Source organism: Treponema zioleckii (assembly GCF_014737315.1).
Lineage (GTDB): Bacteria > Spirochaetota > Spirochaetia > Treponematales > Treponemataceae > Treponema_D > Treponema_D zioleckii.
Window position 1 is genome coordinate 1 of the sequence record NZ_JPUF01000023.1, and the last position, 51,629, is coordinate 51,629.

Annotated in this window: 43 protein-coding genes, 3 tRNA genes, 1 other RNA gene and 1 pseudogene; 37 read left to right on the plus strand and 11 right to left on the minus strand. The window is 39.3% G+C overall.

Annotation, left to right across the window (positions count from 1 at the left end; all coding sequences use genetic code 11):
• Nucleotides 1-506: 506 nt before the first annotated feature.
• From murC to JI65_RS07645, 6 genes are all read left to right on the plus strand, one after another.
• The gene (murC, locus tag JI65_RS07620; RefSeq protein ID WP_191014789.1) at nucleotides 507-2,006 is read left to right on the plus strand and encodes a UDP-N-acetylmuramate--L-alanine ligase; all 1,500 of its coding nucleotides are present in this window, start codon (nucleotides 507-509) and stop codon (nucleotides 2,004-2,006) included.
• 1 nt (nucleotide 2,007) lies between these two features.
• Complete coding sequence (locus JI65_RS07625; RefSeq protein ID WP_191014790.1) at nucleotides 2,008-3,342, plus strand: glycoside hydrolase family 3 protein; 1,335 nt, start codon at nucleotides 2,008-2,010, stop codon at nucleotides 3,340-3,342.
• Nucleotides 3,343-3,409: 67 nt separating this feature from the next.
• On the plus strand, nucleotides 3,410-3,904 hold the full coding sequence (locus JI65_RS07630) for a prolyl-tRNA synthetase associated domain-containing protein (RefSeq protein WP_191014792.1): 495 nt from the start codon (nucleotides 3,410-3,412) through the stop codon (nucleotides 3,902-3,904).
• 54 nt (nucleotides 3,905-3,958) lie between these two features.
• The gene (locus JI65_RS07635; protein ID WP_191014794.1) at nucleotides 3,959-4,417 is read left to right on the plus strand and encodes a YunG family protein; all 459 of its coding nucleotides are present in this window, start codon (nucleotides 3,959-3,961) and stop codon (nucleotides 4,415-4,417) included.
• A 188-nt stretch (nucleotides 4,418-4,605) separates the two neighbouring features.
• The gene (locus JI65_RS17770) at nucleotides 4,606-4,740 is read left to right on the plus strand and encodes a DUF1653 domain-containing protein (protein WP_191014797.1); all 135 of its coding nucleotides are present in this window, start codon (nucleotides 4,606-4,608) and stop codon (nucleotides 4,738-4,740) included.
• Between the two features lie 56 nt (nucleotides 4,741-4,796).
• The gene (locus tag JI65_RS07645; RefSeq protein ID WP_191014800.1) at nucleotides 4,797-7,523 is read left to right on the plus strand and encodes a UvrD-helicase domain-containing protein; all 2,727 of its coding nucleotides are present in this window, start codon (nucleotides 4,797-4,799) and stop codon (nucleotides 7,521-7,523) included.
• Between the two features lie 168 nt (nucleotides 7,524-7,691).
• On the opposite strand, the gene thrC is transcribed toward JI65_RS07645, so the two are convergent.
• Together thrC and JI65_RS07655 are read right to left on the minus strand one after the other, a co-directional pair.
• The gene (gene thrC / locus JI65_RS07650) at nucleotides 7,692-9,107 is read right to left on the minus strand and encodes a threonine synthase (RefSeq protein ID WP_191014802.1); all 1,416 of its coding nucleotides are present in this window, start codon (nucleotides 9,105-9,107) and stop codon (nucleotides 7,692-7,694) included.
• A 44-nt stretch (nucleotides 9,108-9,151) separates the two neighbouring features.
• Entirely contained in the window at nucleotides 9,152-10,171 is a 1,020-nt protein-coding gene (locus JI65_RS07655; RefSeq protein WP_191014804.1) for a hypothetical protein, read from the minus strand.
• A 261-nt stretch (nucleotides 10,172-10,432) separates the two neighbouring features.
• Between JI65_RS07655 and alr the strand changes: the two genes are divergently transcribed.
• Nucleotides 10,433-11,593, plus strand: coding sequence for an alanine racemase (gene alr, locus JI65_RS07660; RefSeq protein WP_191014806.1), 1,161 nt, complete (start codon nucleotides 10,433-10,435; stop codon nucleotides 11,591-11,593).
• A gap of 171 nt (nucleotides 11,594-11,764) precedes the next feature.
• Here alr and JI65_RS07665 read toward each other — a convergent pair whose 3' ends face one another.
• The gene (locus JI65_RS07665) at nucleotides 11,765-13,183 is read right to left on the minus strand and encodes a bifunctional folylpolyglutamate synthase/dihydrofolate synthase (protein WP_242457194.1); all 1,419 of its coding nucleotides are present in this window, start codon (nucleotides 13,181-13,183) and stop codon (nucleotides 11,765-11,767) included.
• 115 nt (nucleotides 13,184-13,298) lie between these two features.
• On the opposite strand from JI65_RS07665, the gene trpS reads away from it, so the two are divergent.
• Nucleotides 13,299-14,384: a tryptophan--tRNA ligase gene (gene trpS / locus JI65_RS07670; RefSeq protein ID WP_191014809.1), complete on the plus strand. Its 1,086-nt coding sequence runs from the start codon at nucleotides 13,299-13,301 to the stop codon at nucleotides 14,382-14,384.
• A gap of 198 nt (nucleotides 14,385-14,582) precedes the next feature.
• Here trpS and JI65_RS07675 read toward each other — a convergent pair whose 3' ends face one another.
• The gene (locus tag JI65_RS07675; protein ID WP_191014811.1) at nucleotides 14,583-15,992 is read right to left on the minus strand and encodes a CCA tRNA nucleotidyltransferase; all 1,410 of its coding nucleotides are present in this window, start codon (nucleotides 15,990-15,992) and stop codon (nucleotides 14,583-14,585) included.
• Nucleotides 15,993-16,030: 38 nt separating this feature from the next.
• Between JI65_RS07675 and JI65_RS07680 the strand changes: the two genes are divergently transcribed.
• The gene (locus tag JI65_RS07680) at nucleotides 16,031-16,780 is read left to right on the plus strand and encodes a motility associated factor glycosyltransferase family protein (RefSeq protein WP_191014814.1); all 750 of its coding nucleotides are present in this window, start codon (nucleotides 16,031-16,033) and stop codon (nucleotides 16,778-16,780) included.
• Here JI65_RS07680 and JI65_RS07685 read toward each other — a convergent pair.
• A complete protein-coding gene (locus JI65_RS07685) occupies nucleotides 16,777-17,325 on the minus strand; it encodes a hypothetical protein (protein ID WP_191014816.1) in 549 nt (182 codons plus the stop codon). The two genes, JI65_RS07680 and JI65_RS07685, sit on opposite strands and share 4 nt — an antisense overlap.
• 156 nt (nucleotides 17,326-17,481) lie before the next feature.
• Here JI65_RS07685 and aroH point away from each other — a divergent pair, with 156 nt between their 5' ends.
• The 21 genes from aroH (at nucleotide 17,482) to JI65_RS07790 (ending at nucleotide 37,365) form a co-directional block, all read left to right on the plus strand.
• Nucleotides 17,482-17,886, plus strand: coding sequence for a chorismate mutase (aroH, locus tag JI65_RS07690; protein ID WP_191014819.1), 405 nt, complete (start codon nucleotides 17,482-17,484; stop codon nucleotides 17,884-17,886).
• A gap of 60 nt (nucleotides 17,887-17,946) precedes the next feature.
• Nucleotides 17,947-18,019: transfer RNA gene (locus JI65_RS07695), tRNA-Thr, on the plus strand.
• A gap of 21 nt (nucleotides 18,020-18,040) precedes the next feature.
• Nucleotides 18,041-18,122, plus strand: a tRNA-Tyr gene (locus JI65_RS07700).
• Between the two features lie 177 nt (nucleotides 18,123-18,299).
• Nucleotides 18,300-18,767, plus strand: a complete 468-nt coding sequence (locus JI65_RS07705; RefSeq protein ID WP_191014821.1) for a YkgJ family cysteine cluster protein — start codon at nucleotides 18,300-18,302, stop codon at nucleotides 18,765-18,767.
• A gap of 1 nt (nucleotide 18,768) precedes the next feature.
• Nucleotides 18,769-19,707, plus strand: a complete 939-nt coding sequence (locus tag JI65_RS07710; RefSeq protein ID WP_191014824.1) for an MBL fold metallo-hydrolase — start codon at nucleotides 18,769-18,771, stop codon at nucleotides 19,705-19,707.
• Complete coding sequence (locus tag JI65_RS07715) at nucleotides 19,704-19,916, plus strand: hypothetical protein (RefSeq protein WP_191014826.1); 213 nt, start codon at nucleotides 19,704-19,706, stop codon at nucleotides 19,914-19,916. Before JI65_RS07710 ends, JI65_RS07715 begins: the two co-directional genes overlap by 4 nt.
• Entirely contained in the window at nucleotides 19,913-20,992 is a 1,080-nt protein-coding gene (gene mltG / locus JI65_RS07720) for an endolytic transglycosylase MltG (protein WP_191014829.1), read from the plus strand. The genes JI65_RS07715 and mltG overlap by 4 nt, the downstream gene beginning before the upstream one ends.
• Entirely contained in the window at nucleotides 20,992-22,779 is a 1,788-nt protein-coding gene (dnaG, locus tag JI65_RS07725; protein ID WP_191014831.1) for a DNA primase, read from the plus strand. Before mltG ends, dnaG begins: the two co-directional genes overlap by 1 nt.
• A gap of 77 nt (nucleotides 22,780-22,856) precedes the next feature.
• Entirely contained in the window at nucleotides 22,857-24,635 is a 1,779-nt protein-coding gene (gene rpoD / locus JI65_RS07730; protein WP_191014834.1) for an RNA polymerase sigma factor RpoD, read from the plus strand.
• Between the two features lie 228 nt (nucleotides 24,636-24,863).
• Nucleotides 24,864-25,742: a zinc ribbon domain-containing protein gene (locus JI65_RS07735; RefSeq protein WP_191014837.1), complete on the plus strand. Its 879-nt coding sequence runs from the start codon at nucleotides 24,864-24,866 to the stop codon at nucleotides 25,740-25,742.
• Between the two features lie 23 nt (nucleotides 25,743-25,765).
• Nucleotides 25,766-26,128, plus strand: an RNA gene (rnpB, locus tag JI65_RS07740) — RNase P RNA component class A.
• A gap of 216 nt (nucleotides 26,129-26,344) precedes the next feature.
• The gene (locus JI65_RS07745; protein ID WP_191014839.1) at nucleotides 26,345-27,109 is read left to right on the plus strand and encodes a tetratricopeptide repeat protein; all 765 of its coding nucleotides are present in this window, start codon (nucleotides 26,345-26,347) and stop codon (nucleotides 27,107-27,109) included.
• A gap of 11 nt (nucleotides 27,110-27,120) precedes the next feature.
• Complete coding sequence (locus JI65_RS07750) at nucleotides 27,121-28,167, plus strand: rod shape-determining protein (protein ID WP_191014841.1); 1,047 nt, start codon at nucleotides 27,121-27,123, stop codon at nucleotides 28,165-28,167.
• A gap of 27 nt (nucleotides 28,168-28,194) precedes the next feature.
• On the plus strand, nucleotides 28,195-29,064 hold the full coding sequence (mreC, locus tag JI65_RS07755; protein ID WP_191014843.1) for a rod shape-determining protein MreC: 870 nt from the start codon (nucleotides 28,195-28,197) through the stop codon (nucleotides 29,062-29,064).
• Nucleotides 29,065-29,071: 7 nt separating this feature from the next.
• Complete coding sequence (mreD, locus tag JI65_RS07760) at nucleotides 29,072-29,581, plus strand: rod shape-determining protein MreD (RefSeq protein ID WP_191014846.1); 510 nt, start codon at nucleotides 29,072-29,074, stop codon at nucleotides 29,579-29,581.
• Nucleotides 29,581-31,488, plus strand: coding sequence for a penicillin-binding protein 2 (mrdA, locus tag JI65_RS07765; protein ID WP_191014848.1), 1,908 nt, complete (start codon nucleotides 29,581-29,583; stop codon nucleotides 31,486-31,488). Before mreD ends, mrdA begins: the two co-directional genes overlap by 1 nt.
• An 11-nt stretch (nucleotides 31,489-31,499) precedes the next feature.
• A complete protein-coding gene (gene rodA / locus JI65_RS07770) occupies nucleotides 31,500-32,807 on the plus strand; it encodes a rod shape-determining protein RodA (RefSeq protein WP_191014850.1) in 1,308 nt (435 codons plus the stop codon).
• Nucleotides 32,808-32,824: 17 nt separating this feature from the next.
• A complete protein-coding gene (locus tag JI65_RS07775) occupies nucleotides 32,825-35,524 on the plus strand; it encodes a TIGR03960 family B12-binding radical SAM protein (RefSeq protein ID WP_242457195.1) in 2,700 nt (899 codons plus the stop codon).
• A 156-nt stretch (nucleotides 35,525-35,680) separates the two neighbouring features.
• Nucleotides 35,681-36,550 carry a YicC/YloC family endoribonuclease gene (locus JI65_RS07780; RefSeq protein ID WP_191014855.1) on the plus strand — a complete coding sequence of 290 codons (870 nt, stop codon included), beginning with the start codon at nucleotides 35,681-35,683 and terminating at the stop codon, nucleotides 36,548-36,550.
• 110 nt (nucleotides 36,551-36,660) lie between these two features.
• A complete protein-coding gene (cmk, locus tag JI65_RS07785; RefSeq protein ID WP_191014858.1) occupies nucleotides 36,661-37,224 on the plus strand; it encodes a (d)CMP kinase in 564 nt (187 codons plus the stop codon).
• Nucleotides 37,225-37,293: 69 nt separating this feature from the next.
• A tRNA-Glu gene (locus JI65_RS07790) sits at nucleotides 37,294-37,365 on the plus strand.
• Between the two features lie 91 nt (nucleotides 37,366-37,456).
• On the opposite strand, the gene JI65_RS07795 is transcribed toward JI65_RS07790, so the two are convergent.
• From JI65_RS07795 to JI65_RS07805, 3 genes are read right to left on the minus strand one after another with little or no spacing between them, the layout of a single operon-like run.
• On the minus strand, nucleotides 37,457-37,765 hold the full coding sequence (locus JI65_RS07795) for a zinc ribbon domain-containing protein (RefSeq protein ID WP_191014861.1): 309 nt from the start codon (nucleotides 37,763-37,765) through the stop codon (nucleotides 37,457-37,459).
• A 14-nt stretch (nucleotides 37,766-37,779) separates the two neighbouring features.
• Nucleotides 37,780-38,661, minus strand: a complete 882-nt coding sequence (locus tag JI65_RS07800; RefSeq protein WP_191014863.1) for a response regulator transcription factor — start codon at nucleotides 38,659-38,661, stop codon at nucleotides 37,780-37,782.
• Nucleotides 38,662-38,664: 3 nt separating this feature from the next.
• Nucleotides 38,665-39,639: an ABC transporter substrate-binding protein gene (locus JI65_RS07805; protein ID WP_191014865.1), complete on the minus strand. Its 975-nt coding sequence runs from the start codon at nucleotides 39,637-39,639 to the stop codon at nucleotides 38,665-38,667.
• A 59-nt stretch (nucleotides 39,640-39,698) separates the two neighbouring features.
• Here JI65_RS07805 and JI65_RS07810 point away from each other — a divergent pair, with 59 nt between their 5' ends.
• The 7 genes and pseudogenes from JI65_RS07810 to JI65_RS07840 all read left to right on the plus strand — a co-directional run bounded on the left by JI65_RS07810 (nucleotide 39,699) and on the right by JI65_RS07840 (nucleotide 48,834).
• On the plus strand, nucleotides 39,699-39,887 hold the full coding sequence (locus tag JI65_RS07810; RefSeq protein ID WP_191014868.1) for a hypothetical protein: 189 nt from the start codon (nucleotides 39,699-39,701) through the stop codon (nucleotides 39,885-39,887).
• A 79-nt stretch (nucleotides 39,888-39,966) separates the two neighbouring features.
• Nucleotides 39,967-43,393 (plus strand): annotated as a pseudogene (mfd, locus tag JI65_RS07815) (transcription-repair coupling factor).
• Between the two features lie 245 nt (nucleotides 43,394-43,638).
• A complete protein-coding gene (locus tag JI65_RS07820) occupies nucleotides 43,639-44,604 on the plus strand; it encodes a hypothetical protein (RefSeq protein ID WP_191014871.1) in 966 nt (321 codons plus the stop codon).
• Between the two features lie 221 nt (nucleotides 44,605-44,825).
• Nucleotides 44,826-45,851 (plus strand): TRAP transporter substrate-binding protein, encoded by a 1,026-nt coding sequence (locus tag JI65_RS07825; RefSeq protein ID WP_191014873.1) that lies wholly within the window; start codon nucleotides 44,826-44,828, stop codon nucleotides 45,849-45,851.
• Complete coding sequence (locus tag JI65_RS07830; protein WP_191014876.1) at nucleotides 45,832-47,310, plus strand: GGDEF domain-containing protein; 1,479 nt, start codon at nucleotides 45,832-45,834, stop codon at nucleotides 47,308-47,310. The genes JI65_RS07825 and JI65_RS07830 overlap by 20 nt, the downstream gene beginning before the upstream one ends.
• A 37-nt stretch (nucleotides 47,311-47,347) precedes the next feature.
• Entirely contained in the window at nucleotides 47,348-47,995 is a 648-nt protein-coding gene (locus JI65_RS07835; RefSeq protein WP_191014878.1) for a TetR/AcrR family transcriptional regulator, read from the plus strand.
• Between the two features lie 17 nt (nucleotides 47,996-48,012).
• A complete protein-coding gene (locus JI65_RS07840) occupies nucleotides 48,013-48,834 on the plus strand; it encodes a cytidylate kinase-like family protein (RefSeq protein WP_191014881.1) in 822 nt (273 codons plus the stop codon).
• On the opposite strand, the gene cbiE is transcribed toward JI65_RS07840, so the two are convergent.
• From cbiE to cobJ, 3 genes are all read right to left on the minus strand, one after another.
• Nucleotides 48,831-50,096 carry a precorrin-6y C5,15-methyltransferase (decarboxylating) subunit CbiE gene (cbiE, locus tag JI65_RS07845; RefSeq protein WP_191014884.1) on the minus strand — a complete coding sequence of 422 codons (1,266 nt, stop codon included), beginning with the start codon at nucleotides 50,094-50,096 and terminating at the stop codon, nucleotides 48,831-48,833. The two genes, JI65_RS07840 and cbiE, sit on opposite strands and share 4 nt — an antisense overlap.
• Nucleotides 50,097-50,116: 20 nt before the next feature.
• Nucleotides 50,117-50,917: a precorrin-6A reductase gene (cobK, locus tag JI65_RS07850; protein ID WP_191014886.1), complete on the minus strand. Its 801-nt coding sequence runs from the start codon at nucleotides 50,915-50,917 to the stop codon at nucleotides 50,117-50,119.
• The coding region (cobJ, locus tag JI65_RS07855) for a precorrin-3B C(17)-methyltransferase (protein WP_191014889.1) at nucleotides 50,914-51,629 on the minus strand (716 nt) is incomplete at its 5' end. The genes cobK and cobJ, both read right to left, overlap by 4 nt.

Sequence of the window (51,629 nt, forward strand, 5' to 3'; positions counted from 1 at the left end):
GCGTGCGAGCACAAAACTGCCTTTCCGAGTTACCGCCGTGCTTGTCGCGGCAACTCGGAAAGCCCCTGCAAGCCCGCCCACCCAAGCGCGAGTTTTTCGGTAGAAAACTTGCGGAAAAACAATTTCTCTCATGACTCCCCAAAGTTGCGAGTGGCGTGCGAGCAACAAAACTGCCTTTCCGAGTTACCGCCGTGCTTGTCGTGGCGACTCTGCTCACCCCTGCAAGCCCGCCCGTTCAAGCACAGATTTTCGGTAGAAAACTTGCGGGAAAACAATTTCGCTCATGTCTCCCCAAAGTTGCGAGCGACGCGCGAGCAACAGAACTGCCTCTCCGAGTTGCCGCCGTGCTTGTCGCGGCGACTCGGAAACCCCTGCAATCCCGCCCACCAAAGCACCAGTTTTTCGTTAGAAAAACTGGTGGGAAACGCAAAAGTTGACTTAAATTTTCAAAATAAACTTGTAGCGTTTCCGTTGATAACGAGATTGAAAAAGGGTAAAGTATCCTTATGTCAAATATAAAATTACCAGAAGATTTTAAAGGTGTTCACTTTCATTTTGTGGGCATTAAGGGAACCGGAATGGTTGCCCTCGTTGAAATATTGAATGCTCGTGGTGCCATAATAACAGGTAGCGATGTTAGCGAAAGATTTTATACGGACGAAATCCTGGATAAAATCGGTTTGAAGGCTCTTCCGTTTGCTAGTTCGAATATAACGGATTCGGTTCAGTTCGTAATTTATTCAAGTGCATATTCGCCAGAAAAAAATCCAGACCTTATTGAAGCAAAAAAACGTGGCCTTCCTATGCTTTTGTACACTGAGGCACTTGGTGCAGTGAGCGAAACTGCCTATTCAAGCGGTGTTTGTGGCGTTCACGGAAAAACCACTACGACAGGACTTGTAGGAACGCTTTTAAAAGAAGTTGATTTGCCGTCGCAGGTTCTTGCAGGGTCTATAATCGCAAGTTTTGGAAATTCCTGCACAATGAACAGTTCTTCCTTCAAAAAAGCTAGCGAAAACGGCGAAAAAACGTATTTTGTTGCAGAAACATGCGAATATCAGAGACATTTTATGGCATTCGCCCCTAAAAAAATCATTCTCACCTCGGTTGAGAGCGACCATCAGGATTATTATCCGACTTACGAGGATATTCGAAATGCTTTTGTTGACTACATTTGTAAACTCCCTAAAAACGGTCAGTTGATTTATTGTGCCGATGATGCTGGTGCCGTTGAAACAGCCAGAATCGCCGCAAAAAAACGCGCGGACATAGAACTCATTGCGTATGGCGAAAAGGCTTCTGGCGATTATCAGCTCACTTTTGGCGAAGTAAAAAATGGCAAACAGTATTTTTCTCTAAAAGGTTCTGGCGAGTATAAAATTTGCGTTCCGGGCGAGCACAACGTTCGTAACGCATCAGCGGCAATCGCGCTTGTAAATGAGATTTTAAAAGAAGCCGGAAAATCTCCGCTTGATTATTCAGAAAAACTCCGTGCGGGACTAGAAAACTTTGCGGGCGGAAAGCGTCGTAGCGAAATCGTGGGCCGGGCAAAAAACAAGCTTGGGCAGGACGTAATTTTTATTGATGATTACGGCCATCACCCGACGGCAATAAAAACTACGCTCGACGGATTCAGAAAATTCTATAAAAATCATAAAATCATCGTTGACTTTATGAGTCACACTTACACGCGCACTCAGGCATTGCTTGAAGAATTTGCGTCAAGTTTTTCTAGCGCGGACAAGGTTATTATCAATAAGATTTATGGAAGCGCGCGCGAAAATGCCGATGCAGCGTCCGTTACAGGCGAAATTCTTGCCGAGCACGCAAAAAAATATCATTCTGACGTTACATACGCAAAAGAATTTGATGAGGCTGCAAAAATCGGTCTTTCGATGCTTCAGGAGCCAAGCGGCGAAAATTACCCGGAAGGTTATATTTTTGTAACGATGGGCGCCGGTGACAACTGGAAAGTCGGAAAACAGATTCTTGAGTCATTGCACTAAAATGAGTGGAAAGTTTGTTATGGCGGTCGGAAAAAAAACTTCAAAGCGATTCCTAAAAATTACGTTGATATTTTTTCTCTCTGCCGTCATTTCATGCGCCACCAGCAGCAACCAACTTTCTCCGGCAGAGCCTTCGGAAGAATCTTTGTCGAATGAAAATCAGTCGGAAGATTCTTCTGCGGCCCAAATTGAATCAAATTTTTCTCCCTTCTCCGAAAAAGAAAACCCTTCGAATAATCAAAAAAAATCTAGCAAGAATAAGGCTTTAAAAAATCAGAATGACGAAAGATTAAGAAAAAAAATCGGTCAGCTTTTTGTGATTCGCCCGGAATCAATTGATTCAAGAATCACCGCAAAAGATTTGGCTCAAAATCCTTCCCGCGGAACTGCTGATGTTTCAAGCAAAATGGCAGCGTTTTACAAAAAATATCCTGCCGGCGGATTTTGCATTTTTGCCCGGAATATTCGTACGCCGGTGCAATTAAAAATCTTTACAAAGCAGTTGCACGGCTTAAATCCTTCAAAATCACCTTTGCTCTACATTGATGAAGAGGGCGGCGTTGTTGCCCGGCTTGCTAATTCAAAAGGATTCAATTTGCCTCAATACAAAAATATGAAGTCGATTGGCGACACGAATAATACGGACAAGGCTTTTTCAGCCGGAAAAAATATTGGAAGCTACTTAAAGCAATATGGTTTTGACATTGATTTTGCCCCTGTTGCCGACGTGAACACGAATCCCGACAACCCGATTATTGGTAGTCGTGCGTTCAGTTCAAATCCTGTGCTCGCAGGAAAAATGGACGTTGCATTTTTGAAGGGGCTTCATTCAGCAGGTGTTTTGGGCTGCCTAAAGCATTGGCCTGGGCACGGCGACACAAAGACCGACACGCACGTGGGCTACGCGGAAACAAACAAGACTTGGGCACAGCTAAAAAATTGTGAAGTGATTCCGTTTAAGGCGGGAATCGAAAATAACCTTCAGATAATCATGGCGGCACACATTTCGGCTCCAAAAATCACGGGAAATTATCTTCCTGCAACTCTTTCAAAAACGCTTTTGACCGAAAAACTCCGCAAAGAACTTGGTTTTAAGGGCGTGATTATTACAGACGCAATGGAAATGGGAGCGATTGCAAAAAATTACAGCTCTGGCGAGGCGGCGGTTCGGGCAATAAAAGCCGGAGCGGATATAATTTTGATGCCCTTAAATTACGTTAACGCATTTGAAGGAGTGCTTGCCGCCGTTAAAAGCGGCGAAATCAGCGAGCAAAGAATCGACGAGAGCATAATGCGAATCGAAAAGATGCGTAAGTCATTAACCGTCCTCTTCTGATGAAAATTACGAACTTTATGAAGGCAAAAAAAACTGTAGGATAAAAAGAGTTTGGAGATACCGGAAAGTGAGCGAGACTGTTGATATTTTTAAGATACTGGCAGAACTGAAGATTCCTTATGAAAAGCAGGAACATAAGGCGATTTTTTCTGAGGAAGATTCAAAAGATGTTGTAATCACTCTTGAAGGAATGGACGTAAAAAATCTTTTTGTAAAAGATAAGAATAAAAATTACGGCCTTGTGAGCATGAATTTGCACAAAAGGGCAGACCTAAAAAAAATAGCGGAGCAGTTTGGATTCGGAAGACTCAGTTTTTGCAATCCTGATGAACTCTTGTTGTATCTGAATATCACTCCAGGCTCTGTAACGCCACTTTGCATCATGTTTGATACAGAAAAGAAAGTAAAAGTTCTGTTTGACCAGAATTTTGAAGGAAAAAAAGTGATAATCCATCCCTTACGAAATACAGCATCTGTTAGCATAAGTTTTGAAGATTTAAAGCGGTTCACAGAGCATTTTGGTCATAAGTGGCAGCTTTGCGATGTGTATAAAGACGAATAAATAATAACAGAGACTTTTCGGACAATGAATGAACTAAAACTTTGGAGATAAAAAATGAGAGTATACAAATTTTATGGCTGGCAGACAGCTGATTGTAAGCCAGTTGATTCAGTTTTTAAAACGATAGAAAATCCCCGTCATTTTTATGACATTCTAAGCGAAATCTGGTGTGCGGATACCTGTGCCCCTCGAATGCGGGAAAAGTGGACAAGAGAAAATCAGACTCTTGGCCAGTGCTCTATTACGGCTTTTTTGGCACAGGATATTTTTGGCGGAAAAGTTTATGGAATCCCTCGCGAAGGCGGAAAGAATTTTCACTGCTACAACGCAGTTCCTCTTCCGAATGGCGGAGAATGTATTTTTGACCTTACGAGCGAGCAGTTCGCTGACGAAAAACTCAGTTACGAAAACAATCCCGAACAATTCCGCGAAGTTCACTGGCAGAAAGGAGAAAAACATCAGCGATATAAATACCTAAAAGCCGAATTATTGAAGAAACTAGAGCAAATGTAAAATGTCAGAAGAAAAATGGGAAGTCAAAATCCACGGAATCGATAAACACTTTGGGAACAAGTATTACATCGTTGAGGTAGGGAGCCGGTCGCGTAGCGAACGAACAACTGAGAGTTGTTCGTATGCGAGTCTCGGTCGTAGCCATGCGAAGACCGTAGGCTTTTCATTCGGAAACCAAGGAAGAATATGTGGTTTATCGCAGGCTCTACGGAGACAATTCGCTCTGGATTCGGGAGAAGTGGATGTTTTTGAGCGAGGTGGATCACAAGAAGTACCCTGATGTAAAGCAGAAGTGGCGCTTTGAGCTGGTGGAAGAAGTGTAAAATAAGTTTGAATGTGTATTATTTTTTTAAGAATTTATATAATGTAAGATATGCCATTGCCTTTTATCGGAGTAGGAATTGCTTCTTTAGCGGTAGTTATTTGCATTGTTCTCTTATCTCGTAAAGCTGCTAAGAAGCATTTCCTTGAACTTGTTGAGCAGTCAAAAACAGACTTTCCAAAAATTGAAGAATTCTTTTCTTCGTTAAACACACTTTCCGAACATTACATAAGTAAGTCCGATGAGCAGGTTTTCAAACAGCAGTGGGAATCTTTTTATACAGAGATTCAAAAAAGACATTATCCATCAAAGCTTCCGGATTATGAGAAAATTGCTTACTTCTTAGAGACTTTTTTAAATATTAACTTGGAGATTTCAAATCGAAATGACGTATTTCTGCAAAAAGAGATGCGAGAAAGCGATAGTTTACTATCTAATATAGATGGAAAATCACTTGATGAGCAGCAGCGAAAGGTTGTTATTTCTGATGAAGACAAGACTCTTGTTTTGGCTGGTGCTGGTTCTGGAAAGACATTAACGATTGCCGCAAAGGTAAAATATCTTTGTGAAGTTAAGAATATTGCCCCGAAAGATATTCTATTAATCTCATTTACTAATAAATCTGCTGCAGAAATGACAGAACGTATCCAGAATAAACTTGGCATACCTGTTGAAGCAACAACTTTTCATAAGTTAGGTCTTGATATAATCAAAAATGATTTAGGGTATAGGCCTGAAGTTACGGATGATTTGACGACTTTTGTTCATAACTTCTTTGAAAAAGAACTGCTTAATCATCCTGATTTAGTTCAGTCCCTTACGGAATACTTCACTTATTATCTTGACATTCCAGAAAACATGGAAGACTGTGATAGCCTTGGGGAACTGTATGAACGAGAAAAGTCAGCAGACCTGGAAACATTAAAATCAAAGTACGATAGGGAACATTTCATCAAAGATATCAGCTCTGAAAAGGCAAAAAATCTTACGACTCTTAATGGAGAGCGAGTAAAAAGTATTGAGGAAACAAAGATTGCAAACTTTCTTTTTATGCATGGTGTAAACTATGAATACGAGAAACTTTATCCTTTTGAAAGCGATGAGACAAACAGAAAGGCATACAGACCGGACTTTTATTTAACTGATTACGATATTTACCTAGAACATTTTGGTATCAGCAGAGATAATAAGTGTCCTTGGCTCTCCGAAGTAGAAGAAAAGAAATATCTGGACGGGATTAACTGGAAACGTGAATTCCATAAGAAAAACGGTACCAAGCTGATTGAAACCTATTCCTATTACACTAAAGAAGGTCGACTTTTACCTGAATTAGAGAAGCTTCTTCAGTCAAATGGAGTTACATTCGAGCCCCATGATTTTACTGACATTTTTGAAACAATATATGCAAAGAAGAGCAATAAGTACTTCTCTGAATTCATAAAGCTTTGCTGTACATTTATCACTCTCTTTAAGTCTAATAACTTTAAGATGGAACAATTTGAGCTGATGAAAAAACAGTCTGCGGAGCTTGAAAATGACTTTTTGTATCAAAGAAATTGTATTTTCCTGGATATAGCACGTATTATTTTGAGTGAATATCAAAAGTATTTGGCTGAAAATAAATCTGTAGATTTCTCAGATATGATTAATGATGCAGCCGCTAAAGTTGAAGCCGGTGCTTCTATTCCCAAATACAGCTATGTGATTGTTGATGAATATCAGGATATTTCTCAGTCCCGCTTTAATCTCTTAAAATCAATAGTAACGGCAACCAATGCAAAACTTCTTTGTGTAGGCGATGACTGGCAGTCTATCTATAGATTTGCTGGAAGTGATATTTCTCTTTTTACAGATTTTGAACGATATCTTGGTTATACAAACTTATTGAAAATAGAAAAAACATATCGTAATTCGCAAGAACTTATAAATGAAGCGTCTAGATTTGTTACAAGGAATCCATTACAGCTTAGAAAGAATCTGATTTCAGGAAAAGAACTGAAATATCCTCTAGTATTCTGGGGATATGATAAGGAACCATATCCAGCATTGAGTCAGGTGATGCAAAGAATAATTTCTGAGTTCGGTCCTGAAAAATCTATTCTCTTGCTTGGAAGAACAAATTATGATATTGAGATTCTGAAAGCATCAGGCTTATTTTCGGTAAGCTGGCAGAATAGGGTAGAAAAATTGACATATCTGCCTTCTCCAAAAACTCCTGTTGCATTTCTTTCTGTTCATAAGTCAAAAGGGCTGGAAGCTGATAATGTCGTTCTTGTTAATTTCAAAAATGATAAACTTGGATTTCCAAACCAGATTGAAGATGATAAAGTTTTGAATTTTGTACTTACGCATGGAGAGAACTATATATTTGCAGAAGAACGCAGACTTTTTTATGTAGCAATAACCCGAACAAAGAACAGAACTTTTGTTTTGACTGATAATCAGCGACCATCTATATTCTTTAGGGAATTCAATGAATCAGAATCCTGCTGTTTTGTTCATATAAGACAAAATGATGATGCATCAAAAACTCATTGTCCAAGATGTAAAATCGGAGAATTGCTGAAAGTAGAACATGATGGAAAGAGTTTCATTGGCTGCTCAAATTATCCAAAATGCCGATATACACTGAACAATATCTCCATACTTTCAAGTCCTAAACAATGCCCTAGCTGTGGAGGCTTTCTTGTAAAACGAAAAGGTAATAGAGGTCATTGGTTCATTGGCTGCACGAATTATCCATACTGTGAACATACCGAACAGATACAAAAATTAAAAATATGAGAGAAGATATCTTTGGCGTCCAATGATATATTGTCCCATAAAATTCAAAAACTGTTGCATATATAGTTAATCATGGATTATTCAAATTAAATTGTGGCTGAAAAAAACTCCACATTCCCGCATGATAAACTCACTCGGAATTGTGGAGTTTTTCCGTTTAGGTTTTGCTTACTTCAAATTGGCAAGCAGCCATTCCTTAAACTTGTTGTAATCGTTTTCCATTGGAATAGCCTTGTCTGGAAGCGAGAGAACTTTCTCAAGTCTGTCTGGAATTGTTGGAGAAATTCCGATTGCGCTCTGAACTGTCGAAGAGAATTTTGCAGGGTGCGCTGTTTCAAGAATAATGCCCAAAGCTTCTTTTGAAATAACTTTATTTGCCCATTTTGGAATGTTTGGCGTAAGTCCTGGTTTTGTAAAATCATTTTTCTCACCGGCTACCAATTTTTCCATCATGCCGTTTTTAATGTCGCTCCATGCTTTCCAGCCGACAGCTCCGTGCGGGTCTACGGTGTATCCTGTTCGCTCGTAGCAATTCTTAATTGAATTGATGATTCCGTCATTGTCGAGCCAGTAAGATGCAAAAAGGCTCTTTACTTCGTCTAGGCTGTACATTGCGGCAATTCTCTCGTAATTGCTCGGTGCGCCAACGTCCATTGCGTTTGCGTAAGTCTCTACTGATGGGCGAGGCTCATATTTGCCCGTTGCAATCCAGTCTGGAATCGTGCGGTTTGAGTTTGTTGCCGCAACGAATCCTGTGATTGGCGCGCCCATTTCCCGTGCAATCAAGCCGGAAGTAAGGTTTCCAAAGTTTCCGCTCGGAACAACTGCTATGATTGCAGGATTCTCAATTTTACTGTCTCCCCAAGCGCGGCTTCGTACAACCAAACTTGAATACATGTAATAGAAACTTTGTGGTAAAAGGCGAGAAATGTTTATTGAGTTTGCAGATGAAAGTCTGAGTTTTGAGCGAAGAGCTTCGTCTGTAAACGCTGTTTTTACGAGCTTTTGACAGTCGTCAAACGTGCCTTTGATTTTTAATGCCCGAACGTTTCCGTCAAAAGTAGAAAGCTGCTTTTCCTGCAATTTGGAAACTTTTCCCTCTGGGTAAAGAATCGTAACGTCGAGTCCTGGAACGTTGTGGAACGCGCTTCCTACGGCAGAACCCGTGTCACCGCTTGTCGCAACAAGGATGTGAAGCGTGCTCGACTCGTTTCGGTTAAAGTAAGACATTACGCGAGCCATAAAACGTGCGCCAAAATCCTTAAAAGCACATGTTGGACCGTGGAAAAGTTCCAGCATGTAAGAAGTTTTGTCTACAGGAACGACAGGAGCTGAAAAAGGGTAAGCATCCTGAATGATTGCCATCAAATCTGAATCGGAGATTTCGCCCTCAACATAAGGTTTTGCCATTTCAAAGGCAATTTCTCTGAATCCTGGCTCCGGAGTTTTATTGATAAAACTTGAAGCCAATTTTGGAAATTCAACAGGAATGTAAAGTCCACCTGTATCCTTATTCATTCCGTTTATAACGGCGGTTCTAAAATCTGTTTTAACAGATTTATCACGTGTGTCTGTGTAAACCATTTTAGTCGTTCCTTCTTTTAGCGTTTTATTTGACTTGTTTTTAATTACATTGCGTACTGCATGTCCGAAACAATTTCTGTTGCAAGTGTTTCTCGGCATGTTTCAAGTGCATTCCAAGAATCTTTTGTTATTGTAGTTGTTTCGTGAACTGTGTGGTAAAGAATCGAGCCGTCTTTTAGGTCGATGCAAGTTATGTCGCCAATCAGCGTGCAAGAATATCCGCCGTCAACCTTTGAGATTTTTCCCTCGCCGCCAAATTTGGCAGTTCCGTAAATCACGAAATTTACGCGCGGAGCGTTGAGAGCCTTTGCGGATTCATAAATCTTTTTCTGGTCATTTGTAACGATTGCAGATTCAAGAGGTGCGTTTCCGATTCCTTTAAATCCTGCGCGCATGAGAGCCATAAGGAATTTTGACGAGGTTCTTGAAACATCCATCGATGCTTTGCCTTTTTCGTTGTATTCAACTACAGAAATCAATCCGCCTGAAGTTTTGAGGTTCGTTACAACCTGATATTTTGCAGTTGCGGTGTGTTCTGCTGCTAATTTTGCGATGTCTTCATTCTTTATGTCGCCAGCAGGGAAGAATTTTATCTCGCTGTTGAATGAAGTCGTTGGGGCCTTCGGCAAGAATGTCGCTTTGCCCTCGGTGTTGGTTGTTAAGGTTTCTTCTGCGAATGTAATGTCGTTTCCGTTTCGAGAAACCGGGTAAGAAACTGTAAGCTCAAGGTTTGCACACGGCGTTCCGTCAGATTTTGTTGCTTTAACTTCAAAAGGAGTTTTAAAAGCTGCGTTTTTTACCGGTGCGGCTGGCGAAGATGTAACTTCAATTTTTACGTCAGCAATTTTTTTTGAATATTCTGCAGTTTCCGTTTCGGTTTCTGAGACTGAAATATTTGCTCCTGGTTTTTTATCGTTGTTAGATTCTTTTTTTGCAGATTCCGTTGCTGCTACTGGAGTGTTTGGTGTTGAAGGGTCTTTTGGTGCTGATGCACAGGAAATTGTAAATAAAGTTGAAGCGACCAATACTAGGCAAGTCTTCTTGTTAACACGTGTGATTTTCATCTTAGCCTCTAGTGAATAAATAATATTTTCTACTATTGTAACAATATATAGAAAAATTTTTCGTTTAACAAGTTTTTTTCATTGTTTTTTCATTGATTGATGACAGTTTTTTTAGATTTTATGCGTGTTTATAAAGTGAAGTTTGAAAAATTTCAGTTTTCGAACTTCACTTACATATTTTTGTTTTTTTTAGTTTTGCAGAAAATATTCGTATCGCGCATTATTGAACATTTAAATTCATTGACCTAAAATAATCTTGTTATGAGAGCTACATTTGCAAAAATTTACATAAAAAATCTTCGTCACAATCTTAAAGTTATTCGTGAAAAAATAAATCCTTCGGCAAAAATGTGCGTGGCTGTAAAAGCTGACGCTTACGGACATGGGGCTGTTCGGTGCGCAAAAGAGGCTGTTTCTTTTGGTGCCGATTTTCTTGCCGTGGCAACAGTGGACGAGGGGGCTGAACTTCGGGCTGCAGGAATAAAAGTTCCGATTTTGATTTTGAGTCTTTGTCAAAAAGAAGAAATGGAAAATCTTGTAAAAAATGATATTACTCCGCTTGTTTTTGATGATGAATATATTGAACTGATTGAGGAAGCTGCTAAAAAAGCTGGCAAGACAAATTATTCAGTTCATCTTGCGGTTGATACTGGAATGGGAAGAATAGGCTGCCTTCCAAAAGATGCAGTGCATTTTGCAAAAAAAATTTCATCTTCCAAAAATCTGTCTCTTGGCGGAATGTGCACGCACTTTGCTGTTGCAGACTCTAATGTGGAAGATGATATTGAATACACAAAAAAGCAGTTTGAAAATTTTAAGTTTGCTTTTGAATCCGTGGAGCAGGCAGGAATCAATCCTGGAATCAGACACTGTGCGAATTCTGCGCTAACGCTCGATCATCCAGAAATGCATCTTGATATGTGCCGTCCTGGAATCATCGTTTATGGCTATTATCCAGACATGCTGGACAGAGCCTATTTTGAAAAAAAAGGAAATCCTGTTGATTTAAAACCTGTTATGGCACTTGTAACAAAAATTGTCGCAAAAAGACATTTTTCTAAAGGACAGTCAATTTCTTACGGGCGCACTTGGACTTGCGAAGATGATACTGAAATTGGTGTTTTGCCTGTTGGGTACGGAGACGGTTTTTTCAGATGTTTTTCAACGGCGAATTCTGGTTTAAAAGTTTCGATTGACGGAAAAGCTTTTCCGATTCGTGGAAGAATTTGCATGGATCAGTGCATGGTTGATTTGGGAAAAGATAGCAAAATTGACCGCTGGAGCGATGTGGTGATTTTTGGACCTGCGGAAAGCGGTGCTGTTCTTTCGGCACAGGAATTTGCTGACGCAACGAATACAATTTCTTACGAAGTGACTTGCGGCATTACAAAACGGGTTCCGCGCGTCTTTATCGAAGAATAGTGCAATATACGGCGGTTGAGGCTCTCGAAAGCGAAAGCAAATTTTAGTCAGTTTTAATGAATGCTATCTGACGCAGAGGACCACGAGGAGCGTGAGCCGACTCAAGCGCGAGTTTTCTAACGAAAACTCGCGGGAAACGCACGTGTGAACTTATATCCACAAAGTTCACTTTTAGCGTTTCAATATTTTTTTTACTTCCGAAACAAGGTAGAACGAGCCTGTAACGAGCAAAACTCTTTTGTTCTCCGCCGATTCTTCCAGTGCTTTTTTTATCTGCATTTTAAAATCAGAATTTGAATCATATTTAATTCCAGCCTCAGAAAAACAACTTTCAATTTCGCTTAGGTTAGACTGCTTAACTTCGCCGGGGCGGGTTAGGTACACCTTTGAAAAAGCATTCTTAAAAAGTGGTGCAATGTCCTTTGAATCTTTGTCGGCTGCGCAACCAAAAAGCAAGGCTGCATCTTTGTCCTCAAAGAGCGTATTGAATGTTTCCATCGTAAAACCGACGCTTTTTACGGTGTGTGCCCCGTCAAGAATCAGCGCCGGAATTCCTTCGAATCCTTTTGGATTTTCGCAAATCTCGAACCGTGCCGGAAGTTTTGCGTTTGAAAGACCTTTTTCAATTGTTTCTTCGCTTATTTGTGGCAGAGCCGTTTTTATTGCAATTGCTGCAAGGGCTGCGTTTTCGGCTTGGAAGTTTCCTAAAAGATTCAATTTTGCTTTTAGTGTTCTAGAAAAAAGGCCGCATGAAAGCTCAAAATCCATGCAATATGTATCTTTTTCCAGAAGATTAACATCTTTAATCGTATACTTTTTTAGACATGTTTTTATATCTTTTATAATTTCATCAACAAAAATCACTTTTGAATTCTTTTCTTTTGCGATTTTTCTTAAAACTTCTTTTACATTTTCAGTTTGTTTTGCGACTACGACTGGAACGCCCGATTTTATGATTCCGCCTTTTTCGGCTGCGATTTTTTCGATTGTATCGCCTAAAAATTCTGTATGCTCAAGTTCCAGTGCTGCGATGCAAGAGCAAATCGGTGTGACGACATTTGTTGAGTCAAGCCTGCCTCCGAGACCGACTTCAAAAACCGAATAATCAACTTTTGCCTGCCTGAAGACCAAAAATCCGAACAGGGTTACGAGTTCAAACCAGGTAATCGGTCTTTCGCTGGGAAGTTCCTTTGTGTCGATTGACTTTACGCCAGTCATAATTTCTTCAACGGCTCGTGCGTAGACGCTTTCGTCAAACGGTCCCGTTGCGGAAGATACGCGCTCAATAAAGTCCAGAATGTGAGGCGATGTGTAAAGCCCGGTTTTGTATCCTGCCGCGTCCAAAATTGAAGCGATAAAAAGAGATACCGAGCCTTTTCCTTTAGAGCCGGCCACATGAAAGCAGGGGGCGAAATTTTCTGGATGACCGAACTTTTCGCAAAAAAAACGCATTGTTTCAAGCCAAAAAATATTCTTTTTTGGAGTTTTTTCAAAATTGAGATAGGAATCGATCCATTTTTCAAGTGAAGTAATAGAAGAAAATTTTTTCATAAGAAAATTATAATGAATTGCAAAATGAAATTTAATCATACGCATTGAATCTGCATGAAACAGCATCTCGTGTCAGTGGATAAAGATTCTTTACTTTGCTATAATCGTTTCATTCAAAAACTCTAACTTTTAAGCTTGGAATGAGGATGCAAATATGGCAGAAGAATTAGAAACAAATGCAGATAAAATTTTGGCCGAGGCGATGCGCGTAAGCGAAAAAATTGAGGCTGACATTCTTGTAAACCCAAAAAAGTACCGTGTTCTTACCGGTGACAGACCTACAGGACGTCTGCACATCGGACATTATTTTGGCTCTCTCAAAAACCGCGTGCGACTTTCAAAGCTCGGAGTTCCGACTGCAATTTTGATTGCGGATTATCAGGTTCTTACGGATCATGACGCATTCGACAAAATCAGTCAGAACACAAAAGAGCTTGTTATCGACTATCTTGCAGCTGGAATTGAACCTGGCGAAGATGTTTTTATTTATCCGCATAGCCATGTTCCAGAAGCCAATCAGCTTATGGTTCCGTTTTTGGCTCTCGTTTCAAATTCTGAATTGAGCCGAAATCCTACTGTAAAAGACGAAATCCAAAAATCTGCAATGAGCGTAATTAATGCCGGAATGTACACTTATCCTGTTCACCAGGCTGTTGACATTCTTTTTTGTAAGGGAAATGTCGTTCCTGTTGGAAAAGACCAGCTTCCTCATCTTGAAATTGCTCGTTTGATTGCAAAAAGATTCAATAAAAAATTCTCTCCAGAAAAGCCTGTTTTCCCTGAGCCGCAGGCATTGCTTTCAAAAACTCCGATGATTATGGGACTTGATGGCAGCGCAAAAATGTCAAAGTCGCTCGGAAACACGATTATGCTTAGCGCGACTGCTGATGAGACTGCAAAGCTCATAAAGAAGGCAAAAACCGACCAGGAAAGAAATATCACTTACGATCCTGTAAATCGTCCTGAAGTTTCAAACCTCCTTAGAATCATTTCCCTTTGTACTGGCGAGGAGCCTGAGAACGTTGCCGCAAGAATCGGTGAGGGCGGTGGCGGAATGCTCAAAAGCACTCTTACGGAGGCCCTCAACGAGGAACTTAGACCGCTTCGCGAAAAGCGCGCTCAGCTCGAAAAAGAGCCTGAATATATTCGAAAGGTATTGCTTGACGGCGTAGAAAAGGCGCGTGCAATCGCACAAGAGACTTTAAAAGAAGTTCGCCACGTAATGAATATGGAAATCTAGAAAGTCTGGACAGAAAAATACTGTTTTTAGATTTTTAACGCTGATGAACACAGATATTCGCGGATTTGTCGCGGATATCTGTGTTTTTTTTTATATCCGAGTCCAATTTGCGTGTCTCGGCGCTCGGCTGCGCAAGAGCTTATTTCTGTGCTCAGTTGCTGGGCGTAGCCGAAGCATGGCACGGGAATGCAATTGAACCTAATATTTTTCTGCGAGTTTTTTTGCAACGTTAAGAAGTTGTTCTCGCTCGTTCATGTTCGGGTCGTCCAGAATGCACTGAAAAAGTTCGTTCAAAATTATTCCGATTTTTTTTCCTGCGGGAATTCCAATCGAAATCAGGTCGCTTCCGTTCACAGCCATGTCTTTTAGACTCACGGCAGATTTTTGTGCCTGGACGAACGCAATCCTGTCGCGAAGATGATTCAAACTTGTTGCTGCCGGACTTGTCGCTGCGACCGGAATTCTGTGCATTCCGTAAATATCTGCATATCTTAAATCAAATAAATCTTCAATAAATTCTGGTTTTACTCGGACTATAAATCGTCTTACCGCCGCATCCGACCAAAAATCTTCAAAAAAGAACATGTGCTGCTCAATAAGATGCACAACTTTGTCGATGAGCGCGTTCGGGAATTTTAGTCTGAACAGAATAGGGCGGGTCAACGCTGCAGAAATCTTTTCGTGCCCGTGAAAATGTATGATTTCAGAAAGCTCGTCTGGTTTTGAAGTGTCAAAAGCTTTTTTTTCAACCGTTCGGGCGTCCTTTTTTCCAATGTCGTGGAATAAAGCCGCAAGACGCACAGTAAGATTTTCGCGGGGTGCACCGTCGCAGGCGTAAATGTTGTGGTCAAGAACGTCAAATTCATGAAATCCGCGTGCATCGGCCTGCGTAATGCCTCTGCAATCTGCAAGTTCTGGAATGAACATTTTTAGGATTCCGGTTTTTTCCATTGCTTTTAAGCCCACAGAAGGCTCTGGCGAACTTAAGATTTTCGTAAATTCGTCTCTGAATCGTTCCATCGAAATTGATTTTATATTTTCTTGCACGTCAGAATTTGTGATTGCCTCAAAAGTTTCGCTTTCAATTTCAAATCCGAGCTGCGAACTGAATCGCAACGCGCGGATTGGGCGAAGCCCGTCTTCCATAAAACGGTCGTAGGCTTTTCCCACCGTGCGTATGATTTTTTTTCGGATGTCCTGCTGCCCGTCAAAAGGGTCAACGATTTTGCCGTCTTTTAACGAAGCTGCAATCGCGTTCATCGTAAAATCCCTGCGCGAAAGATCTTCTTCCAGATTTGTCGTGAACGTTACGTTGTCGGGGTGCCGACCGTCTGAATATCCGCTGTCGCATCTATATGTCGTGACTTCTATTTCTTTTTTCATAAAATGAACGGTAACGGTTCCGTGTGCGATTCCTGTAGGAATAACTTTCTTAAAAATCGAACTTACTTGCTCTGGCGTCGCGTTCGTGGTAACGTCCCAGTCGGACGCTTCTTTTCCCAAAATAACATCTCTCACGGCGCCGCCAACTAAAAATGCCTCAAATCCATTTTCCTCAAAGATTGAATACATTTTTTTTAATTCGTTAGGAATTTTTATTGATTTCATGTAGATTATTATAACAAAAAAAAGCGAGGCTTTGCACTATGAACATTGTCATATTTACTGGCGGTTATGCCCCAAAAGCGGAGTTGACTGTAGATTTTTTTAAGACTCACAAACCTGATTTTGTGATTTCTGCTGATTCTGGACTGGAAACGTTTGAAACGTACAGTGAGTTTTTTAATTCTTTGCCGGAAAAACTTTTTTTATCTGAGCCAAATCTGATTTTAGGGGACTGGGACAGTCTTTCTCAAAAGTCTATTCTAAAAAAATATCCGTCACAGATAATAGAAAATTTTAATGTAGATAAGGATTATACTGATACGGAATTGGCACTGGAAAGAGCGCATGAAAAACTTGGGACGATTTCTAAAAACAACAAGGCTGATTCTGATATGATCATATTGGTCGGAGCCGGAGGCGGAAGCCGAATAGATCACCTTCTTGCCGTTTTTGATTTGTTTTCTACAGATTTAAAACCTGATGTCTGGCTTTCTGGCGAGCAATTTTTGTATTTTCTTCCAAAAGAAAGTTCCGTAAAAATTTTCGATTTAAAAAATGATGACATTGTTTCTGTTCTTCGTCTTTCAAATTCGCGCGCTGGCGGAAAAGTTTGCTCTAACGGCCTTGAATGGGAAGGCGGACTTTTTAGGTCTGAAGGTGTTCCTAGTCTGAGCAACAGAATTTCTAAGGAATACTTTTTAAAAAACTTGCCGGTTTCAATAAAAACGCTGGAAAGTGATTTTGTGCTCGTTCTTCCGTATTCAGCCCGCTTGGAGTGGGAAAGTTTTTAAAAGCCTTCCGAGGCTGATTTTAACGAAATTGCGATGATTCCTATTGCACTTGAAAATACAATTAAAAACACAAAAAAAATGATGTAAATGGCGAAAAATATTCTTTTTTCGGTAAAGAAGAATATTATCGACTGAATTATCGCAATAAAACTGTCCAGCACGAGGACGATTGAAGTTAAGGTAATCATAAAAAGGATTGCCCGCAAGTTTGAATCCAAAAAGTGCTGAAAGTTTCCGATTACAAAGTACGTGCTGAACGCAAGCAATAGAAAAAACAGAAGAAAAACTGAGCGGCGGGTGAGACGGAACAAAAGTGGCCTAAAATTCTTTTTTGAGAGGAATAGAAACGGAATGGGAATTCCTTTTGCCGATTCAAGTTCTTCGTAAAAGTCAGTTTCGTCATTTTCGTCGTCTTCGTTTTGGATTGAACTTTCGTCCAGAATAAAAGAATCTGAAACCGTTTCGGACGGAGCTTTCGAGCCTTCTTGCGGGTGAATCGGAGTGAGTTCTTCAATTTTGTCTGTTTTTTCAGATTCTGTATCCATATCAACAATTGTCTAATTTTATCAATTTTTTTATGATTTAGGAATAAGGAAATCTCTTAAAAAACAAATTCGAACTGTTTTTAGAGCAATCATAAGAGAACTTCGAAAAATTAATAGATTTTTTCGGAGTTCCCATAAATCTTTAGGAGTTTTTTTATGGCAAAAGTTTTGTGTGCTCTCCGCGGTGCCACGGGAGCTGAGAATACAATTGAATCAATCACGAAGACAGTTGGCGAAATGTGTGAGAAGTTGTTTGAAAATAATGCAGTCTCAATGGAAGACGTTGTTTCGCTTCATTTTACGATAACAGACGATTTGACTGCGATGAATCCTGCTGCTGCCTTGAGAAAGAGCGGTATAAAATTTGATGTTTCAAAACTCGCTCTGTTTTGCAGCCAGGAACCTAAAATCGATAATTCCCCAGAGCGCATGATAAGAGTTTTGCTCACATGCTACAAAGAGGATTCTTCCGAAAAAAAACACGTTTATATTAACGGTGCCGAAAAATTGCGTCCGGATTTTGACAAAAAAATAAAAAAATTAAATAAAAATCAAAAATGATTATTGACATTTTTTTTAGAAAAATATAGTATGTCATACGTTCGCTATTGAACGAACGATGCTGCCTTAGCTCAGCTGGTAGAGCACGTGATTTGTAATCTCGGGGTCGTGGGTCCAAGTCCTACAGGCAGCTTTCTTCTGAAAAAGAAGTTTCGGGGAGTTCGCATAGCGGCAATTGCGGCGGACTGTAAATCCGCTCCCTATCGGGTTCGGGGGTCCGAGTCCCTCACTCCCCATAAGCCTTGGATAATTTTTGTGATTATTCAAGGCTTTTTTTATTGTTTTGAAAACTTTTCAAACTGGCTTACGAAAAAAAATATATCTTTTTAGACATTGCTTTAATAATGTGTTAAGATTAAAGAATGGTTATTTTTTACTAATCGCAAAAGTTTATTTAATAAGAGATTTAATTTATGTTTTATGAAAAAGGTTTAAAATTTTCTTGCAATAGATGTTCTGGTTGCTGTCGGCTCAGTCCTGGTTATGTTTACCTTTCCTGGTCAGATTTGACAAATCTGTGTCGTTGGTTTAAAGTTTCATTTGAGGAATTCGTAAAAGTATATTGCCGTTGGGTTCAGTATTACGATGATTCGGAAGTTCTCTGTTTAAAAGAAAAAACGAATTATGACTGTATTCTTTGGAAAACAGGCGTGGGGTGCGAAGCATACGAGAATAGACCGGTGCAATGTTCTACATTTCCGTTCTGGACTTGGATGCTAGAGAGCGAAAAAGTTTGGAACGAATGTGCTTCGGATTGTCCTGGAATAAATGCTGCCGATGGAAAACTTTGGTCAAAAGAAGAAATTGAACAACAGCGAAATGCTTATGAGAATAATAAGCCTATACATAAAAATGAATTTTACAGCAGGATGGTGAAGTAAGATGAATATTCATTTTTGGGGGGTTCGAGGCTCTATACCAGCCCCTTTGACACCTCAGCAGATTCAGGCGAAAATTGCTGCTGCGGTTCAGAAAATCACACCAGATGATATAAAATCAAATGAGTCGCGGGAAAAATTCCTGGCTTCGCTTCCTGAATGGCTTAACGGCACTGTTGGCGGAAATACGCCTTGTGTTGAGGTTACTTCTGAGAAGGGCGACAAGTTGATTTTTGATGCAGGCACGGGAATCCGTGTGCTGGGAAAATTGGGGCAGCCTGCATCAGATTTGCACCACAATATTTTGTTTTCCCATTTTCATTGGGATCATATTCAGGGGCTTCCGTTTTATGATGTGATTTACAACCCAAAATCATCTTTTGATATTTATTCACCGTTCGAAAAAATGGAAGATTATCTTAGACAACAGATGGTCGCACCTTATTATCCTGTTACTTTCGATGCTTTTACAAAAAATATAACTTTTCACGTGATAGAGCCGCTTGAAAAAATTCGAATTGGAGAATTTTCGATTCAGTGTGTCAGAATGAATCATCCGGGAAGTTCTTACAGCTACGCTATAACAGAAAATGGTTTTAAATTCGTTTACGCCACAGATGTTGAGTTGACGCAGGCTGATTTTGACAAATCTTCTTCTAAGGCTGTGGTCTTCCAGGATGCTGATATCCTTGTTCTGGATTCTCAGTATACGGTAGAGGAAGCGCTCCGGAAAGAAAACTGGGGGCATTCCGCGTTCTGTTATGCGATTGATTTTGCAGTGAACTGGCGAATTAAAAAACTTTATCTTTTCCATCATGAACCTACGTATGATGACAGAAAACTGAATTCAATCTTGGAATCAGCGCGTTGGTATGGTGAATATATTACGACGGACAAAGTAGAAGTTCACCTGGCAACTGAGGGGCTGGATATAAAATTATGATAGATACTGGAAAATTGGACAATGCGAGCGGTGAGGGGAAAAAATCGTTTCATTATGATTTTTCTCCTGCTGAGGTAAAAAGCTTGGCAAAATTTTTTCGATACTATCAGTCTGAATTACCGGAAATATTAACGAAATTTTCATATTCTGTTGAACAGGTTGTTTATAGCTATCTTTCAATAGAAGAGGCAGAAGAGTTTTTTTCATGAAAAAAAGTATAAAAATCCTATTGGTCGTTTTTTTTGCGTTGGTCGTTAGTTTTGTTTGTGCCGGGCTGGCACTTTGCTGTCATGTTAAAAGTCAGTTGCGTCCTTTGGCCGCGAAGAATTCCGCCGAAATCGTTGTGATTGACAAATTTGCTGTAAATAAAGGTGATACTTTTAGGACTGTTGCATCGGACTTGAAAAAAGCTGGTCTCATTCGATCGGAAGATGTCTTTTATTATGCGACGCGATTGCCGTTCGTTATTGGAATAGAAGAACCTGTCATTTTGAAGACTGGAATTTATACGCTTGACAGTTCTATGAGCACGCCTGAAATTATTCTCTTGCTTGCGTCTGGTAAGCAGCAGGCGTTTGTTAAAGTTGCTGTTCCAGAAGGTCTTACGACAAGAAAAATTTCTGTGATTATGGAGAAACACGAGGCTTGCAAGGCTGAAGATTTTATGAATGCAGTATCTTCAAAAACTTTGCTCGAAAAGTACGGAATTCACGCTTCGTCTCTCGATGGCTTTTTGTATCCTGATACATATAATTTTTCTCTTGGAATGTCTGCTGAGAATATTGTTAGTATGATGGTTGATAATTTTTTTGACCACATCAAAAAAATTCCGAATTTTGCGGAAAAAAAACCAGATGAATTTTACAATGATTTGATTTTGGCTTCGATTGTTGAACGAGAGTATCGTTCTGCGCCAGAGGCTCCTATTATGGCGAGTGTTTTTAAGAATCGGCTTTCAATAAACATGGGGCTTGAGTCGTGTGCGACGATTGAGTACATAATCACTGAGGTTTTGGGTAAACCTCATCCAGAGCGAATTTTTTACAACGATTTGAAAATTGACAGTCCTTACAACACGTATAAATATGCAGGCCTGCCACCAACTCCAATTTCAAATCCTGGCTTTACTGCTTTGAGTGCCGTGGCTGAACCTGCCGATACTGACTACTTCTATTTTACGTTGACGGATTCCACTGCGGGTACGCATACGTTCAGTAAAAATCAGCGTGAGCACGAAAAGGCCACTTGGGCATTTAGAACTAAAAAGGCGGCTGGGCAAAACTAGTGGCAGAACTTATTTCTAAGGAAACGATAGATGCGGTTTCGCGAGCGACGGATATAGTGTCGGTTGTGAGCGAATACGTGCATCTTGAGCAAAAGGGTAATCAGTGGTGGGGCTGTTGCCCTTTTCACAGCGAAAAAACACCATCTTTCTCAGTTACTCCTGATAAAAATCTTTATTACTGTTTTGGCTGTCATGCAGGCGGAAATGTAACGAAGTTTATCATGGAGATGGAAAAAATTTCTTTTCCAGAAGCCATAAAAATTCTCGCTAAAAAATCTGGTGTTCGAATTGAATATGAAAATGGTGGTGCAGAATCTTTTCAGCCTGTTGACAATACCAAAGAGTTGCTTATTGACCTTTATACGAAAGTGAGCGGTTCTTTTCATTATTTGCTTACTCAGACGCAGGAGGGAAAGTCTGCGCTGGGATATATTCTTTCACGCGGACTTTCAATGGAGACTATCGAGAAATTTAAGCTCGGATATTCGCCTGCGAACCGCAGATGGCTGAAAGTTTTTCTTCGTCAAAAAAAATATAGCGATGAGTTCTTGGAAAAATCGGGGCTTTTCAGTAAAAAATATCCCGATGTTGCTTTTTTTTCAGACAGACTCATGTTTCCTATATTCGACAGGCATGGCCAGGTCGTGGCTTTTGGTGGACGCCGCCTCAGGGAAGACGAGGAGGGGATGAAGTCCCCGAAGTATCTTAATTCTGGTGATTTGATTCAATATAAAAAAGGCGAAACTTTGTACGCTTTTAATTTTGCAAAAAATTCTATCCAAAAAGAAAAGAAAGTTATTTTTTGTGAAGGCTATATGGATTGCATTGCCTATCATCAATGTGGGATTACTTATGCCGTTGCACCATTGGGGACAGCTCTTACTGACGAGCAGATAAAGCTTGTAAAAGGGTTCGTGAACGAAATCCTTCTTTCGTTTGACAGTGACGGAGCCGGTCAAAATGCTACGAAAAGAGCGATTCTGATGTGCCGTCAACATAATATCACCGCAAAAGTAATAAAATTGCAGGGCGGTAAGGATCCTGCGGAAATTATGCTGAAATTTGGTAAAGAAAGCTTGACGAATGATATAAACTGTGCTATACTAGATAGTGATTATCTTCTAAAATCATTGGCGCAAGAGTTTCCGGTAGACACACCAGAGGGAAAAGTAAAAGCCTGTTTGGGCTTTTTTTCGTATATTGATGCGCTGCAAACTGATATTCAGAAGGAATCATGTCTGGAATTGGTCAGCCAGACTTTTAAAATTTCTATGGAAGCTGTTAGGAGGGATTACCTTAATCGTGATTCTGCGCGAAACCGCAGCTTCTCGGAAACTGTCGATGATAAGATTGAAACTTCAATAAAAGTCAATGCTGAATTGCGCACGTTGTTGGCTGTGCTTTCTGATACCTCAAAGTTTGAGATGATGATAGAAGAAATCTCTGATTCTGATTTTGAGGATCCTGTAGCTCGAAATATGTTCAGTATTCTGAAACAGTGCTATCAGCAGGACAATCTTTCTTTTGAGGCGGTTGTGAATCATTGTCAGGACAATAGTTTGCAACAGTTTATAATTGGCACTATAGCATCTGGCGAGTTTAAAACAAATACGGAACAGATGATAAAAGACGGAATTGCCATGATAAAAAATAAGAGCCTTGAGAAAAAGCGGGATGACCTTCTCGAAAAAATCGAAGAACAACAACGAATGTCTCCGCAAAATATTGAGGAATTAAAACGGCTCATTGCAGAAAAAATGGATATCGACCGAAAATTAAAACAATAACTAGTTAAAATTTTGCAAGGCTATTATGTATGGCTTTGTTGAATTTAGTTTTTTAAACTTATAAGGATTAAAAAAGAATGGATCAGGAATTAGATCCAGTTGTACAAAAACTGCTGGATTACGCTAAAGACAAACAGATTATTTCATGGGAAGAGATTAATGAAATTCTGGGGCAGGATTTTGTAAATTCGCCAAAAATGGAAGAAGTCCTTCAGGTTTTAACTCAAAATAACATACAGGTTATGGATGAGGATACTGATCTTGATGAGGACGAGGATGACGAGGATCTTCTCGATGATGATGACGATGCGCTTGACGGCGATCAGAAAGATGGAGATTTGACGCGTCATCAATTGGTCAACAGCGATAAAGATTCAAGTGTTGATGATCCAATTCGCCTTTACCTGCGCGAGATTGGTAAGGAAAAGCTCCTTACCGCAGAGCAGGAAGTAAAATATTCAAAGGAAATGGAAGACGGTGAAAACATTATAAAAGATGTTATAAAAAAAGCTGGTATGATGTTGCCTGAATTCTATGACATTTCCGTAAAAGCATTCAAGAAAATCGATCCGCATGAACCTGGAAAGCCGCGTAAGGAAATTAATGAGGCTCAGGCCGAAAAACGAAGGCTTAAGAATTGTTACGGAGAGTATTTAAAGCCTATCCGTGATGATATGAAAAAATATATGCTCAAGAAAAAAGAACTTTTTGAGACGAATCAGTCTCAGGAAATTTTTGAGAGCCGTGAACTAAAGTCTTTAAGAGAGAAGATTTTACCAGAACTTCAAAAAATCGATATTCAGTCAGAAGAAATTGATAAGTTCAGTGCGAAATTTGTTGAGGCTACGCAGAAAATCGAAGGCTATTATCATAATCAAGAAAAAAAGATGAAAGAGCTCAGAATCACATCTTCTGCTGAGCTCCGAAGTCTTGGACGTAGACTTGCGATTCATTCTGAGGCAGTGAAACTTGAGCAAGAACTCGGACTTTCCAGTGATGAAATCCGTGATGTTTATACGCAGATTCAAAAAATCGACAGAAAGCTCCGCCGCATGGAGTATGATTTTGAGAATAGCGTGGATGAGATTCTTGAAATGGCTCGTGAGATCGAAGACGGTAGGGTTAAACTTGAAGTCGCAAAAAATCATTTGATAAATGCTAACCTTCGACTTGTTGTTTCTATCGCAAAAAAATATACGAACCGTGGTTTGCAGTTTTTTGACCTTGTTCAGGAAGGAAATATTGGTCTTATAAAGGCTGTAGAAAAATTTGAATACCGAAAGGGGTATAAATTCAGTACTTATGCCACTTGGTGGATTCGTCAGGCTATTACGCGCTCAATCAGTGATCAGGCACGCACGATTCGCGTTCCTGTGCATATGATTGAACAGATTAATAAAGTTGTGCGCGAGAGCCGTCAGCTCATGCAAAAACTTGGTCGAGAACCAACAGATGAGGAAATTGCACAGCAACTTGGTTGGCCAGTTTCTCGCGTTAAGCAGGTTAAGAATGTTGCGCGCGAGCCGATTTCCCTTGAAACACCGATTGGAGAGGAAGAGGATAGCCAGCTGGGAGACTTTATTGAGGACAAAGAAGTTGAAAATCCTGCAAATCAAACTGCGTACACGTTGTTGCAGGAGCAGCTTAAAAAAGTTTTGAACACTTTGCCACCTCGTGAGCAGGAAGTCCTAAAAATGCGATTCGGTCTTGATGATGGTTATAGTTTGACTCTTGAAGAGGTCGGATTGTATTTTAACGTTACTCGCGAGCGAATCAGACAGATTGAGGCAAAGGCCTTGAGACGGCTTCGACACCCAAGACGGGCGAGCGGTCTTAGGGATTATATCGAGACGTAATTTTACAGGCTGGATGTCTTGAAAGACAGTATTTTGTTTTTGGGTTGACTTAAAAATAAAATACTGTCTTTGATTAAAAATATTTCATATTCCTTTCTTTAGGCAATTTTCTAAGTGTTTTTATCTATTGATTTTGAATTCTTTTTAAATAACTCGTCTTTTATTTTATAGACATAAACATATAAATTTTATACAATTACATGCTAGATTTCAATTGAGGTTTTTTGTATGGACATGAACGAAGTTTTCGAAAATTTGAAAAATCTTCAGGATATTTTGGTTGAAAAATATAATCTCGAAGAGAAAATAACCGAATCTCCAAAGCAGCTTGATTCGCAGGAAGAATTTCTTGCTACTTTGAAGAAAGAATATATTGAGAAAAATTCCGTATATGAAGATGTAAAAAATAAAGTTGCGGAACTTAAAAAAGAGCTTGCGGAGGCTGAGGAGTCACGAGAGTCTGGTGAGAAAGGAATGGACAATATTACGACTCACCGCGAATATGAAGCTCTCGACAAGCAGATTGCAGAAGCTTCTGAAAAAGCGAATTCGGTTAGAAAAGAGCTTTTGAGCGTAGAGAAAAAACTTTCAGAGTTGAATGAAGATTTGAAGACTCGTGAGGCTATGATTAATTCTCAGGAGGCAGATCTTGATTCTGGAAAGAGCGCCTTGGCTGAGAAAATTGATGAATATAAAAAACAAGTTGAGTCTTTGTCTTCGAAAGAAGCTGAAATTACAAATACTCTTGGCGATGATTATCAGGAAACGATTTATAAGTTCCAGCGAATTATCCGCCGAAACAGTGAAGGTATTGTTGCTGTTCGAAATGGCGTTTGTACGGGTTGCCACATGATTCTTCCGGCACAGTTTGCAAACGAAGTTCATGACGGATTGAAAATCCTTTTCTGTCCTTACTGCAGCCGTATTCTTTATCATGAAGATGTTCTTGAGAGCGAGGCAGAGAATTATTCAATGCTTGATGAAACAGGAAGCCTTGCTGACTTCGAAAGCGAATTTGGCGATGAATTTGAGGATTCAGAGCTTGAAAATTCTGAGGACGAGAATGATATGGGAGATGATTCTTCTGTATCATCCTATGATGAATAGGTTGCTAAAAATTAGTTGATTTTTGGGAAAATAACCGTGCGCCAAATGACTGATGATAATCATTTGGCGTGAGGAAAGTCCGGGCTCCATCGGAAAAAATGCCGGGTAATGACCGGGCAATATTTTTTTTATTGACAGAAAGTGCCACAGAAAATAAACCGCCTGAAAAGGTAAGGGTGAAAAGGCAGGGTAAGAGCCTACCGCAAAAACAGTAATGTTTTTGGCATGGTAAACCTCATTTGGAGCAAAATTAAGTAGCAGAAATAAGATTCCGACTGTTTTTCTGCGGGTAAATTGCTAAAGTCATTCAGCGATGAATGATTCGGATAGATGGTTATTCGTTTGCGAAAGCAATGTACAGAACCCGGCTTATATTTTCCCTTTTTTTTATAAAAGAGCCTGTGGGAGAAGCTCTATAGATGAGTAATGGTACTTATGTAAAAAATCGATTACGCTATGTAAAACGTTTTTTCTTCATTCTTATAGTTTTAGTTGTTATTTCTGTTGTTTCGTATCTTTCATATCATTTTGTGATAACGAGAATTTACAACGGTGCTTCATACTTTAATTTGAGAAACAAGTGGAACAATTTTGACTATCAGATGTCTTATGAGATAAGTGCGCAAATTCTCTATAAAACTCCTTTTGATCCGACAGCCTTGATGTATCATGGTTACGCGTCGTATTTTTTGGCGATTTCAGAAAATGATACAGAGCAGGCACAATTTCTTTTTAATGAGGCTATAAACAGCCTTCGTTTGGCTATTCTTCAATCATCAGAGAAAGTTGTTCCCCAATTGGAATTTATGCTTGGGAAGGCTTATTTTTATAAAGATGTGCTTTCTTCTTCAAATTATTATTCAGATTTAGCGGTAAAATATCTTTTATTGGCAAAAAGCAAGGGATATACCGCCGTTGAACTTCCAGAAATTCTTGGTTTGAGTTATTCTGCTTTGGGCATGACAAATGAGAGTATTTCTGCTTTTACAGAGGCTTTGAACATTAGAGAAACCGATATCTTGCTTCTTTCTATTGCTGAGCAATATATGGCTTCAAATCAGTATTCTGCCGCAGAGCAATATCTGTACAGAATCTCAAAAAACTGTAAAGATGAAAAAATCATATTGAAAACTCATTACCTGCTTGGTAAAATTTACATAAATAAAGAAAATTATACAGAAGCTGAAAATGAATTGCTTAAAGTCATTGAAAAAAATGAAAATTTTGCCGACGCTTATTATGAGCTTGGTGTTATATACGAAAAACAAGGCGATATAGCAAAAGCTCGTGCAGAATGGCGAAAGTCATTAAGAATTGAATATAATCATATAGAAGCTCAAAAAAAATTGGCTGATTACAAACAATAGGGAGATATTTTATGGCACTTTTTGATAGTTTTTCCACTGATATTGGAATTGACCTCGGTACATGTAATACTTTAATTTATGACAGAAAAAAGGGAAAAATCGTTGTTGATGAGCCTTCTGTTGTTGCTGTTGAAAAAGGCACTAAGCATGTAGTTGCTGTTGGTGCTGAAGCTAAGCGAATGTTGTTTAAGACACCTGGAAATATCGTTGCGATTAGACCTCTTGCTGATGGTGTTATTGCGGATATCGACAGTACCGAGAAAATGATAAAATATTTCATCTCTAAGGTAATTTCTAAACATCAGCTTTTTAAATCTACTCGTATGAAGATTGGTATTCCGACTTGTATTACGCAGGTTGAGCGTCGTGCGGTAATTGAAGCTGCTTTGAAGGCGGGCGCAAAAGAGGTTGATGTTATTGAAGAGTCGCTTGCTGCTGCCATTGGTGCGCAAATTCCAATCAATGAGCCTGCTGGTCACATGATTTGTGATATTGGTGGTGGTACTTCAGAAGTAAGTGTAATTTCCCTCGGTGGTATGGTTGTTACGAATGCAATCCGAATTGGTGGCGATAAATTTGATGAGGCGATTGTAAAATATGTTCAGTCGGTTCATAACTTGAAGATCGGTTCTCAAACTGCTGAGAAACTTAAGATTCAGATTGGAAATGCCCTTCAGGACAAAGATAAGTCAATCGAAAAAATGGAAGTTCGCGGAACTGATGCGATTACAGGTTTGCCACGCCGTCTCGAAATTGACAGTGTTGAGGTTCGTGAGGCTTTGAAGGACACTGTAAACAAAATTGTTGAGCTTATAAAGCAGGTTTTGGGGGATACACCTCCTGAATTGGCTGCAGATATTGTTGAGCGCGGTATTGTAATGTCTGGTGGTGGAAGTATGCTTAAGGGACTTCCTAAATTGATTTCTAAGGAAACTGGTGTACCTGTAATCCTTGTTGAACGACCGTTGGAATGCGTTGCGCTTGGTGCTGGTCAGGCATTTGAATTGTTCAAAGATATGTCTGCAGACAGATCTGTTTATGATAATTTGAATGACTAAGGCTGCGGTGAGTTTATTTGATTACAAATGAAACGTTTAAAAAATCCACCGAAAATACATCTTCCTGAACTTGTTTTTATTATCCTCATTTTTGTTTCTGGAGTCATGCTTGCGTTTAACTCCGGGGGCTTCGTTCTTAACTTTGAGAAAGTCGGATTTTCGATTCTTTCGACGATGCAGCGCGGAGTTTATTCTGTAAAGCACAAAGTAGAGACTACTTTTAATGCGGTTCATGAACTCGCTCGTTTAAAAGAGGAAAATAAAGAGTTAGCAGAAAAAATGAGAAACTATGAGTTCTTGCAGAGAAGCAATGCCGAAATCCGTAAGGAAAATGAGCGTCTGAAAGAACAATTAGATTTTTCATATGCAATCGAGCAGAAAAATTATCCGGCTCAGATAATTGGTCGAAACGTTGATAATCTTTATTCATATTTTACGATAAACAAGGGACTCAAAAACGGAATAAAGAAAAATATGCCAGTTGTTGCTATTCAACATGGTTCTGTTGGACTTGTCGGCAAGATTGTTTCTGTATCGCCGTTTACAAGCCGAATCATGCCTATTTATGATATAAAGAGTTCAATTTCTTCAAGAATTCAAAATACTCGTGATCTGGGACTTGTAAATGGGCTTGGTAACGAGGAAAGCGGACTTTCGCTGACGTATATCAAAAAGAAAGCCGTTGCGGATTTTGCAATCGGTGATGTTGTCGTTACTTCTGGCGAAAATGAGAATTATATGAAGGATATTCCTATTGGAACGATTTCTAAAATGGAAGATTTGCCATACGATTCTGATTTGGTTATTGAGCTTGTGCCTATTATTGATTTTTCTAGGCTTGAAACCGTAATCGTTACGGATATGAAAGAAGTTAATGATAAGAGATTTGGAGAATAAATCTTAAATGATAAAAAATATACTTGTTTCAGTCTTGATTCTCGTTTGTTTTGCATTGTTTCAATCAGCAGTGTTGTCGAATATAATTTTTTTGCCGGCGGTACCTGATTTTCTTCTTTTGTGTGTGGTTTATTTTTCTGTAAATAATGGGAGACTTTTTGGAATTTCAACAGGTTTTGCATCAGGCTTGATTATGGATTTCCTGAGCGCATCTCCAGTTGGCTTGCACTGTCTTATGAGAACTGTTCTTGGATATGTAAGCGGACTTTTTAATAAGACAATTAACATAAACGGATTCTTCTTGCCCGCATTTCTTGCGTTTTGTTCGACAGTGTTAAAAATCGTTACGCTGTTTATAATTTCTTTTTTCTTTCCTATCTCCCTGTCGTTGAATAGGGCATATCTTTCGACGTTTGGGGCGGAATTGATAATGAATACTCTTCTTTGTCCTTTTCTATTTAAATTCCTTGGTATTTTTAAAAATTTAATTTTCCTTGACCCAGAGAAGGTTTCTTAATGTATTACAGCAAAGATTATTCAGATAATTCGATTTCACAAAATAGTCGCTCATTGGTTTTAGGGCTGCTTGTAATAGTCGTTTTTATTCTTTTTCTTGTCCGTCTTTATAATTTGCAGATTCGGGACAACAATAAATGGCGTAACGAGGTTCATATCATTTCTAGCCAGACAAAAACAATTCCTGCGCAGCGTGGTGAAATTTATGATCGTAGCGGAACTTTGCGAATGGTTGAAAATGCTGACTCTTTTGCGGTTGACGTTGTTCCTGGTCAAATTCCTTCAGTGCAATTTGACACCGTTGTGGCAAAACTTGCCGCTTTTCTTGGTGTAAAAAAGAAAGATATTGTAAAAAAATTGCCTTCAGATTCGAAAGTTCGTGCAAATGATTTTAGTTCATACGAAGTAAAAATCAATGTTCCGTTCGAAGTTGTTTCGAATATTGCTGAAAATTTGAACGACCTGCCAGGTGTTTCTTGGAGGTCAAAGCCTCGCAGAAATTATCTTGTTACAGGTTCAATGTCGCATGTCATTGGTTATGTAGGCGATATTAACAATGAAGAATTCAAAATGCTCTTTAACAAGGGTGGTTATACAAAACGTTCTATTGTAGGAAAAATGGGGATTGAAAAGCAGTATGACTCTGAACTTCAAGGAATTGAAGGCTCTGAAAGTCGCACTGTAGATGCCAGGGGACGAATTATTTCGGATACGCCGCATATTGAGTTTCCAAAGATGGGAAACAATATCATTCTTACGATTGACAAGAGGATACAAGACCTCGCAGAAAAGGCGCTTGGAGAGCGAGTTGGTGCAGCCGTTGTTCTTAGACCGTCGAACGGCGAAATCCTTGCGATGGTTTCTTATCCGTTTTACGACCAGAATATTTTTAACAGTGATGATGCGTACACTGAGTATAAAAAGCTTGAAAGTGCAAAAAACGAGCCTATGCTTAATCGTGTTGTAAATGCGATTTATCCGCCGGCATCAACTTTTAAGACGATTATGTCTACAGCACTTCTTTCGGAGCGGTCTTATTCGCCTTACGAGAAAATCAGTTGTACGGGTCTTATGAATTACGGAAATCATGATTTTCACTGTCACCAGAGTTGGGGACATGGCTATCTTGATATGAGGGAGGCACTTGCCCAGTCTTGTGACGTTTATTATTGGACCGTTGGTCGAGACGCTCTTGGTGTTGAAAAAATTGCTTCTTACGCAAAGGAATTTGGTTTTGGTGAGAGTCTTGAAGTTGATTTGCCTTCTCAGTCTGCTGGAACTGTTCCGACTCCGCAGTGGAAGGAACGTCGCTTGCATGAAAAATGGCTTGGAGGCGACACTCTCAACATGTCTATCGGTCAGGGATATACGCTTGTAACGCCGCTCCATGTTGCCAATATGATGGCAATGGTTGCGAATGGCGGAAAAATTTATCGTCCGCATCTTTTAAAAGAAATTCGCGATTCTTCTGATAATAAGTTGATTTCAAGCTATAAGCCACAGATTCTGCATGAATCGAACATTGCTCAATCCGTTTGGAAAGAGATTCAGAATGATTTGCGGTATGTTATTACGGACGGAACTCCTGAGTATCCTTTGCGGAACAAAGTTGTAAAAATCGCGGGTAAAACAGGTACTGCCGAAGTAAACGGACCGAAGAATCAGAATCACTGGCATTCATGGATGGCATGTTATGCTCCATTTGATGCTCCTGTTGAAGAGCAAGTCGTTGTCGTTGTTTTGGTCGAGGCCGTAAACGAATGGCAGTGGTGGGCACCTTTTGCTTCGAATATTATTTTTCAGGGAATTTTTGCTAACCAAACTTACGAAGAAGCTGTGGCTTCATTGCCTACGGTCCGCGAAAAAATGGCGACCTTTGGAAATGGCGTTCAGTATAGGCAGGAATAGGAGAGGTACGGATGAAAATAAAAGTATTTCAGTTTATCGATATATTGCTTTTGCTGTGCGTAGTTTCTCTTTCTGTCTTTGGTATTGTTTTTATTTATTCTGCTGGGCTTAGTAATCCTCGGAAAATCGGTGATATTTATACAAAGCAGATTGTTTGGGCTTCTATTGGATTTGTGTTAATGTTGCTGTTTGCTTTTTTTGATTACCGAAAGCTTTTTAAATGGGCAAAGCATCTTTTTGTTCTTACTTGTCTCGTTTTGATTTTTACCCGTTTGTTCGGTGTTTCAATTAAAGGTGCAAAAAGCTGGATTGGCTTTCATGGTCTTGGAGTTCAGCCTTCCGAATTTTCGAAAATCATTTTTACGATTTTTCTGGCTTGGTATCTTACGAACTCGCGAAACGAAAATCCTCTCATACGTTTTTTGATTGCTTGTGGAATTGCGCTAATTCCTGTTGGGCTGATTATGTTGCAACCTGACTTGGGAACTTCGCTTGTTTTCTTTCCGATTCTGATTTTTATGATGTATATGGGCGGAATCCACAAAAGATATATTTTTATGCTTTTGTTGTTCGTCGCTTTTACAGGTTTGTTTACCGTTCTTCCGATTTGGGAAGTAAAAATTAGTAACACGAGCGTTCAGCTTGTTCATCTTCTTACGAACCTAAAACTGAGACTTCTTTTGATAGGTCTTACAGGCTTTTTGTGCGTATTTTCAATTGTAAGTTATTGGCTTTTTAGTGACAGCAGATATTTTTATTGGATTGCGTATTTTTCTGGAATTATTTGTGCGTCGCTCGTAAGTTCGTATGGTGCCGGAAAATTCCTAAAAGAATATCAGATTATGCGTCTGATTATCTTTATTAACCCGTATTCAGATCCGACTCGTCATGGTTGGAATATTCTTAATTCCCTTCGGGCTATTGGAAACGGCGGTTCGAGTGGCTGGGGCGTTGGTCTTGGCCCTCAGAGTCAGCACGGTTATCTTCCAGAGCAGCACACTGACTTTATATTCAGCATTCTTAGCGAAGAATTAGGCTTTTTTGGAAGCCTGCTGATTTTTATGATTTATTTGGTATTCTTTTTGAGAATCGTTTATATTATTCGAAATTCTACGAATGAATTTGGAACTTTGATTGCTTCTGGCCTTCTTGCAATGTTTTTCTTTCATTTTGTAGAGAATATCGGAATGGTTATGGGAGTTATGCCGATAACAGGTATTCCGCTGATGTTCCTTTCTTACGGTGGTTCGTCTTTGTGGACGGCGATGATTTCTGTTGGACTTGTAATGAGTGTCAGAAGCCGTAAATACGATTTTTAGTTTTTTTGGTGAGAAAAGTGAATTTGATAAATCCTATAAAACTTTTTGGTTCTGAACTTTGTTCTGTTCAAAATCCGTCTGCGTATATTGGTGGAGAATTTGGGGCAATCGTAAAACATCATGAAGAAAATGATGCTTTGTTTAATTTCTGTATTGCTTTTCCAGATTTGTATGAAATTGGCATGTCGAATCAGGCGATAAAAATTATTTACAACGGGCTAAATAAAATTGATTCAGTTCGTTGTGAGCGTGTTTTTGCCGTTGAAAAGGACTTTGAAAATCTTCTTGAAAAATTTTCGGCTCCGCTATATACGCTTGAGACAGGAATGCCTTTAAATCAGCTTGATATGATTGGCTTTTCGATTGGTTATGAACTCGGAATCACTGGCGCACTTTCAATTTTGGAATTGGGAAAAATTCCGCTCCTAAAACGCGACCGTTCTGATTCAGACCCGATTGTTATTGCTGGCGGCTGCGGTGCCACGAATCCAGCTCCATTTGCAGATTTTTTTGACGCTGTTTTTATTGGTGAAGCAGAAGGCGGCATGTTTGAACTTATCGAAAAACTTTCCAAAATGAAAAAAAATGGAGCCAGCCGTGCAGAAATAATTCATGAACTTGCTTCTGACAGTCATGTTTGGACTGAAAATATGTCTCGCGAAACTTGTGGTCATGACAAAGCTTTTAGGGCTGTTTGGTCCGAATTCGGTACGGTTCCCTCGGTTGAATCTTATTTCCCGCTGCCAAATATCAAGCCTGTGCAAGATCACGGGGTTGTGGAGATTATGCGCGGTTGCCCGAACGGTTGCCGTTTTTGTCATGCTGGCGTGTATTACCGGCCTCAGCGTGCAAAAACCAAACAACTCATTTTTGACGAAGTTGACAAACTCGTTAATGTTGCTGGGTACCGTGAAATTTCGCTAACGTCGCTTTCTTCGGCTGATTATCCAGACATCGAAAATCTTCTTGATGATTTAAACAGAAAATATAAAACCCAAAATGTTTCTTTTCAGCTTCCTTCTTTAAAAGTTAACAGTTTTTCGCTTCCTTTGCTTGAAAAGCTTTCAGAGGTTCGAAAGAGCGGGCTTACTTTTGCGGTTGAAACTCCAGATGAGGCTTGGCAGCTTCGTCTGAACAAAGAAGTTTACGCTCAGCATCTCGTTGATATAATTCTTGATGCAAAAAAATCGGGGTGGAACAAAGCAAAATTCTATTTTATGGTCGGACTTCCTTTTCCTGAAACCGATGAAAAAACGGAGGAACAGGCAATCGTTGATTTTATGCTTGATCTTCAACAAAAAACGAACATTCAGTGCAATGTGAATGTTGGAACGTTCATTCCGAAACCTCATACGGCTTACCAGTGGGTTCGTCAAATTTCGCCAGAAGAATCGAACAAAAAGCTTTCATATATTCGCGAGCATCTTCCGCGCGGAAAATTCCGTGTAAGCACTCATGATGTTTCTACAAGTTATCTTGAAGGCTTGATTTCACGTGGCGACAAAAGGGCTGGAAAAATAATTCTCGCTGCTTACAAGAAGGGCTGTCGTCTTGACGCTTGGGACAATCATCTTCGCGAAAATTTGCGTTATTGGGACGAAGCTTTTAGCGAGGCCGATTTTGACGTAAAAAATGATATTCTTCACGAGCGTGACAAAAATGAGAGCTTGCCGTGGGATTGCATTTCTCTTGGACCTGCAAAGGCATTCTATAAAAAAGAATGGGATTTGAACGAGCAAGAGCGTCTTACAAAAAAATGTATGCCGGATTGTGACCACAAATGCGGTGTTTGCAATAACAAGACTTGCGTGAACATCGACAACAAGAAAGATGTTCTTGTTGAAAAAGAAAATAAATTTTCTCAAATCCGTCCGGAATTCAATATTCCTGTTATGTATCGCGTGATTTTTATGTTCTCAAAGAAAGACGGCGGAGAATTCTTTTCACATCTTAGTCAAATTGAGATATTCAACAGGGCTTTCTTAAAATCGGGACTTCCTGTGATTTATACGGCCGGTTTCAATCCTGTTCCTCGTCTTGAATTTGGAACGACACTTTCTTTGGGCATTCAATCCGATGCGGAAGTGGCTTCTACAGTTCTTTTTGACCCGATTTCTGAAAATGAATTTATCGCAAAGATGAACGAAAATCTCATAAATTCAATCAGAATAACAAAATGCTTTATTTTCCCGGTTACGAATCAAAGGCGGCGTGAGTCGTTGAGTACGGCTTTGTGGGGCAGCATTTATGAATATACATTCAAAAACGGTTGTGTTGCGGCTGATTTTTTTGATTCGCCTGTTGCAGAGCCGTTTTTGCAGAAAGAAAGTCTGTGTGGTTTTAAAGTTGATTCCGAAAAAAATATTGTGACTGCAAAGTTGCTTTTTCAAAAAGACCGACCTTTCCGAAACGCTCTCGAAGAATTTTTTGGAAAGAAAATTTATGAAATCGTTTCGATAAGAAAATTACAGACTCTTGCAAAACCTGACGTTATTGGTTGGACGCCGGAAATTAATGCGGAATACCAAAAAAATCTTGATGATATGACAGACCATGCAGAAATGAAAAAAATCAACGCACGTTTTAAAAAGCGAATTGTTAGGGCAGAAGATATCGTTGCCGGCGAAGAGGCGATTGATTTTTTTGATTTGTATAAAAAAATCGCGCTCGTGAATGCTGCACTTATAAAACAGCGCGAGGAAAGACAAAAAATGTAGAAATATTTCGATTGGTGTTCAAGATTCATATCAGAATAGCAAATTCTGTGCTATAATAAAAATATCTCTAAAAACTTGAATTTGTGGTTCTTTTAGAGTTTTTATAAATAGTCTTAAATATTTCTGAATAATTAGTTTTTGTAGTTGGAGAAAATTATGAATTCAATGACAGGTTACGGCTTTAAGGAAACAGTCGTACAAAATACACAGATAAGTGTTGAGATAAAGTCTGTAAACAATAGGTTTCTTGATTTAAATATAAACTTACCGTCTTTTTTAAATCCGCTTGAGTTAAAACTTAGAAAAATTGTTGCTGAAAAAATTGTGCGCGGCAAAGTTGATTTGACTATTCGCGTAAAAGATATGAATTCTACAGCGCATGTTACGCCAGATCCGCTTGCTGCAAAAATGTATTATGATGCGATTTTGTCAATTTCAAAGGAACTTGGCAAAAAAACTGAAGAAATTCCGCTTTCGCTCATCGTAAATCAAGAAGGCGTATTGAATATCACGCATGATTATAACGCTGAGTTGTATTGGGAAAAAATAGCGCCAGTTTTTGACGAAGTGTTTGAACAATTTATTGCGGATAGAAAGCGAGAGGGTGAGAATCTCAAAAAGGATTTGCTTTTAAAACTTGATACTCTTGATAGTTGTGCTGCTTTCTTTAAAGAATGGCAACCGAAAATGGAGCAGAAGTTTAAGGAACAAATTACGGCAAAATTTACGGAGCTTTTGGGCGACCATGTTGATGAAAACAGAATTATGGCGGAAGTGGCCGCGATGCTCGTAAAATATACGATAAATGAGGAAATTGTTCGCTTGCACAGCCACCTTTCAAATTTACGAAAAGAATTTTTGGAAAATCCGACTCCTGGCAAACGAATTGATTTTATTTGTCAGGAGACGAACCGAGAGATTAATACAATCGGTTCAAAAAATCAGTTTACCGAAGTCGGTGCGATGGTCATTAATGCGAAGGATGCACTGGAGAATATTCGGGAGCAAGCTAAAAATGTGGAATAAGAATCCGTTGGTCGGGCGTTCTAAAACAGACAAACTTCCTGACTATATGGATTAAGAATGATATTTGTTTTATTCTTATATTATTTATTGAACATAATTTTGGAGATTATATGCCGGACTATAAAATTAAAAATGGCAGAGAACTTAGAATAGCTATCAGTGGAAAATCTGGTTGTGGAAATACGACCGTTAGCACAATGCTTGCAGAAAAACTTGGAATCAAGCTTATAAATTATACATTCAGACAACTTGCTGCAGAGAAGGGACTTACTCTTGCAGAGGTTATTGAAAATGCAAAAAATGATGATTCGTATGATGTTTATGTTGATACTCATCAGGTAGAACTCGCAAAAAAAGAATCTTGCGTTCTTGGTAGCCGTCTTGCAATTTGGATGCTTAAAGATGCGGATTTAAAAGTTTATCTTATTGCCAGTGATGATACTCGTGCGAAAAGAATCTTAAATCGCGAGGGTGGCGACTTGCAGCAGATAAAGGATTTTACCGCTATGAGAGACCGGGAGGATTCTGCCCGATATATGAAGCTTTACCAAATTGACAACAGCGAATATGAATTTGCTGACCTCAAAATTGATACTGCGACAAAAACTCCAGAAATGATTGTTGAAATGATTATTTCTTATTTGGAAAAAGCAAGTTTTATAGAAAAAATATAATTTTTCTATTGACTAATCTTTGTACTTATGTTATATTACTGAACGTTGATTGACATAAGTCAAACAGATGTCTCCTTCGTCTAGTGGTTAGGACATCGGGTTTTCATCCCGACAACAGCAGTTCAATTCTGCTAGGAGATGGTAAAGCTCTGAATTTTTTTTCAGAGCTTTTTTTATTTTGTAATGCTTTTATAAGCTAAAAAACATAGTCCTAGAAGTGCAAACACGATTATTAGTATAAATCGTTTTGGCAATTCTCCGTCGTCAATGTTCGCATTTCCTGATTTTGAATCAATTGCCGAAATAAATTTTTTTTGGTTGCTCTCGAAATGTGATTCTTTTCTTTATAAGTTTTTCCGTTTTTCCCAGGAATAGCGTAACCGCAGTTTGGACAACCGTTCTTGAACTTTTCGTTAGAACCCGTAAGACCACAAACTGGACAACGCACTGAAGAGAAAAATCTGCCGCAATGACGGCAAAATTTAGAATTTGCAGGAACTTCTGCCCCGCAACTTTCACAAAAGAACTTGGCTGTACTCATTTTTGCTTATTTGCCTATTTTTTTATTGAAAGAATGATTTTTTCATTATCTTTTGCGATAACTTCCGCAGTTACGGACGACAAATCTTCGTCCGTTTTTAACGAAGCAACGTCGATTTTTGTTCCTGGAGAGAGTGTCGCAACGAGTGAAGGAATATCTGGTGTAAATTCCAGCGTTTCCCCGTTGTAATTTCTGGCGGTTCCCGAAATCATTGCAAGTGTAATCGGGTTCGTGAATACGAATGAGCAATGAATTGCAGGTTTTTCCTCAGTTTTGTTTTCTGTTGCTTCCATAATTGCACCTTCTTTCGATGTATTTATATTGTTTGCATTGTGAATTCCAAAAAAATCATTTTCGTCTAATTCTTTTTTAATTGCGGCTTCTTCTTTTTTTAATTCATCTGGTAAATCGCTTTCTTCATCTTCGTTTTTAGGAATCGAAAGCAATTTATTTACAGTCGTAATGCCGTCTTCCTCGTCAATTTGGGAATTTTTTTCCTGCGGATTTTGCTCGGAAGATTGGTTTACCGAATCACGTTTTGCTTCAAGTATTTTCTTAAAGCCTTCAAGCCCTTCCTCAGAAGTGGAGTAAAACACGCCTCTAATGTGAAGAGCTTTTGCTTTATTTTTTTCGTCATCCGAAAAATCTAAATTTGCATACAAGATGATTTCGGGTAACTGTTTTTTGAAGATAGTTGATGTGTATTGAACTAAAGTTTTCCAATGCCGAGGATAGTCTTTTGCACTAATTACGATAAGGTGCGGAGAAATTTCTTCAATGTTATCCAATGCTTTTAAGAGCCATCGATAGACAATAACATCGTATCCCTCGCTTGTAAGAATATTTGTGATTCCATCGATGACTTCTTCATTTTCAGCTATCAGAAGAGCTTTCATTATTTATTTTTCTGTTCCTAAATTCTCAACAGTATAGTCATAAATCTGCCAAATTCCGTCGCGCTGACGAACCTTGTATGTAAATCGCTTTTTTTCTTTGAATGTTGGATATGTGAACCATTCAATAACTTTTACTTCGCCGTTTGTTGCAGAATAAGAAGTTTTTTCAATTTCGAATGTCTCTGGAACAGCTACGATGTCCTGATCAATTCTGTTCTGCATCAAATCTGTTTTGTAAGCTTCAACCATTCGTCTTCGTTCGTCTGCGGAAGCATTTCTGAATCTGCGGGCTGTGTCTGCATTTCTTATCAACATTTCCTGCAAGTCCATATAGAGAAAATATTGATCCCAGAGTGAACGCTGTCGTGCAACGATTGTCTGCTCAATAACTTTGTCTGGCGAGATAGACTCTGGCTTTAAGATTGAGCCGGTTTTTGCTTCTACAGGAATTGATGTAGAAGATGCTGCTGATGGAGCCGGACGAATATCGATGCTAAGTCTGTTTGACGTAAGTTCGAGTTTGCGTGATTTATACAATTCTGGGTAGAAAACTGCCTCAAAATAGTAAACAGATGGCTCATCGAAAGAAATGTAATTTTTTACGTTTTCGATGAATGAGTATGATTCACCAGGTTCAATTGCAATTTCTCTAAAATAAACAGTCTGGTTTGTAGAGCGTTTTTTAATCAAATCTTTTGTTTGAGCGAGTGCAGTGTTTTTTAATGTGTAAGCTTCAAAATCAACGCTGAACATTCGGTCATCGGCAAGTTTGAATCTTAGAGTCTCCGTTCCATTATTTACAATGGAAACGTTTACGTTTACAGGATTATCTGCTGCACTTGCAGTGTTATACATTGTTCTGTCAGAAAATTTGATAACGACTGAAGCCTTTGAAAAATCCTGAGTTGATGTCTGTGCAGTTGCAAACTGTGCAAACAATGCAAAAGTTGATATAATTGCTAGTAAAGTACGTTTCAATGCTTTCTCCTGCGCACATGTAAGTGCACTTTTTTATATTTTAGTATCGGACGATTCTCATGAAATCATTATCTTCAAATTATTTAAATCCAATAACGGATTCTTGGACAGAATTTAAATCTATAGCGAAAGAACTTTTGGCTTCTAATTCTGAGGGTAAAAAAACTTTTCCAGTTGAAATTGAAGGACTGCACGGAGCTTCTACAAGTTTTTTTTACGGCAAATTATATAGAAGAAATCAGAAATAAAATTCTTTCAGACCTTCAATATAACGCGACTGGCCGGTATTCTCAATCTCAGCAAAAAGATGGCTTGCCGTCGAGTGCGATGTCGATGGACACAGCGATTGTTGTTTCTTCCGAAAAGGAAGCGAATGAGATAAAAGACGATTTTACGACGGCTTTTGATGATAATGTTGAAATTTCGATTTTTCCGTGGTGGGGAATTGTGCCGTACAGAGCTGCGTCGCCTTCATCGGCGGTGTTTGGTCAACGTGCGGGCGTGCTTGCAAAAATGGCGGTGCGCGAAAGAGTTTTGACGGCGCAGACTAAGCCTAGAATTTTCATCATAAATCAACGTTCACTTCAAACTCCAGTTCCATCTCCAGAGTATATGCGCTCTGTGATTTTTACGCTCAAAAAAGGGCAGCAGATTGATCCTTCGGAACTTTCTGAAACGCTTTCGTATTTGGGGTACATCCGCGTTCCAAAAGTCGGCGTGCCTGGCGAATTTACGCTCCGCGGCGAAGTTCTCGATATTTTTACGCCAGAAGATTCTTTGCCGACTCGCGTGAATTTTGATTTTGATGAAATCGGGCAGATAAAATCATTTGATCCAGAAACTCAATCCACGACCAACGTAAAAGAAAATCTGCTCATTTATCCAATGAAGGAAGTTATTTGGGATGAAGAACTCATAAACACGCTTGAAGAAAAATTCAACGAGCTTGAAAATGAAGATACGCTTCTTTCAAAAAATTCGAATCAAGTTGAATTGCAACTGACTGAGCAGGCGATAAAGGCTAAAGCAAAATTGCTCGATGATTTGCGCACAAAAGGCGAGAGCGAGGGCGAGGAATTTTTTTATCCTGTTATTTGGGACAAAAAATATTCCGTTTTGGATTATTTACCGGAAGAGACGACGGTTTTTTATTTTGGTTTTGACCGACTCAAAAACGCGCAGGAAAATTTTAACCGTGAGTATGCAGGAATGTATCGAAAGGCTCGTTTGGAATTCCCTGTTTTTTCTCCGTCAAAAATGCTTATTCCATTTGATGAAGTGTTAAAAATCCATGCTCGCTCGATTCTTTTTAGAACACTGCATACGGACGGAAGCTCGGAGCAATTTGAAAATGATGGCGAGAACACTCAGGTTGAAAAAATCAAAATTGACTGTGAGCCGTCGAGAAGTTTTTTTGGAAACATCAATTACTTAAAAGAGCAAATTGAAAATTTTCAGGGCGACGGCTGGAAAATTTATATTTATGCCGACAACACGAATCAGGCTCTTCGAATCAACGAGATTCTAAAGGAATTTACCGAAAAATCAGAAAGTTTTAATGAAAAAATCAAAGAAAATTCAAAAAAAGGACTTCCGTGCTTTCCGCTTACGATTTACCCGATGGCGATTTCGGGCGGATTCGGAATTCCTGAGAGCAAAGTTCTCGTAATTCAGGAAAACGAGATTTTTGGCAGACGAAAACACGTTCCAAAAAGCATTCACCACGCAAAAAGTGAGGCAATCGACACATTTGTCGAACTTAATCCGGGCGATTACGTTGTTCACGCAAATTATGGAATTGGAATTTTCCGTGGAATTCAGCGCGTAAAAACGATGGGGCTTGAGCGAGATTACATCAAACTTGAATATGCCGACGAGGAATTCGCTTTCGTTCCGCTTGAGCAGGTTAACCTCGTTCAGCGTTACATTGGAAATGAAGGAAATAACCCGCGAATCGACACTATTGGAAGCAAAAACTGGGAGAATCGCAAAAATAAAGTTAAAAAAGCGGTTGAGGATTTGGCTGAAAAACTTATCGCTCTTTACAGCCGGCGAAAAGCGAGCCGAGGATTCCCGTTTCCGAAGGACAGCGAATGGCAGACTGCGTTCGAGGCGGCTTTTCCTTACGAGGATACGCCTGACCAATACAATGTTACGCTTGAAATCAAAAAGGACATGGAAAAGCCTGTTCCGATGGACAGACTCGTTTGCGGCGATGTTGGTTACGGAAAAACCGAGGTTGCCATGCGGGCCGCATTTAAGGCTGTTATGGGCGGAAAACAGGTCGCATTTCTTGCTCCGACCACGATTCTTGCGGAGCAGCATTATGAAACCTGCGTTGAGCGATTTGCGAACTTTCCTGTGACGATTGCGCAGCTTAGCCGGTTCATAACGCCAACCGAACAGAAAAAAATCCTCGCAAAGCTTGAAAAGGGCGAGATTGACATTCTCGTGGGCACCCACCGAATAATTCAAAAAGACGTAAAGTTCCGTGATTTGGGTTTGATGATTATTGACGAGGAACAGCGATTCGGCGTAAAAGACAAAGAAAAACTAAAAACCCTCAAAGCCAACATTGATTCCCTTGCGATGAGCGCGACTCCGATTCCGCGAACGCTGCACATGAGTCTTTTGAAAATCCGCGACATGAGTCTTTTGACCACGCCGCCGCAGACAAGGAAGCCGATTGAGACGATTGTTGACGAATACACTGACGAACGCGTGGCACAGGCAATCAGGCGTGAAGTGGAGCGGGGCGGCCAGGTTTTTTATTTGCATAACCGCGTGGAAACTTTGCAAGAAACTTGCCGAAAGCTCGAAAAAATTGTTCCTGAGATGATGATTGACTTTGCCCACGGTCAGATGAGCGTAGACGAACTTGACGACATTTTTAGACGATTTAAAATGGGCGGATTCCACGTTTTGGTTGCCACGACGATTATCGAAAACGGAATCGATATTCCGAACGTGAATACGATTATTATTGACCGAGCCGACATGTACGGTGTAAGCCAGCTTTACCAGCTCCGCGGACGAGTTGGCCGAAGCGACAAAAAAGCGTATGCCTATCTTTTGTACCCGGAAAACAAAGTACTTTCCGAAGTTGCCATGAAGCGTCTTCAAGTCATAAGCGATTTTACGGAGCTTGGAAGTGGATTTAAAATCGCCATGAAGGACATGGAAATTCGTGGTGCCGGAAATCTTCTTGGACGAGACCAGAGCGGCGACGTTTATTCTGTGGGATTTGATTTGTACGTAAAACTCCTTAACGAAGCTGTTGAGCGACTTACAAAAGAGAATTATCAGGAGCAGAACGAAGTTCTTATGGAGCTTGAATATTCTGGCTTTATCCCGGATTCTTATGTTCCGACTCTCCAGACAAAAATGGAAATTTACAAAAAAGTTAGCTTCCGTTCAAACAAAAGACGAGCTTGAGCGGGTTTACACGGAGCTTGAAGACCGTTTTGGTCCTATTCCAGACGAGGTTTATAGTCTTTTGAGTCTTGCAGAGATAAGAATCATTGCAAAAAAACTTGCAATCAGCACGCTCAAAGAGAGAAGTGGTGTTGTTACCGTGGAATTTGCGCGGGTTTCGGATATTTCTATCGAAAAACTTTTGAGGCTAATCAAAGAAAGCTCTGGAAGAGTGAATTTGGATGCTGCAAAGCCGAATGTGATAAAACTTTCGACCGGAAAAATCGGCTTAAAAGAAAAGAGCGAGTTTATCCGCGAACAGCTTGAAAAGTTGGTCTAGGAACTAAAAAGTTTTGATTCCGAGTTCCTGCAAAACCTGTCATTTTGGCAGGTAAGCGCGAGAATTTTTCCTAGATTGTATGATTTTTTATACAAGTGATTGGAGAAAATAAAGATATAAAAAGATTTTTGTTTTTCCTTTAAGAAAGTGTATTTTGCATACGAAAAAAATACTAGAAAAATCAAAATTTTTCTTTATAATTGATAATGCTACAGTATTGTAGACATAATTTTGAGGGGATAAAAATGAAAAGCTTAAAAACTGTGTTTTTATTGGCTTGCTGCACCTTTGTTTTAGCTTCATGTGCTTCTTCTAAGCAACTTGCTGAACTTCAAGAGCAGAATGATGGCTTGAACCAAGAACTTGAAAACTTAAAACAGGAAAAAGCAATCCTTGAGCAAGAAAAGGAAGCTCTTACAAATGAACTTGCAGCCTTAAAAGAGGTGGGCGAGTCTCAGAAGAAAGAAATAACTCTTCTTACAGACAACAACGAAAAACTTAAGTTCCAGATCGTTCAGCTTACAGATGATAAGAATAAGGCTGAGCAGGAAAATGCTGCATTAAAATCAGCAAATTCAAATCTTCAGAACCAGAATGCTGCGTCACAGAAAGAATTGGCTGCTGCTAAAAAAGAAAAAGATGCGCTTCTCAAAAAGAATACAGATCAAAGCAAAGAAATTGCAAGTTTGAAGCAGCAGGCAGACACTGCAAAAAAGCAAAATGCCGCTTCTCAGAAAGAGCTTGCTGATTTAAAGAAACAGACAAATGAGGTTAGCAATCTTAAAAAGCAGAACGCAACTTTGCAGAAGCAGAGCGATGCTCAGAAAAAAGAAATTGCAGATTTGAAAAAAGCTAATGAGGCTCAGAAAAAGGAATTGGCTTCTTTAAAGGCTTCTTATTCAAATTTGAAAATGCCTGACATTGACTTCCCAGGCTTGCTTATCAATTCAAAAGATCCTGCAATCGTAATTACAAAGACTGAAAGCGAGTATGTAAGCGTTGAATACGATAGCCAGAATTCAGCTGAAAGAAAAATTATTCTTCTTCCAAAATGGTTCTGGGATGACATTCTCCAGTATGAAGCTGATGTAGCTAATGCAGAGACTGCATATAAAAAGCTCCAGACTGACGTTGCTAATTCAGCAAAGAATTACGGAACTACAGTTTCAACTCAGCCTTCAAAAAAGACTTCAACAACTAACCGAAAATAGTTTTTGTGTAAAAAAAACGGTTCAATAGCAGTTATTCATGCTTTCTGAGCCGTTTTTAATTTGATATATAACTTCTGATAATGTACGTTCTGTCTACCACTACGCAAAACGCAGAGTTTTATTCGTTACGAACTTACCTTTTGACCTTTGAACAACTATGATTTACATGATATTATGTATGAAAAAGATTGGAATTCATACTTTTGTGTAATGAGGATGTTATGCTCAAGAAATTATTTGCTTTCTTTTCAACTTTTTTAGTGCTCTTTTCTTTTTCTTCTTGCACTTCTAAAAACGCTTCTAATGAAAAGTCCATTGTGCTTGTAATGGCAGAAGGTAATCCAGCCGACAGTGTTGTTGGTCTGATGGACCTTGCCTTTAAAAGAAAGGTCGAGGAACTTTCTTCCGGAAGAATAAAAATTGATCTCCACTGTGCAGGAATTCTTGGCGATGAAAAGCAAGTTATGAGTCTTATCGTAAAACCTGAGTCTTCGATTCAGCTTGCGCGAGTTTCTGCAAGTTTGGCTTCGTATGGTGGCGAAAAATCACGGCTTTTGACGATTCCGTACACCTTTTTGACCGAAGAGCACTTTTGGGAGTTTGCGGACTCCCCGCTCGCCGATGAAATCTTGGAGGAGCCGTATCAAAAAGGTCTTGGCGTAAAAGGCTTGTTTTATGGTGAAGAAGGATTTAGGCACTTTTTTTCGACGGTTCCCATTAATTCACTTTCCGACATTGAAAATAAGAATGTTCGTGTTTCAAATGCAAAGATTATGCAGGACTTGGTTTATTCGTTAAAAGCAAATCCTGTTGAAGTTACTTTTTCGGATTTGTATTCTGCAATGTTGCGTGGCGAAACTGAAGTTGCTGATCAGCCGATAACAAATTATCTTTCAAATCATTTTTATGAAGTTGCGAAATACATGATTATGGACGGACATACGCTCGGTGCTGTTCAAGTCGTAATCAATTCGTCGGTCTGGGATTCTCTTTCTGAGGAGCAGCAGCAAATCTTAAAGATTGCTGGTAAGTATGCTTCTGATTATTGCAGAAAAATTATAGATGAAACTGAAAGGTCGGCATTCAATGAGTTAAAAAAAATCGGAACGGTTTTTACGGAAGTTTCTGATAAAACTGTTTGGCAAGCGGCTTGTGACGAGATGATAAAAGACTCTTCATCTCAGTTTCCGGATTTGTATAAAAAAATCCTTGGTTTAGGAAAAAATAATGGCGAAAAACACGACTGAATCTAACAATTTTGATTTTATTGATGAGAAAGCTGTTCAGACTGGGAAAAATGAATCTATAAAGGGGATGAACATAAATTTTCTTAATGTTTCACTGACACTTATAACGGCTTTAATGTTCTGTTTTGTGCTGATGATTTCTAACAGTGTTACAGGCAGGTTCAAGGACGTTCAAAAGTCAATAAGCAAATTTATAGTTTGTGAGCAGTGTTCTAAAACTATAAAAGAAAGTTCGAACAATCTTACGGAGCTCGCTCGTTTGTTCGTGATTTCCCATGATTTTTCGTATGCAAGAAAATATTTGGAAGAAATCAATCTCGGAAAGTCTCAGGAACGCGCCATGAAAAAGATGCAGGCTGTTTGTTCTGAGAAAGATTTTGCCTATCAGCGTCTCCAGATTGCAATGTCACAGGCGTCGAGTCTTGAACGCATGGAATTGTATGCAATGAAGCTTTGCGCAGTGTATCTTGGTGAAGAATCTGTTCCTGATGACATAAAAGCATACTTTTCGAAAATAAAATTACGACCGCATGATGCAAGTTTGGACCGCGAGAAAATACACGATGCCGCAATCGAAAATCTTTTTGGCAACGGATATTTGATTTATAAAACCCGAATAAACGAAAATTGCAATCTTACAATCGAAAGCATTCAGCAGCAGGTGCAAGATGAGCTTGGCGAAAATTCTACAAAACTTGGAAAAAATATTTCTCGTCTCAGATTGTTGTTCTTTTCTCTTTTGATTGTAAACATATTGATTTTTGTGGTTCTTGGCTTTTTTGTCTTGATTCCGCTTAAAAAATTTCAGAATTCAATAAAACGGGATGAAAAGTTAAAATTAATCGGTGCGACGGAGTTTAAGAGCATCGCTCAGTCTTACAATGCGATTTATGATACAAAAAAGCTATCTGAGAATCCATCACATGCAAAATCCGAATACGATTCGCTTACCGGAATTTTGAATCGTCGTGCGTTTGATAAGATTTGTGATGAGAGTTCAAAAAAAAGTGAGTCCATCGCCCTACTCTTGATTGATTTGGATGATTTTAAGCAGATAAACGAAAAATACGGTCATTCTGGAGGCGATACTGTTTTGCAGGAAGTCGCGAAAGTTTTAAAATGTACTTTTAGACAGGAAGATTATATTGCAAGAATTGGCGGTGATGAATTTGCAATACTTCTTACGAATTTTAAGGTTAGTTCTTCTGGTTCAATTATTTCAAAAGTAAATTTTGTGAACAAGACTATTGAGGTTATAAAAGATTCTATAAAACCTGTTTCTATTAGTGTTGGAATGGCGTATTCGATTGTAGGATATACAGATATCCTTTATAAGCAGGCTTACAAGGCTTTGTGCCGCGTAAAAGATTCTGGAAAAAAAAGGTTGCAAGTTTTACGCTCCTTCAATGCGATAATTTTTTTGGTTGATTTTAATTCAGGTTGTGCTATTGACAGCTAATGTTTATTAGCCTAAAATTGTGCAAGCTGAATAAAATATGAATGATAATCTTGTTTCCACCAAACAAAAAATCCTGAATGCCTCCTTAGATTTGTTTTCGAAAAATGGCATAAAAGCGACGACTGTTGAGCAGATTGCAAATGCTGTCGGAATTCGTGCCCCATCACTTTATAAGCATTTTAAGAATAAACAGGAAATCATTGATTCAATTATTGGTGAACTTGAGGCAAGGTACAAAAAGCGGCTTGAAATTGAGTCCGAAGTCATAAAAAATTCTTATTATAATACTCAGAAAACTTTTGAATCTAATTTTGATAAAATTCTTTTTTATGTACAAGAAACCGTTAATAAGCTTGTTGATTATACCCTTAATGATGATTTTATGAATAAATCTGCAATGCTCATGAAAGTTGAGCAATATAGGACAGATGCAATTGCCCTTAATATTGACAAGGAATTTTGCTTGCGGTTAATAAATCCTTTTAAGGAAACTTTTAAACGGCTTTGTGAAGATAAAATCCTAAAAAAAATGGATTTTACGCTTATGGCTCTGCAATTTCTTGCTCCTATTGATATGTTGATTGATAGTTGCAGACGTGAAGCGCAAGAAGAAAAAATCGAAGAATATAAAAGAATGATAAATGCTCATGTTGAGCAATTCTTTAAAGTATATAAATTGAGTTAATTTTAAGGAGTGTAAAAATGGCAATTATCACGATTTCCAGACAATTTGGCTCCAAAGGCGATGAAATTTGTGCGGCTTTGGCAAAAAAATTAGGCTATAAACTTATTGACCATGAGTATATTCGTCAAAAAATACTTGATTTGGGATTCCCCCTTAAAAAACTTGATAAATTCGACGGTAAGAATCTAAGTTTTTTTTCAAATCTTTCAAAATATCGTGATGAATATTTGTACTACCTAAAAACGGCAGTACTTTCCGCAGCGGATAAAGATAACTGTGTGATTGTAGGTCGCGGGAGTTTTATAATCTTGCAGGATATTGCGAATTGTGTTTCTTTCAGAATCCTTGAACCAAAAAAACTTCGAATTGACCGCGTTATGAAAAAATTTGCTTTGAGCGAAAAAGCTGCGACAAAAAAGGTTTGCAAGGAAGACCGGCATCAGATAGGATTCCACATGAATTTTTTTGGTTTTAAGTTGCACACTCCTTTCTTTTTTCAGGGAATTTATAATTCTGGCGATTCTGATGTAGGGCCAATCGTTGATTCGATTATTGGCTATACGCAAGCTTATTCTACGGAAGAGCGACAGAAGAAAGCGAAAGAACAGCTGAACGATTTGCTTTTAGGACAGTCAATCGTAAATATGCTTGTTTTTACATATTCGATTAATATTAATTCATTCCGGGCAGAAGTTGAGAATAAAAAAATTATCTTGTACGGAATTTCAAGTTCTAATGGCGAGGTAAAACGCGCTATTGAACTTCTGAATTGTGAAGTTCCTGGTTACGAAGTTGAGTCAAGGATTCACATCGTACAGGATTCAATGGCAAACCGCTAAATGTTTTTGCCTGGGGTGAGCAAAATTAAGCAGATTGGATTTTCGGCGCGCAAAAGATGGTGAGTTCCGAGCAGTGCCGATTTTGCGACTGCAAGTTGGCTCACTTCAATCTGCAGATTTTTTTTTGTGGCTATTTCCTGACTTAAAGAAAGTGTTTCGAGCGTCACGGAAGAAATTAGAATCCTTGCACGGGGATTTTTTAAAATAACCTCATCGATTATTTTGTCGAGTTTGCCTTCGCTGCCGCCAATAAAAACCGCATCAGGAGCCGGAAGATTTTTTACGGATTCACTCGCCTCCCCAAAAACAAGGTTCAAATTCCAGACGGCGAATTTCCTTCGGTTTTGTTTTTCTAATTCATACGCCGCCTTGTTGTGCTCAACTCCGTACACGGTGCATTTTGCACTGCGGCTTAACTCGATGCTCACTGCCCCGCTTCCACAGCCAACGTCCCATATTGTTTCGTCATTTTTTGCACCGAGCAAAGCGATTATTGCGGAACGAACAAGCCTTTTTGTCATGGGAACTTTTTCTACCCGTAAAAAATCCTCGTCTTTTATGTTGAGACAGCTTTTTTCTGCAAAATCTGTCTGCTCAACGAGCACAACGGAAAGTTTCTCTTCCTCGCTGGAATCCAGCCAGTCGCAAATCTGATTTTTTCCAGATTCGTCTAAAGTTGAAAACTCTGTGATTTTTTCAGTCTGATAGCCTAAATCCGAACCGACAAAAATTTTTGCAGGAATTTCATTCTGATTTACAAAACGCACAATCGTTTTTGCGGAAATCTTTCCGCCGGTCAGAAAAAAAACTGACTTTGAGAATGTAAGCTCAACACCAATATTGCAGTCCGTGCCATGTGCCGAGGCAAGTTTCCAGTCCTGCCAATTTTTTTTGAGCCTTGAAGCAAAATATTGCACGCTGCTGATTCCCGGAATCACGTGGACGGCCCACTTCTTTTCTTCGAGAAGACGCGTTAGTTTTGAACAACCGCTAAAAAATCCCGTGTCACCGCTAAAAATTGCCACTGGAAGTGCATTCTTTTTTGAAGATTCTTCTTCTTCGAATTTTTTTAAAATTTCTTCGGAATCGTAAGAGTCAAAAGTATTTCCGTGAACGATATTTTTTACCGATTCAAGAATTCTTTTAGCTCCGCAAACGAGCGTCGCGCTTTCAATTATTTTTTTTGCCTCAGCTGTAAGGCTTGTAACTTGCCCTGCCCCGATTCCAACCAGATATGCGTGAGGCGCAGCATTAGAATTCATGGGTACCACCTTTTTTTGTTTTATGCTTTTGAATTTATCGAAGAAATCAGCGAATCGTAATCGCTGAAAATAAACTTTCCTTTTTCTGAGGGACGTTTTACGCAAAAAATCTGCATTCCCCGTTCTTTTGCGGCTAGAATTTTTTCATCAAAACCGCCGTTTTTTCCGCTTTCTTTGGTTATTAGAATTTCAGCCTGAGTTTCTTCAAAAAAAACGTCGTTCATCTTTTTTGAAAACGGCCCCTGCATCGCAAAAATATGGCTTTGCAAAAAACCTGCGTCCAAACATTTTTGAATCGAGTCGATATTTGGAAGAACGCGCACGTAACAACGATTTTTGTAATCAGGGATTTTCGTAAAACATTCCAGTTCTTTACTGCCTGTGGAAATAAAAATCTTTTTGTAAGCATTTTCTGCCGGGTTTTCCCTTTGCGCACCATCATTTAAAATATGCTTACAAACCGAATCCAAAGAGTCAAAATACGTTATTGCTGGGTCTGCATTTGCGCAATCCCGTAAAAGTCTAAAATACGGCACATTTAAATGCTCGCAAGCCGTTTTTATATTTTTTGTAATTTCCACTGCAAACGGATGAGTTGCGTCTACAATCGCATCAAAATTCCTTGCAAGATTTTCAATTTCTTTTTGATTCAGCCGGTTTTCCAGAACTTTGATTTTTTGAGTATTCGTTCCGAGCGTTTCTGCCAGAATTTCACTGCCATATTTTGTCGCCACCGAAATTGTAACTTCAAAACCGCTTTCGCTGGCTTTTTTTGCAAATTCTCGGCCTTCTGTTGTTCCTGCAAAAATCAGAATTTTCATGCATCGACCTTTTTGTATCCGCGCCGTGTTACAATCCACTTCCGACCGTTTTGTTCTATAAGCTGCGTTGCGGAATTTCCTATAAAAACCGTGCAGAACATGTCGATTTCAACGTTTGAAAGTTCGTTCAGCGTGCAAATTCCGTAATCCTCGCCCTCTCGGCCAATGTTTCGCACCCAACCGCAGATTGTGTTTTTGGGAAGCGTTTCGAGTAAGATTTTGCAAGCGTTTTTTAAAACGTCCGGGCGGTTTTTGCTCCGCGGATTGTAAATTGCCATTGAAAAATCACCTGCCGCCGCGGCGCGGAGCCGTTTTTCGATTAATTCTTGCGGGGTGAGCAAATTGCTGAGGCTCAAAACGACAAAATCGTTAGTGAGCGGAGAACCCAAAATCGCACTTCCGCTTAAAGCTGCCGTAACACCTGGAATAATTTCGATTTCTACGTCGTTGTAAAGAGGATTTTTTGCTGAAATTTCCAGCACGAGGCTTGCCATTCCGTAAACGCCACTGTCTCCCGAACAGACCAAAGTAACGGTTTTTCCGTCGCCTGCGATTTTTAGGGCGTGCTCGCAACGGTCTGCTTCTTTCATCATTCCGGTTGAAAAATAATTTTTTTCTGGAAAGTCGGCTTGTATAAGTTCGATGTATTTTGTGTACCCGACGATTAAATCTGCTTTTTGGATTGAGACTTTTGCTTCGTGGGTAAGTCCTG

Coding starts and splice junctions, on each gene's coding strand:
- aroH (WP_191014819.1), top strand. CDS start 17,482: ATGGCAAAAGTTTTGTGTGCTCTCCGCGGTGCCACGGGAGCTGAGAAT.
- JI65_RS07835 (WP_191014878.1), top strand. CDS start 47,348: ATGAATGATAATCTTGTTTCCACCAAACAAAAAATCCTGAATGCCTCC.
- JI65_RS07750 (WP_191014841.1), top strand. CDS start 27,121: ATGGCACTTTTTGATAGTTTTTCCACTGATATTGGAATTGACCTCGGT.
- cobK (WP_191014886.1), bottom strand. CDS start 50,917: ATGAAAATTCTGATTTTTGCAGGAACAACAGAAGGCCGAGAATTTGCA.
- rpoD (WP_191014834.1), top strand. CDS start 22,857: ATGGATCAGGAATTAGATCCAGTTGTACAAAAACTGCTGGATTACGCT.
- JI65_RS07655 (WP_191014804.1), bottom strand. CDS start 10,171: ATGAAAATCACACGTGTTAACAAGAAGACTTGCCTAGTATTGGTCGCT.
- JI65_RS07820 (WP_191014871.1), top strand. CDS start 43,639: ATGAAAAGCTTAAAAACTGTGTTTTTATTGGCTTGCTGCACCTTTGTT.
- rodA (WP_191014850.1), top strand. CDS start 31,500: ATGAAAATAAAAGTATTTCAGTTTATCGATATATTGCTTTTGCTGTGC.
- JI65_RS07685 (WP_191014816.1), bottom strand. CDS start 17,325: ATGGATACAGAATCTGAAAAAACAGACAAAATTGAAGAACTCACTCCG.
- JI65_RS07705 (WP_191014821.1), top strand. CDS start 18,300: ATGTTTTATGAAAAAGGTTTAAAATTTTCTTGCAATAGATGTTCTGGT.
- JI65_RS07665 (WP_242457194.1), bottom strand. CDS start 13,183: ATGATTAAATTTCATTTTGCAATTCATTATAATTTTCTTATGAAAAAA.
- JI65_RS07680 (WP_191014814.1), top strand. CDS start 16,031: ATGAACATTGTCATATTTACTGGCGGTTATGCCCCAAAAGCGGAGTTG.
- JI65_RS07795 (WP_191014861.1), bottom strand. CDS start 37,765: ATGAGTACAGCCAAGTTCTTTTGTGAAAGTTGCGGGGCAGAAGTTCCT.
- JI65_RS07800 (WP_191014863.1), bottom strand. CDS start 38,661: ATGAAAGCTCTTCTGATAGCTGAAAATGAAGAAGTCATCGATGGAATC.
- murC (WP_191014789.1), top strand. CDS start 507: ATGTCAAATATAAAATTACCAGAAGATTTTAAAGGTGTTCACTTTCAT.
- JI65_RS07735 (WP_191014837.1), top strand. CDS start 24,864: ATGGACATGAACGAAGTTTTCGAAAATTTGAAAAATCTTCAGGATATT.
- JI65_RS07635 (WP_191014794.1), top strand. CDS start 3,959: ATGAGAGTATACAAATTTTATGGCTGGCAGACAGCTGATTGTAAGCCA.
- JI65_RS07840 (WP_191014881.1), top strand. CDS start 48,013: ATGGCAATTATCACGATTTCCAGACAATTTGGCTCCAAAGGCGATGAA.
- mrdA (WP_191014848.1), top strand. CDS start 29,581: ATGTATTACAGCAAAGATTATTCAGATAATTCGATTTCACAAAATAGT.
- mreC (WP_191014843.1), top strand. CDS start 28,195: ATGAAACGTTTAAAAAATCCACCGAAAATACATCTTCCTGAACTTGTT.
- JI65_RS07825 (WP_191014873.1), top strand. CDS start 44,826: ATGCTCAAGAAATTATTTGCTTTCTTTTCAACTTTTTTAGTGCTCTTT.
- JI65_RS07780 (WP_191014855.1), top strand. CDS start 35,681: ATGAATTCAATGACAGGTTACGGCTTTAAGGAAACAGTCGTACAAAAT.
- JI65_RS07710 (WP_191014824.1), top strand. CDS start 18,769: ATGAATATTCATTTTTGGGGGGTTCGAGGCTCTATACCAGCCCCTTTG.
- thrC (WP_191014802.1), bottom strand. CDS start 9,107: ATGGTTTACACAGACACACGTGATAAATCTGTTAAAACAGATTTTAGA.
- JI65_RS07715 (WP_191014826.1), top strand. CDS start 19,704: ATGATAGATACTGGAAAATTGGACAATGCGAGCGGTGAGGGGAAAAAA.
- cmk (WP_191014858.1), top strand. CDS start 36,661: ATGCCGGACTATAAAATTAAAAATGGCAGAGAACTTAGAATAGCTATC.
- mreD (WP_191014846.1), top strand. CDS start 29,072: ATGATAAAAAATATACTTGTTTCAGTCTTGATTCTCGTTTGTTTTGCA.
- mltG (WP_191014829.1), top strand. CDS start 19,913: ATGAAAAAAAGTATAAAAATCCTATTGGTCGTTTTTTTTGCGTTGGTC.
- JI65_RS07745 (WP_191014839.1), top strand. CDS start 26,345: ATGTCTTATGAGATAAGTGCGCAAATTCTCTATAAAACTCCTTTTGAT.
- trpS (WP_191014809.1), top strand. CDS start 13,299: ATGGCAGAAGAATTAGAAACAAATGCAGATAAAATTTTGGCCGAGGCG.
- JI65_RS07810 (WP_191014868.1), top strand. CDS start 39,699: ATGAAATCATTATCTTCAAATTATTTAAATCCAATAACGGATTCTTGG.
- JI65_RS07675 (WP_191014811.1), bottom strand. CDS start 15,992: ATGAAATCAATAAAAATTCCTAACGAATTAAAAAAAATGTATTCAATC.
- JI65_RS07830 (WP_191014876.1), top strand. CDS start 45,832: ATGGCGAAAAACACGACTGAATCTAACAATTTTGATTTTATTGATGAG.
- JI65_RS07625 (WP_191014790.1), top strand. CDS start 2,008: ATGAGTGGAAAGTTTGTTATGGCGGTCGGAAAAAAAACTTCAAAGCGA.
- alr (WP_191014806.1), top strand. CDS start 10,433: ATGAGAGCTACATTTGCAAAAATTTACATAAAAAATCTTCGTCACAAT.
- cbiE (WP_191014884.1), bottom strand. CDS start 50,096: ATGAATTCTAATGCTGCGCCTCACGCATATCTGGTTGGAATCGGGGCA.